This window comes from Methanoculleus chikugoensis (genome assembly GCF_019669965.1).
Classification (GTDB): Archaea; Halobacteriota; Methanomicrobia; order Methanomicrobiales; family Methanoculleaceae; genus Methanoculleus; species Methanoculleus chikugoensis.
The window spans coordinates 2,519,626-2,575,180 of the sequence record NZ_AP019781.1 but is presented as its reverse complement, the minus strand read 5'-3'; the positions used below and the strand labels follow the sequence as shown (position 1 = coordinate 2,575,180).

Below are 55,555 nucleotides of genomic sequence, written 5' to 3'. Positions count from 1 at the left end.
CCGGAGTTTGTCGGAGAGGAGGAGGGTGTCGACGGCGCCGAGCTCCAGGTTCTTCCTGACGCTCTCCTCGCCGTAGGAGGACGCTCCATCGTCCTTCACCAGTTCCTGGAGGAACCGGTTCATCACGTTCTTCTCCTTGATGATGTCGAGGCCTTTCAAGGCATCCGACGCGTTCTCGACGAGTTCGGCCAGCCCCGACTCATTCGTGTAGGAGACGTCGAAGAGCCCGATGATCCGTTTCTGCAACTCGTGGTGGAGGAACCCGCCCGCCTCGAACTCCTCCTTGGTCGGGGTCGGGCCGCCGATCAGCACGCCCTTGAACCGCTCGAAGAAGTCCTTCTCGGCAAGGAAGATATCGCTCGCCCGGTCGCCGATCTTCTTGTAGAACTCGTTGATGGCGATCAGCCGCAACCGCTGGAACCGGACGCTCGACTGACCTCCTTTCCGCTGCTTGCCGGGAACCGTCGAGGTGACACCGTGGACCGGCTCGATCCGGTTGCCCCGCAGGAAGCCGATGTAGGCCTCCCGCCGGTCGAGGACGATCAGGCCGTAGACCTCCTTCTCCCCGAGCATCTGCTGCAGCGGTTCGAGTTCGAACGAAGAACTGCACCGGTACATGTAGGTGTTGAGCGGCTCGGGCGGCTCGATGATCTCACAGTCGAGGTCGGTGCGGTCGCCGCCGATATTGATCGTGCCGCAGAAGACCGCCATGCCGTGCTCCGGCGGGCGCTTATAGTATTTCAGGCGGGAGAGGATGGAGGATATGGCACTCTGGACGTTGGTACGGGTCTGTTTGCTCTTGATGTTCGCACACTGCCCGAACTCGTCGCGGAGCTGGGCGGTCACGTCGTATATCTGCTTGTCCGGAGGTATATAGAGTGTTATCAGCTCGGTGCCGCTCCCCTCCTTCTCCGCAAGCTTCTCGAGCATCTTTTTAAATTCGTAGCGCTTCCGCGCGGTATCCATCTCTTGCGTCTCTTCCATGGAGGTTCACCAGGCTTGCCAAAGGTTGTTCATATATCGAAGCTACTATGTGTTTCTCCGGGGACGGCATAAATCTGCGCACATTCTCCGATCCCTCCCGCACCTTCACCCCAGGCACCGGCAGACCAGGCAGATCGTCTTTGCATCGACGATCCTCCCGTCCTCGATCATCGCCTTTACGTCCCCGACGGGGACGCGGACGACTTCGATCACCTCGTCGTCGTCCATCTGGTAGTCGGAGCACGGGGAGAGCCCCTCTGCGAGGTAGAGCCAGATCCGCTCGTCGGTGTAGCCGGGAGAGGGGTAGATCCAGCCTTTCGGGACGAAAGTCTCGGCTTTCATCCCGGTCTCCTCGATCAGTTCCCGGTATGCGGTCTCGTGCGGCTCCTCACCCTCGTCGAGGGTGCCTGCCGGCGCCTCATAGATGTAGTCGTCGACGGCGAACCGGTACTGGCGGAGGAGGTAGCAGTCGTCCCCCTCGACCGGGAGGATCGCGACCGCGCCGCCGGGACGGACGACGATCCGCTCCTTCTTCGTGCCGTTCGGGAGGGTGAACTCCCTCGTCTCGATACTGAGCCTCTTGCCCCGGTAGATCTCCACCATCACACCTCGTACTCGATCGGGTCTTCGAGCCCGAGTTCGCGGAACGCCTCCCGCCGGTAGTGGCAGGAGGAGCAGACCCCGCAGGCCCGATCGTTCTTCTGGTAGCACGACCAGGTCAGTTCGTAGGGGACGCCGAGCGCGAGCCCCGTCCTGACGATATCCACCTTCGACATCCGGACGAACGGCGTCATCAGGGTGATCCGCGGATCCGCCGCCGTGCCGAGGTCGACCGCCCGCTGAAACGCCTCGATGAACTCCGGCCGGCAGTCAGGATAACCCGGGTAGTCGGCGGTCTGGACGCCGATGAATATCGCCTCCGCCCGGCGGGCTTCCGCGAGGCTGGTCGCGATGGCGAGGAGGTTGGCGTTGCGGAAGGGCACATACGTGCTCGGGACGCTCTCTTCCTCGCCGGCATACTCCTCGACCGGTATCGAGGTATCCGTCAGGCTCGATGCCCCGATTGCTCTGAAGTATTCGAGGCCGATCTCGACGAAGTCGAGCGCATCGAGTCTTTTCGCGACGGCGCGGGCGCACTCCCGCTCTTTTTCCTCCGTCCGCTGGCCGTAGGTGAAGTGGAGCGCGATGATATCGTAGCCCATATCCTTCGCGACGTAGGCGAGCGTGGTGGAGTCCATGCCGCCCGAGAGAAGGCATACCGCTCTCTTCATTTTACCCCCAGGATCTTGTGGAGCTGCACCTGGAACCTCACCGGGAGGTTCTCCTCGACGATGTAGTCCGCGACGGCACGGTAGTCGGAACCCTCCACCGGCGAGATGAAGACTTCGCCCCGGATCTCGTAGCGTGCTGTCACCGCCCGGGCGTAGAGGAGGTCGTCTTCGTCCGCCACCACGAACTTGACGCAGTCGCGCGGGGTGATGTAGGGAAGGAGCGAGAGATCGCTCTTCTCTCCGGACGAGGGGCATTTCACGTCCATGCAGATGGAGGCATAAGCCTGCATCTCGCGGAAGTCGCAGGTGCCGTTCGTCTCGATCTCGACGGTATACCCGTGCAGGCGGAACTTTTCGAGGAGTTTGAGCACCTCCTCCCGCTGCAGGAGCGGCTCCCCGCCGGTGATGCAGATATGCGTCCCGCGGAGCAGCCAGACCCGGTCGAGGATCTGCGCAACACTCATCTCTTCCCTGCCTTCATAGGCGTAAGGGGTGTCGCACCAGGCGCACCTGAGGTTGCACCCGGCGAGCCGGACGAACGTGCAGGGCCGGCCCTGGTTCTTCCCCTCCCCCTGGAGGCTCCGGAAAATCTCACTGACGATCATAGGTGCGCTCTGCGTAGCAGGTCGTCGACTCCCAGACCCGGATCTTCGCGACGCGAGCGTCGTGTCCCTGCCGCGCGGCCTCGGCGTCGATCATCTCCGCTAGCAGCCCTGCGAGGTGCTCGCTTGTCGGGTCGCCATCGGTGGTGACGACCGGGTGGAACTCCTCGATGCACGCCGCCATGGGGTCGTCCCTGTTCAGGATCACCTGGTGGTCGAACCGCCCGACGACCTCTTTGATGCAGTTGTAGTCGAGCACAATCCCCGTGCGTCCATCGGTCGCCCCTTCGATCCAGACTTCCACGCGCCACTGGTGGCCGTGCAGCCGGAAACACTTCCCCCGGTAATGGATCAGGCGGTGGGTCGCCTCGAAAAAAACCTCTTTGTATATCCGGGTTGTCATCAATGAAGGTTGCCCGCCAGGATATAATATTATATCAGCTCCCGATCAAATAGTTAAGGCGGAAGATCGGCGTGCAAGCGGGTTCCACAATATATAAATCCGCAACGCGCGTTGCTTTATAGCACACCAGGAGTTGCTCCTATCCACAAATTCAACTAGTTCGAGGGTATTCGATGGGAAATGGAAAATTTGCAGCCCGAAAACTGAAGCGCGACGCAAATAATAACCGGTGGCATGACACCAACTACGCGCGTCGTCAGCTCGGGCTCGATGTAAAAGCTGACCCCCTTGAGGGAGCGCCGCAGGGTCGCGGGATCGTTCTCGAGAAGGTGGGTGTCGAGGCAAAGCAGCCGAACTCTGCGATCAGGAAGTGCGTCCGCGTACAGCTGATCAAGAACGGTCGTCAGGTAACCGCGTTCGCCGTCGGCGACGGTGCCATCAACTTCATCGACGAGCACGATGAAGTCGAGATCGAGGGCATCGGCGGCAGACTGGGCAGGTCGAAAGGTGATATCCCCGGCGTCCGGTTCGTCGTGACCAAGGTGAACAACGTCAGCCTGCACGAGATGGTCGTGGGCCGCAAGGAGAAGCCGCGGAGGTAAGTGGTATGGTAGAAGCAGCAGAAGCGGGGGCAGGGGCACAGCAACTCCTCTTCAACCGCTGGGACATGAGCGAGGTGGAGATCCAGGATCCGAGCCTTGCCCGCTACGTGAACCTGCACACGATGATCGTGCCGCACTCCTGTGGCAAGCTCGTCGGCCAGCAGTTCAACAAGAGCAACATGCTGATCGTCGAGCGGCTGATCAACAAGATAATGCAGACCGAGAACAACACCGGCAAGAAGGAACTCGCCATCCGCATCGTCCGGGACGCCTTCGAGATCATCAACAAGAAGACGAAGAAGAACCCGGTCCAGGTGCTGGTGGACGCAGTCGCGAACACCGGGCCCCGCGAGGAGACCGTCCGGCTGAAGTACGGCGGCATCAACGTCCCGAAGTCGGTCGATACCGCTCCCCAGCGCCGTGTCGACACCGCGCTCCGGTTCATCACCGCCGGTGTCCTGCAGGCGAGCCACAAGAAGAAGAAGAGCGTGAGCGAAGCGCTTGCCGAAGAACTGATTGCAGCCGCGAACGGCGACACCCGTTCCTACGCCGTCTCGAAGAAAGAAGAAAGAGAGCGTATCGCAAAGGCTGCTCGCTAATACCCTTTATTTTTTTGGTGAAACATGACCCGACGAAAGAAGATGGTAGAGCGGGTGACGGAGCTGATGGACAAGCCGGAGCACATCCGGAACATCGGTATCGTCGCCCACATCGATCACGGAAAGACAACACTCTCAGACAACCTGCTCGCCGGCGCGGGCATGATCAGTGAGGAGCTTGCCGGCCGGCAGCTCTTCATGGACTCCGACGAGGAGGAACAGGCACGCGGTATCACCATCGATGCGAGCAACGTCTCGATGGTTCACGAGTACGGCGGGGAAGAGTATCTCATCAACATGATCGATACCCCCGGCCACGTGGATTTCGGCGGTGACGTGACCCGCGCCATGCGTGCGGTGGACGGCGCCGTCGTTGTGGTGGACGCGGTCGAAGGCACCATGCCCCAGACGGAGACGGTGCTCCGGCAGGCCCTCAAAGAGGGTGTCCGCCCGGTTCTCTTCATCAACAAGGTCGACCGGCTGGTCAACGAACTCAAGGTGGACGAGCAGGAGATGCAGATCCGCCTTGCGAAGGTGATCGACAAGGTCAACAAGTTGATCAAGGGCATGAACGAGAAGATGTACAACGAGGGCTGGAAGCTCGATGCCGCGAAGGGCACCGTCTCCTTCGGCTCCGCGCTCTACAACTGGGCCGTCTCCGTCCCCTTCATGAAGAAGAGCGGGGTCTCGTTCAAGGACGTCTTTGAGAAGTGCAACTCCGGCGACATGAAGTGGCTGGCAAAGAACAGCCCGCTGCACGCCGTCCTCCTCGACATGGTGGTCAAACATCTGCCGAACCCCCTTCAGGCCCAGGACCGGCGTACCCATATCATCTGGCACGGGGACTACAACACCGCCGAGGGCAAGGCCATGGTCGCCTGCGACCCGAACGGACCTGTCTGCATGATGGTCACCGATATCTCGTTCGACCCGCACGCGGGCGAGGTCGCCACCGGCCGTCTCTTCTCGGGGACGCTCCGCCGGGGCACCGAGTGCTACATCATAGGTGCGGCGAAGCGCGCGAACCGTCTCGCTCAGGTCGGCATCTTCATGGGTGCCGAGCGGATCGAGGTGGACGAGCTGGCCGCCGGTAACATCGCCGCCGTGACGGGCTTAAAAGACGCCATCGTCGGTTCGACCGTCACGACGCTCATTGAGATGACTCCCTTCGAGTCGCTGAAGCACTACTCGGAGCCGGTCATGACCGTCGCCGTCGAGGCGAAGAGCATGAAGGATCTCCCGAAACTCGTCGAGGTTCTCCGCCAGGTGGCGAAGGAGGACCCGACGGTGCAGGTCTCGATCAACGAGGAGACCGGCGAGCACCTGATCAGCGGCATGGGCGAGCTCCATCTCGAGATCATCACCGGCCGTATCAAGCGCGACAAGGGCGTCGAGATCATCACCTCTCCGCCGATCGTCGTCTACCGCGAGACGGCCACGGGCACTGCAGGCCCGGTCGAAGGAAAGTCGCCGAACCGCCACAACCGGTTCTATATCGAGCTCGAACCGATGGACCCCGCGATCGTGAAACTGATCCAGGAGGGCGAGGTCTCGATGCACCAGCAGGCGGTCGAGCGGCGTGACATTCTCGCTGCTGCCGGCATGGACAAGGAGGAGGCCAAGAACATCAAGGCGATCGAGGGCAGCAACATGTTCATCGACATGACGAAGGGTATCCAGTACCTCAACGAGACGATGGAACTGGTCCTCGACGGATGGCGCGAAGCGCTCCGCGGCGGCCCGCTCGCCGACGAGCTGGTCCAGAACCTGAAGATCCGGCTGGTGGACGTGAAACTCCACGAGGACGCCATCCACCGTGGTCCCGCGCAGGTCATCCCGGCGGTCAGGAGCGCCGTCAAGGCAGGCATCCTGATGGCCGGCGACTCGCTCCTCGAACCGATCCAGAAGATCCAGATCACCGTCCCGAGCGACCAGATGGGTGCAGCAACCTCGCAGATCCAGGGTCGGCGCGGTCAGGTCTTCGACATGCTGAGTGAAGGCGACACGATGACGATCGTCGGCAGGGCCCCGGTCGCCGAACTCTTCGGGTTTGCCGGAGATATCCGGTCCGCCACCGAAGGCCGTGCGATGTGGAGCACCGAGTTCGCCGGGTTCGAACTGGTCCCCTCCGGTATCGTGAACGACGTGGTTAAGGCTATCCGCAAGCGCAAGGGCTTGAAGGAACAGCTCCCGCGTCCGGACGACTACCTGGCGTAATCACCTCCCCGATACCCTCCCATTTTTGTTTTTCGTCCCTGCGAGCGGATGCCTCCGGCCGATGCCTGCCGGGTCCGTCTTGCGATACAGAGAGCGTGGCGCCGGATGTCCTGAAGCGAGGGGTTGTAGTGAGGAACCCCTCGTATCCGGGACAGCCTCACGGCATGCCCCGCCCGGTCCCCGTCACAGGAGGAACGGTGTCTGGGTTGGTTCGAGGGTTACGAAGGTCACCGGCGGGAAGGTTCTCGGCGGCAGGGTTCTTGTGGGCGTCAGGGTCTCCGTCAGGTCATCGGGCGGCATGGTCACCGTTGCTTCAGGCGTCGGTGTGGCTGTCGCCGTCGGAGTAGCCGTCGGCGTTGCAGCTGTCGGACGGGTGGTTGCACCGGGCACTCCGGGCACTCCGGGCACTCCGGGCACTCCGGGCGAGGTGGGAGTCAGGCCCGGCCCCGGCGCGGAGGGGGGAGACGGCGCAGACGGTGCGGACGGCGCCCCCTCATCGGGGGTCCAGGCGTAGATGTCCCAGTTGCCGTTCCGGTAGTCGTTCCAGACGACCATGCTCTCCGTGACGGCGGGAGTCATCTGCGCGCTCTCGTTATCCGTGATCCGGTTCTCCTGTCCGGTAGCGAGGTCGTAGAGGTAGATATCCCAGTTGCCGTTCCGGTCGTCCTGCCAGACGATCCAGTCTCCGGCGATGGCGGGATTGACCTCATAACCGGATCCGTTCGTGATCTGCCTCTCCTCCCCTGCGGCCAGGTCGTAGAGGTAGATGTCCCGGTTCCCGCTCCGGTTGTCCTCCCAGACGATCCGGTCGCCGCTCATCCCCATCCCGGCGGGGAGCGCTGCGGCGAACTGGTCTGTCTCCGGCGGTGAGAGCGCGCGTTCGCTCTCCCCGGTCAGGTTGTAGAGGTAGACATCGTAGTCCCCGGTTCGGTTGTCGGACCAGAGGATGCGGTCGGCAAGGACCGTTGAATAGACCTGGTCGACTGTGGCGTTGGTGACCCGGTGCTCCGCGGCCGTTGCGACACCGGCGAGAAGGGCGAGGGCGATCAGGGCCACCGCCGGTGCATAGAGGTTACATCCGTTCATCGTTAGAGCCTCCCGGAACCCCCTCTCGCCGCTCCTCCTGAGCACCGGCCGGGCAGGTTCCCTTCATTCACGGAGAAAGTGCTCACCCATCTTGCAAACACCTGCAGTGTCCCTATATCGGCACCGATTCGATGAGAGGGACGTCTCGCGAGAAATGGTGACCGGGCGGTGCCGGGATCCTGCACGGGTGATCCTTCCTCGGGTGGGGAAGTAGGGATGGTTGTATATAATACCGACCTGCAGCCGGGAGAGGCGTCCCCTATGAACGGTTGCGAGGCTGACCGGCAGCCCGTTTTACCGGTCGGGGAGGTCCGCGGTGCCTCCCCAAACGATATCGTGGAGTCTGTCTACCGTTTCTGCGCTGCGCCAAGCAGTCCGGCGAGAGCGATCGCGGCGATCGCGATCAGTCCCGGGAGCGGCGCCCGGGTCGGTTCCTGCGTGGTCGTGGCCGTCGATGTCTCCGAGGGCGTCTCCGTGACCTCGGCAGCGGTCTCTGTGGCCGTGGGAGGCGGAGCGTGGACGAACACGATGCTGTTCTCGTGAATCAGGCCGTCTTCCTTACTATACGGAAAATATCGCCCGTAATACCCTTTGAACGTATAGACGTTGATCGTGAAGTAGCTGTCCTTCGGGACGCCGATAACCCGCCTGATCGATTTTGCAGGGTTGTCGTCCTGGTACTTCCGGAGTTCCGTGATCGGGTTGAACGAATCCGCTTTGCGGAGCCCTATGAGGTCGAGGACGATCGGTTCGGCCTCCACCTCGATCGTATCGCCGGGCTGCACCAATCGTGTACCGGTCTCCTGTGCGGCTGCCGGGACGACGAGCGCCAGGGAAAGGACTACGAGGATCACGAGGAGATGTCGGGATGTCGATTTCTCATACGCCATGGTTCCAGACTCGTTTTTACGATATATATGCATATTGAAAGTTGCCGGAGACAGCGGTTCCTGTCCGGCAACTCTGCCTGATCCCGGCCCATTCGCGATACACTTCATGTATTCTCCTCGTTCCGACCGAATCATTGATGTAGAGAGAAGGCATCCCGGGGTGAGGATGCTATGAAGGCCGACAGTCGGAGTACGGTGGGTTCTGCCGGGGGCGGGCGGGTTCTGGAGCAGAAGACGAAGAGCCTCGCCGCCCGCTCTCTTCCGGCGGTCGTCGCCGTGCCGCTCGGCGCGACCACCGCGTTCATCGTCAGGGACCGGAATGTGCTCCTGGTCGATACCGGCAATCCCGGGGATGAGGCGGCCATCCTGGCCGTGATGAAGCAGGCGGGCATCAGGCGCGACGAGGTCTCGTTGATCCTGGTCACGCACGGGCATCCGGAGAATTACGGGAGTGCCGACGCGCTCCGGGAACTGACCGGCGCACCGGTCGCCGTTCACGAGGGCGATGCCGCTGCCGTCCGCCTCGGGGTCGACGGCCTGCGCTTCCCCGCCCGGGTCGTCCCGGGCCTGATCCGGCTTGTGCGCGAAAGGAAGGTCGTCTCCGGTCCGGGGGGTGTTGAGCCCGATATCATCATCGAGGGCATTGCCGACCTTGGGGCGTTTGGTCTCCGGGGCAGGATCGTCCCCACGCCGGGACATACCCCCGGCTCGGTATCGGTTCTCCTCGCCGGCGGCACCGCCATCGTCGGCGATCTCCTCTCCACCCTCTTCCCGGGCGGAAGACCCCGGTTGCCCTTCAGGATAGACGATCCCGCGGCGGCAAGGAGGAGCCTTCTGGATCTTCTTGCCTTCGGGCCGGAACGGGTTTATGCGGCACGCGGGGGGCCGTGGCCGGGAACGGAGGTGTGGAGATGGTTCGACGGCGGGAGGACGGAGCGGAAGGCCCGGGAATGAACCGCGGTGGGACAGGAGGCGACCGAAGAGTTTTTCATGTCAACCGTAAACCAAAGAGGGGTTGACATGAGACGCCCGGTCCCCGCTATGAAGGAGCGCTAAACTCTATGGTACGGATACCGCAGTGCATGAGCACCCAGCACCCCGACAACGTCAACCTGCCGTTTTTTGCCGAGAGCCCGGAGCTCGGCGGCGACGACGAGGTCCAGGAGGCGTACTACGCCTACTCTCACCTGGGGTGCACCGAGCAGATGTGGGACTGCGAGGGAAAAGAGGTCGACAACTTCGTGGTCAGGAAACTCCTCTCCCGGTACGACACCTACTTCCGGGAGAAGAGGCTCGGCCGGGACGTCTTCCTGACGCTCCGGGTCCCGAACCCCGAGGTCGAGACGGCCGAGGCGAAGATACTCCTCGAGACGCTTGAGAGCATCCCGCGGTCGTTCGATACGGCGTGCCTCTTCTACGGGGACGAGTGTCCCCCGATATTCGAGGTGATCCTCCCGATGACGGCGTCTCACGCCGCTATCGATAATATCTATCGTTATTACACCGACATCGTCGTCGGGAAGCAGGAGAGAAGCCTTGGGGAAGGGGGCTTGACCATCGCGGACTGGATCGGGAGGTTCCGGCCGAACCGGATCAACGTGATCCCACTCTTTGAGGAGATGGACCATATGTTGGATGCGCATACCACGGTCAGGCGCTACCTCGAAGGCAAGGATATCGCCGACCAGCGCGTCTTCCTTGCCCGATCCGACCCGGCGATGAACTACGGGCTCGTCAGCGCGGTTCTTCTGAACAAGATCGCGCTCCTGCACATCCAGGAGGTCTCAGAGGAGACGGGGACACGGATCTATCCCATCATTGGGGTGGGTTCGGCGCCGTTTCGGGGCGGTCTCTCCCCGGGGACCGTCGGTCGGGTTACCACCGAGTACCCGAGCGTCCACACGTTCACCGTCCAGTCGGCATTCAAGTACGATCACCCGCTTGAGGATGTCCAGAATGCGGTCCGGAGGCTGGAGGAGCGAAGGCCCGGCCGCCCCCGGCCCGTCGACGAGGCAGCGGCTCTCGACCTGATCGGGAGGTATACCCAGGCATACGAGCGGCGGCTCGGGCCGCTTGCCCCCGTGATCAACCGGGTTGCCCGGTATGTGCCCGAGAGGCGGAAGCGGAAACTGCACATCGGCCTCTTCGGCTACGCCCGGAGCACCGGCGGGATCACCCTGCCGCGGGCGATCAAGTTCACCGCGGCCCTCTACTCGATCGGTCTCCCTCCCGAGGTTCTTGGCCTGGATGCGCTGGACGATGCGGACATCGGGTTTCTCAGGGACACCTACATCAACTTCGACGAGGACCTGAGGGCCGCCGCCCGGTTCCTCAATACGGAGACCGGTTTCGTCCCCCGGGAACTTGCGGAGAGGGTGGCCGACCTGGTGGATGTCGAACCGGACGCGGAGCATGCGGAGATCACGGGCGAGATCGCCCGGGCGCTCCGCGAGAACGAGACCGGGAGGTTGAGTTCGCTCATTCTCTCGGCCGCGCACCGGCGCAGGTTCCTGGGGTGACCCGGCTCCCAAAAGAGGGGTCTTTGTCCCCCGCACGGTTGCGGGGGAACGTGCGCAGGTTACTCGATGATGAATGCCATCGAGAACGTGGTCTCGTTGCCGGTCGTCTCTTCCCAGGGGCGCTTGTAGATCGCGGTGAACTCGGCGGCGCCGGGCTCGGCGGCGAGGTACTGCCATACGTGCACCCCTCCTGCGCCCACGAGTTCGGTCTCCGGCGCGATGTAGGTGTCGTTCACGTACTCGAGTCCGGCAGACGATGTGACGTTCCACGAAAAGCCGGTCGTCGGGTTCTCGTCAAGCCTGATCGCGATCTCGCTTCCGGCCGGGAGGGTGACGGTCTCGTTGTTGTTCGTCTCGTTGAAGACGTACTCCCCCGTCGCGGCGGGTGTGGGCGTCGCGGTCGGGGTTCCCTCTTCCGGCTGCGACGTGCAACCGGCACCGAGGAGGCACATTACCAGCAATCCTGCAACCAGGACGCTGCAGATGCTTTTTTTCTGAATCATGCGGTAAGGTATCTCGGAATGGTTAAATAGTTTTCTTAAACTCCTGGAAACGATATTCGCCGTCCGGGTGTATCCGGATTCTATCGTTTCGGAGCCTGCCCTTTAGCGGGAGATTCGTGCATGCTCCAAAACGGTTTTCGGCTGATTAGAACGGTCGGCGAAGCAAAATAACAATCTATAAATATTATTCTATCATTCTGGTCGTTCAGAGGGCATTATTATGAAAAAAATCTCACCAGCAATGGTTCTGGGACTCTTTGCGCTGCTCGCGCTCTGCCTCATGACGGCAGGCTGTACGGGTACAACGGATACGACCGGCGACGCCTCCTCTGGAACTGGCCCGGCGGCCACCACCAGCGTCACCGCCAGCGGTACCTCAGCTCCCGGGGGCGTCCCGGGCAGCGTGACCGCGGTCTCGTATACGGCGTTGATCGCGTACCTCCCGAATGCGCCTGCAGGCTGGACTGCAGAAGAGCCTGTCGGGGCGTCTTGGACGGTCGAGGATAGCCAGTGGACCTGGGCGTCCCGTGAATACGGCAAGGAGAATGCCTGGGCGACGATCTTGATCCAGGATTCGGCCTACTACGACGTGGGCTACTGGCAGTCCTGGGACTCGATGATCTCGTTCGAGTCGACCGAGGGCTACTACAAGCAGGGGAAGGCCGGCGGCTACCCGTCCTGGGAGTACTTCAATAAGCCTGACTCCTACGGCACCTGGGTCGGCGTGAACGACCGGTTCATGGTCTATATCAGCGTCGAAGGCGGCTCCAAATCGGATCTCGATGCGTTCGTGAACGCCGTCAACTACGGCGGCATCGCGAACCTGAAGTAACCCCTATCCCTTCTTTTTATCCCCCGCCACGGCCGTGACGATGTAATGATACGGCCCTGACTCCGCCACCGCCCTGACCTCCAGTCCTGCCTCCGTCATCAGCGCCGCCGCATGCTCCGGGCTGAACTTCTTTCCGGGCGGCGGACCGAGAGGGAGCGGCTCCTTCTTCCAGTCCATGTCGACGATCAGGCCGGATCCGGATACCATCCGGTTTGCATTCCGGAGCACCCGAACCGGGTCGACGAAGTCGTGGAGGTCGATGCCGAAGAAGACGACGTCCGCGCAACCGCTGCAGAGAACAATCTCTTCGGCCATCCCCCGGTGGAGGACGACGTTGTCGAGCCCCTCACGAAATGCCTTCTCCTGCAGGAGATCCAGCGCTTCGGCGTCGATATCGATTCCGCAGACGCGGCCGTGCGGCCCGACCATCCTCGCAGCCGGGAGCGCGAAGAACCCCTCTCCGCACCCGACGTCGATGAAGGTCGAGCCGAAGGCAAGCCCGATCCCTTCGAGGATGGACTCGGGGTGCTGCCAGCGCCGCCGGGCGGCTTCATCCTCGGGCAGATGTCTCCGGGAACGCGTGTGGTGTGCCATGCCGGTCCCGGTGATCTTCATCGGAAAAGAACCTGCTGTTCCCCTGAGGTGCTGGCCGGTGATGGTGAAAAAGCTTCGGGGACGCTGTGCCCCCTCACCGCATCGCCTTGCGGATCTTCTCCTGCACTTCAGGCTGCTCCGGGTTCATCTGGTGGGCGGTCTGAACGTGCCCCTCGACCCGCTTCATCAGCTCGTTCTCGTTCTCGGCCTTCTCCTCGAACTCGCACGCAAGGCCGAGATCTTTGCACCTGAATGTCTTCTGTTCCTGCATGCCTCTCGCCGGCCGGGTTTGTATACTGCGTCCAATATAAAAATATCGGCGCCGTTTTTTTCTGCTCAGCGTGCATGGGTGGGCGTACGTTCATGCTCCAGGACACATGCAGGGTGGCGAATGCTCTAATTACGTCGCACTTCGGGTGATGCTTCGTCATCCTCCTTTACTGAAAACTCACGCGAAGACGCGAAGTGAGACATTCGCTACGGACTCTGCATGAAACTCCAGCCCGTGGAGCATGTCACGCCTTCCTGCACTCCACCATATCCCCGATCAGGCCGTCCCGGAGGGTGACGATCCGGCAGAAGTACTCCTTGTGCCAGTCCTCGTGCGAGACCATCACGATCGTCTGGTCGAGGTCCTCGTTTAACCGTGCAAAGAGGTCGAGGATGCTCTTCGAGGTCTGGCTGTCGAGGTTCGCGCAGGGTTCGTCGGCGAGCAGGATACTCGGACTGTTCACGAGCGCCCGGGCTATCGCCACGCGCTGCTGCTCGCCGCCGGAGAGTTCGCTCTGCCGGTGATCCATCCGGTCGCCGAGGCCGACCCGCCGAAGGATCTCGGCGCTCCGCTCGATGTACTCGTCCTTCGATGCGCCCCGGACGAGCGACGTCAGGTAGACGTTCTCAAGCGCGGTGAGCTCCCCGATCAGCGCGTAGTCCTGGAAGACGTAGCCGAGCCGGTTCAGCCGGAAAAGGGTTCGCTGGTGGTCGGAGAGGGTGAGGACATCCGTCCCGTCGATCGTGACCGAACCGGAGGTGGGGCGATCGAGGAGCCCGAGGATATGGAGGAGCGTTGACTTCCCGCTGCCGCTCGCCCCCATGATCCCGACGAACTCGCCTTTTGCGACCTCGAGCGAGACGCCCGCGAGGGCACGGACTTCCACCTTCCCCATCGTGTAGACTCTCGTGAGGTTTTCTGCGACGATCATCGCCTCATCCCCTGATTGCGGAGAGGATATCCTCCCGCGCGATCCGCCACGCCGGGATGTAGCCTGCCACCAGCGAGACCCCGAAGAGGCTCCCGATGCTCCGGAGGATGGCAGACACCTCCACATCCGGGTAGACCGGGCCGCCGGGGAAGACGAGCGGGTAGGCGGTCAGGTAGGTCGTCACCCCGGCGTTCAGCCCGATCCCGACGAGCGCCCCGACGGCGGTGATGAAGAGCACCTGGAGGACGTAGGAGTTGATGATGATCTGCTGGTCGATGCCGATTGCTTTCAGGATCCCGATCTGGCGGCGCCGGTTCACGGTGTTGATGAAGATCACGATGAAGACCACCACGATGGCGATGATCAGGCTGACGAGTGTCGAGATGGCGTTGATGATGTTGAAACTCCGGATCGCCTGGTCGACGAACCCTCCCGACTTCTCCCGGAACGTCAGAACCTCCTCCTGGACGCCGTAGGAGAGGATCTCCGTCTTGTACTCCTCTTCCCTGCCGTTGACCGCGGTCTTGACCAGGATCATGGATGCCTGGTTATCGAGCCCGAGCACCCCGCTCATCTCGCGGGTGGTGACGAAGGCCGCCGTATCGACGCCGAAAGACTGGGTCTCGAAGATCCCCTTCACCCGGTAGGTCCTTGTTGCGCCGTTCGGATAGGCCACATCTACCGAATCGCCGACCTCGACCCCCTCAAGTGAAGGGAGGCCCCCCTCCTCCACCCCTTCCGTCCCCGCGAGGGTCGCGCCGATGATGATCGCGTCAGTATCGCCGCCCGAGAGGAACTCACCCGCGGTCATGTAGTCGGCGATCCTGGTCACCGATCGCTCGTCTTCCGGGGTTATGCCGTAGAGCGTGCTCGCGGCGTTGCGCCCCCGGTAAAAGAACGTCGCTCCGGCGGTTATCCGGGGAGACGTCCCCGTGATCCCCGGGATCTGCTCGATCTTCTTCTGGAGGCCGTCCACGCCGTCGATGTACCGGTTGCCTTCCCGGGGCTCGATGACCAGGTTTCCGAGGTCGAAGTCGATCGACTGGGTATCGAAGGTCACGACGACCCCGGAGATGATGGAGGGGAGAAAGACTAGGTTCACGAAGATGAGAGCGATGATCATGATGGTGAGGGCGAGCGTCCCCCTGCTCCCGCGCTGGATCGACTTCCACGCCAGGAACGCGGAGACCCTGATACCTGAAAACACCGGGGTCACTCCCCCTTTCGTCGTCGGTACCAGTAGAGCGCGGCCGCGGCGGCGACAATGAGAACGGCTGCCGCGACCGCGATCATCGGAACCGGGTTTTGCCCGGCAACAACGACCTGCAGGGCCTGCCTGACCGTATGCTCTCCGTAGTCGTCGGTATACCGGACGACGAGGGTGTAGCCGAACTCCCCCGCCTCGTCGGCAACGAGTGAGAAGATGGCGGGCCCGTCGTTTCCCGGCTCGATCGTCCCGAGGAACGCTTCTTTTGAGCCTGAGAGAGCGAGACCCTCGATGGTCGCCCTGACTGATTTCGCGTCCGCTGTCCCGGTGTTCTCCAGCCGGATCGTCAGGTCGACCGTCTCCCCGGCGGTGATCCGGGCGGGCTCGGTCCTGATGGAGGCGACGCCCATCTCGGCTTTGCCGACGATGGGAACTCCGATCGTCGCGACCTGCCTCGACGGCGCGAGGTCGGCGCCCCGGTAGTCGACGGTGACGAGGATCGGCGTAAGCCCGAGCGGTGCGCTGGTATCGGTCTCGAAGGTCAGGTTCAGGGCGGCGTCTCCCCCCGCCTCGAGTTCGGGAATGTAGTAGTTCTCCGCGTTCTGCGGGGCGATCCCGCCGGAGGTCGCGTTGACGCCGACGGAGATGTCGTTCGCGGTGGCCTGGCCGTCGTTATGGATGGTCAGCGCGACGTTGAAGGGGTCGCCCGGGTTAACGGACGCCGGAACGGTTCTCTCCACCCGGAGCGCCGGCCGCTTGGCTATGGCGTATGCGGTGCCGACGTTCACCGGTATGGGGTACCGTAGATTGGCCCCGTCCCGCACGCTGACCCAGACCTCCGGGAAGTAGATCCCCTCGTCTCCCGGGGCGCGAATCCGGAACGTGACCGGGAAGGACTGGCCGGGGCCGATCTCGCCGATGTCCTGGAAACTTCCTGTCATGACCTCGACGTCCGTACTGTGCAGGAGCACGCTCTCGATGTAGGCGTTCTCCTCCGTCTCCGCCGAGGTGTTCGCCTCCCCGGTGCCGGTGTCGAGCCGGATGTTGAGCGGCGATCCCGCGGTCGGCAAAGCGGTGCTCGTGAGCACCACGGTGATCGTCCCTTCGTCGCCGGGCATCAGGACAGCAGGAGTGACGGTGAAGTTGGAGACGATCACCGACGGGGCGGCCGTTGCTGCCGGGGCGAGGAGCAGGATGAGAATGAGTGCGCTCACGAGATAACTGATCTTCAGCCTTCTTATGCCCCTTCGGGGCGCAGCCGCGGATACCTGGTTCATCTCCCCATCCCTCCCGGGCAGATCGTCGGAGTCCTGGACTCCTGGTGGTTATATATAATCGTTGTGCATGACTGTTCTCACCCGTTCAGGGTGGCGCGATCTGCCGGGCACCGCGTAAACATTATATTACCTAAGAAATATATTATGGTCGGGATACGGTTGAGCCGGTACGGACCGGATACGTGACCGCAAAGATACCTCCATGCGTGATGAAACGCTTCAACACCTCTGTACGTTCTCATAATGCCGTGCTGCTCTCCGTTCTCACTCATCAGTCCCCCATTTTTTGCCATTCCTGTCGCGGGGTATCCGGTGCACAACCTCCCCGGTCATGAGCTGCTTTTATGACCCACAGGCGGTATACTCCGTTCCCATCGTGAGGGGGGAGAGATGGAGGCGACCCAATGGCTGGTGACGCTGACGTTCAGGGTGACGGTAAGCGGCGTTCGTTCGAAGGACGACTCGGTGGCTGCAGGCCTGGAACAGCTCAAACTCGGGCTCTGCAGTGGAGAGGAGATGCCGATGGAGGCGAGCGTCCGAAGGATCACGAACCTCGTCGAGGAGGAGCCGATCTTCGGTGTGAGGTGGTGATCGCGGCCGGGGCGTCACCCGGCGGGAAGTAAATTTCCGGAGGAAAACGCTTTTTTACCCCGCCGCTCTCTTCGGCACCATGCACGAACTTCCCGAAACGATCGCCGTCGATCTCGTCCTCCTTCCGCCCGGCCCGATCATGGATCTGGCGATCGGCGCGAACCGGACGCTGCTCGCCGGCAACCCGGACGGAGGGATACGTCTCGACCGGGAGGGCTGCCTCCCGCACATATCGGTCGCGATGCTCCCGGCACGAAGCAGGGATATCCCGGAGATCGCCGCGAAGGTTGAGCGGATTACGCAGCGCTGCTCCCCCATGGCCCTGACCATCGACGCCGTTGCAAAGCACCGCAAGAACGCGGGCGAGACCGTCTCCACCTTCCACATCCTCAGGGCGGAGATCCTCCAGCTCTTTCACAAGACCGTGATGAACGCAGTGATGCCGCATCAGGCGCCTTCGGCGGGGTCTTCAGCCTTCTCCGGGGAAGCGTCCGCACCGTCCGTCGACTGCCTCCTGCGGTTCCCGAAAACCTCCGCGTACGAGCGCTACTCGCCGCACATCACGCTCGGGTTCGGCGATCTCCCGGAGATCATCCCCGGTATCGACTTCCCCGTCCGGTTCGAGGTGACGAAGGCGGCTCTCTGTCACCTCGGGAGCCACTGCACCTGCCGCCGGGTCCTTGCAGCGTTCGATCTCGGTCTCCGGGCACACGGCGGCCGCGCCGGGGCAGCGGCGCGCCGGTAGAACGGGATTACAGCAGCAGTCCTTTCACGTACGGCCGCGTACAGGCGACACACCCCGAGTGGCGGTTGAGCATCCCGGTCTCGAGAACCTCGACCACCGGGGGCTCCCGGCACGTGCGCTCCGAGAACTCCGGATCCCGCTCCGCGATCACCCGGAGAAAGACCGCGAGCGGCATGAACGGCCGGGCCTGCACCGGGACGATCCGGAAGTCCGCGTAATCGGCCTCAAGCGTCGAGTTCCGGGCGAGGTCTTCGTCGAAGTAGAGGATGACCTCTATATCGCGGTGCTCCTGCAGGTCTCTCAGACGGTCGAGCCCGAGCCGCATCCCGGCTGCGAGGCCGAGCGGTTTGAGTTCCTCAGGTTCTCCGGGAGAGAAGGTCTCATAACCCGATTCCATCATGGTATTCCTCCTCCATAGCGTTTCGCGGGGAGCGACTTCTTTTCTCCGGCGGCCGCAGGATACTTTCTTAACCGCGACGTCCCCAGTACCTGCATGGACTCGTTTGCGGCCGAAGCAGCGCCCCGGGGCGCCACTTCCGTCGCTACATGCCGGAGGCGCTCGAGATGAAACTCGCGGTCCTCGTGGATAACGCCACCCTCACCGATCGCTACTTCCTCGCAGAACCGGGGCTCTCCATTCACATTGAGGACGGCGGAACCCGGTTTCTCTTCGATGCGGGCTACTCGGGCATCTTCGTCGCCAACGCCCAAAAGATGGGGATCGACCTCCTCCGCGTCGATGACGTCGTCATCTCCCACGGCCACCTCGATCACACCTGGGGCCTCGATGCCCTCCTCAGGCTCCATACCGAGGCGATCTTCGAGGGCCGCGAACGTGTCGAACCCGCGTTCATCGCCCATCCGGATGCGTTCCTCACCCGGAGTTGCAACGGCGTCGGGGAGATCGGGTGTCATCTCTCGGTCGAGGAACTCTTCCGGCACGGGAATGTCCTCCTCACACCGGCCTCCCTCTGGCTGACTGAGAACCTGGTCTTCCTCGGCGAGATCGAGCGGCGGTTCGAGTTCGAGAGGGCGCCCCCATGCGGCTACGTCTACACCCCCGACGGCATCCGGGACGACACCGTCCTCGACGACACCGCGCTCGCCTGCAAGACCGCGGAGGGGCTTGTCATCGTAACCGGCTGCTCTCACTCGGGGATCTGCTCGATTGTCGAGCAGGCGCGCGAGGTCTGCAACGAGGACCGGGTCGCCGACGTCATCGGCGGGTTCCATCTCCTCGATGCGCCACCGGAGCAGATAGAGGGTATCCTCGACTATTTCGCGGAGGTGCGGCCGGCAGCCCTCCACCCCTGCCACTGCACCGACCTTGCGGCAAAGATTGCTCTTGCACGGGTAGCAAACGTCCGGGAGACCGGCGTCGGGCTGCGCCTCGGGTACGGGTAGGTCAGGGGTCGGGTTCCCGGAGGGCCGGGTTCTGTATACTGCCTCTTCCTGAGGTCGAATCCCCTCCCGATGATCCATGCATTACCGGCTCACGCGATGGACGCGAAGCAGCGAAGTGCGACAGGCCGAAGGGCCGGAGTTCGAGCACCGTTAGGTGTGAAGTGTGACTGCCAGAATGGCAGGAGCATGAGCACCGTTAGGTGTGAAGTGCGAGTGTAGCGAGCATGAGAAGCCATCAGGCTTCGAAGTGCGACCTCCTGTGGGGAGCGAGCATGAGAAGCCATCAGGCTTCGAAGGGGAGTTGCTCTCGGACAACCGATCTTCGCGTTCTTCGCGGCTCGCACCTACGGTGCTCAAGCTCGCTGCGCTCGCACTTCGCGTGAGATGGCGGGGCTGAGCGACAATACGGCCTCACGCGAAGTGGGACGTTCCGCAAGGAACGGAGCATGAGCACCGCAGGTGCGAAGAGCGCGAAGCCGCGAAGGGATGTATCAACACGCTCCTATCTTCCGGGTTGCACCTACCGTTGCGAACGGCTCTCCCTCCCCGTCTTGAGGGTTTTGAGATGGTTTCAGGTATTGAGTTCCCGGAGGGCCGGGATCGCCCCGTGCTCCTCCTCGTAGGCGCGGACTGCCTCCGGGGCGCCGAGGAGGAAGCGGCGGGCGTTGTTGTAGACCGCGGGCTGCGCGCCCGGATCGAGGCTGGAGAGGAGGTCTGCAAGCACCGCGACTGCCGGAACCCGGTGGCGGGGCTCCATCCCGTCGATGAATGCAAACGCATCGAGAGCCCGGACGGTGCTGTACTCGTTGACCGGGGCGAGCCGCCGGAGCACCTCTGCAAGGTAGGCCCGCCCGTCTTCGGTTTCGAGCGACCGCTTCCTGTTCAGCGCGAACCGCCCATAGAGCGCCCGCTGCTGGTCGGCCTGCTCGAATGCGAAGGCCGGCGAGGACTCGATCCGCTCAAGAATGGGGACGAGGTCGTCGCAGTCGCTTCCGGCGACGGCGGCGAGGAAGGATTCCCACGCGACGGGGCTTTTTGCCGACTCTGCCGCAAACGATTCGAGGATCTCCTGCCGTTCCGGAGCGCTGCTCTCGAGGATCAGCGAAAACGCGGTGAGACGGTCGGTTGCGGCCGTCGCTTCCCGGAACTGGCGAAGAAGGAGTTGGTGAACCTCCGGGGTGTCCCGGGTCGCGAGGAGCGAGAGACAGGCGTTCTTCCTCTGCCGGTTCCGGATTGCCGCGGCCTCTTCCTCCAGGCCGCCCGGCGCGGCGGGAGTGTCTTTTGCCGCCTGCCGGTAAACACGGAGGAGGGTCTCGCCGCCCCGGGCGGCGACGGCGGTAAGGATCGCTCTTCGGGCGTCATGGAGCGCCCGGTAACGGTGAGCGAACCGCTCGTCCTCCACCGAGGGGAAGACGGTCAGGAACTGCCCGCCCGCCTCCTCCATGAGGGAGTCGTCGGCGAGGAGTGCGGCGCAGAGGTCGGCGAACCGGTCGGAGACGGCTGCGCCCGGATCTTCGAGGAGCCGGAGCATCTCCCGGTCGGCGAGCGCGAGGAACGCGGTGAACCGGCCGACGATATCAGGGTCCCTCTCGACCTGGAGGTAGAGTTCGTCCTCCGGCGGCCGGTATGCCGTCTTCCCATAGAAGGAGTAGCCGCGGTTGAGCGAGAGGAACGCGGGTCTATCGACGCCGTCGAGGACGATCTCTCCGGCCTCGTCGGCGATCCGGACGGTCGCCTCCCGGATCTCCCCGCCCCTGGCGTCGACGAGCGCGAACCGGAACGGGAACTCCCAGAGACGGCCGGCAGGCGTTCGGCTCTGGCGGTAGGCGAGGGTGAACCGGCGGGCGGCCGGGTCGTACGCGGGGGATACCGTGAGTATCGGGTACTCCTTCTCCTTCAGCCAGACCGCAGCCATTCCCGTGAACTCCTGCCCCGAGACCTCCTCCATGCAGCGTATCCAGTCGGCCCGCGAGGCATTCGCGTGCCGGAACCGGTCGTGGTAGCGGCCGAGCGCTTCGGCGAACGCAACTTTTCCCATCAGCGTCTCGATCATTCTGACGAACTCAGGGGCTTTCACGTAGGTGACGCCCGTGATGAGGTCGTTCGGGTCGTTGAAACCGTCCGGCTCGATCGGCATCGATCCTGCTCCCCGGTCGAGCGTGAGCGTCCCGGCCGCGGGGTCGAGGAGGTCGAGCACGGTCTTGATGCGGGAGTAGGCCTCGCCGAAGAAGAAGGCGTGGTGCTGGTTCTCGACGTGGACGGTCACGGCCTCGTTCAGCCAGATCTCGAACGGGCTCCACCCGGTCACCTCGGAGCCGTTTTCGTTGTGGTAGTACTCGTGGACCTTCACCCGGACCAGGTACTCGAAGGCCGGGTCGGTGGTGTCGGGCCCGGGCATGATCCGGTTCGCGGCGATCGTCGTGTTCCCGACGTTCTCCATCCCGCCGAAGTCGGAGTTCTGCATGGCGATCTCCCGGTAGACCGCCCCCGTGTAGGCGTAGCCCGGGGTGATGGTCGAGATGAGTTTTTTGAGCATCTTCCTGGTCTCTTCGAGCGCCCCAGGATCCCCGGAACGTTTCGCCTCGTCGCGCACCCGCACGAGCCGCCACACCTCTTCCCGGGTCTCGCGGTCGCGGTACTGCGCCGGGCCGGTGAAGAGGTGAACCCACATCACCCCGTCCGCGAGGATCTCAAGCGCACGCTCCGCTTCCTCCGGGTCGGAACCGGGTTTCGCGAGGAGTTCGAAGGCGAACGTCCGCCCGTCGGGATACTCGAACTCGCGCCGGTGGGTGTCGTAGCACCCCATCCCGAGGAAGAAGAGGTAAGGCGCCATCGGGGTTCTGGTGTTCTCGTACCTCTGCACGGAGCGCCCGGGTGCGCAGGGGATCCGGGCTCCTGCCGGGTCGCCGTTTGAGATGGTGGCCGTATACCCATTATCCGCGACGATCGTCGTCGTGTAGGTGCACTTCGCGGTCATGTCGTCGAGGCAGGGGACCAGCCGCTGGAACCCCCACTGCTGGCACTGGGTGATCTGGGTGGGCGGCCCGCCGGGGCATCGCCCGTCGTAGTAGAGGCCTTCGAGGACGTGGGTGCTCGGCCGGCAGATCGTCTCGGTATCGAGGGTGAACTGTGCCCGGGGCGGGACGGGGGGATCGAAGGCGACGGTGAGGGTCGCCGCGTCCCGGTCGTAGGTGTGGGTGACGGCGTATCCGGCGGACTCCACGCGGAGGATATCCAGGTCGCGGGCGTTCAGGGAGAGCGATGAGAGCGGCGCGTCAAGGGTCTCGGCGGTGAGAGCGGAGACGACCCGGGTGTGGCCGTCGTAGACGTCGAAGACGAGATCCATGTGGACGACCCGGACGGGGAGCGCCCCGAAGTCCTCCGGGTAGTAGCGAAAGAGCCTCCGCTCCCCGCCTTCTCCGGTCAAAATCCCGCCTCGCCGGTGATCTCGCGGAGGGCACGGCGGATCGCCGTCCGGACCTCGGGTTCCTCCTCGCCCTCGAGCGCGGCGGAGAGGGTGCCTGACGCCCGCCGGTCGCGGAGCTTCCCGAGCGCGTCGGCGGCGGCCGCCCTGACGTCCTTCTTTCTGTCCCCGAGAAGGCCGAGGAGGGGCTCGACCGCGCGTTGATCGCCGATCTCGCCGAGCGACCAGGCGGCACCGCGCCGCGCCCACCGGTCGGGGTCACCGAGGAGAACGAGGAGCGGTTCGACCGCCCGTGCGTCGCGCAGCCTCCCGAGCGCCTGTGCGGCGACCCACCTGACCTCGTTCTCGCGGTCAGCGAGGGCGGCGATCAGCGGCTCGACCGCGCGGGGATCGGCGCACTCCCCGAGCGCCTCGGCCGCCCGCAGCCGGTAGGGGGTGCTCTCGTCCGAGAGTTGCTCGATGTACTTGCCGATGTTCTCCTCGCGCCGTTTCTCCCTGTCCTCCATGAGGCGTTTTACCGAGCGCTCCATCTTAACTCCTCCAGATTCTCGTCGCACACAAGATGTCGTTTACGGTATATAGCACCTGCCACGCCACCTTTCCGCCCTGCCGCCGGGGGGGTTGCCGTCCCCCGCGCCGGTCACGCAGGCAGTTCTTCTTCCTCGCCGACGACGTCGAACGCGACGATCCGGTAGTTGTAGTACCGCCCGTCCGGTGCGGTGAAGTAGAGGAAAACCATCAGGCCGTGGTCGTCCGAGATCCAGAGTTCGGCGTCTTCGTCGATGGCGTGGTACTCAAAGCCGAACCCGGCAAGCGCTTCCTCGATAGCGGTCTCCGTATCCATGCCGCTGACCATCTCGAACGTCGCGGCCAGAGGATACTGCCGTTCCTCGAGTGCGGAGACCTGGAGCCGCGCCTGTTTCTCCGCAAGGAAGAGGTTGTCCAGGGTGGCCATGATCTCATGCGCGACCGAATCGACTTCGTCCGGCTCCATACCAATACCTTGGAGCCGCCGGTTATATGGATATTGGGCGCTTGCGCCGGGGAGCGCAGAAGCCCCGTCGGAGCGAGGTTACGATCGTTTCCTCTCTGCCGGGATGCAGGGAAAATATTTTTCTTGACGGTGGCCGGATACGCTCCCATCCTTCGCCACGGCGCCGCCATAACGAAACTCTAAAACATCCCGGTGCATATAGAAGGTTAATGGCAGAAGGCAGGCTCAAGATTGTCGTTTTCGGTTCCTTCAATGCGGGCAAGTCCAGTTTCATCCAGGCGCTCGACCCCCGCAGCCGTCACATCGAGGCATCCTCGGAAGAAGGCCCCACGACCGTTGCATTCGATTTCGGCAGATTGACGGTGAGAGACAAGGCCGTCTTCCTCTTCGGGACACCGGGGCAGGAGCGGTTCGAGTTTGTCCGGCAGATCATCTCGCGGGGGATGGACGGCGCGATCATCGTTGTGGACGCCACGACGGGCGTGGACGCGATGACGCGGCATCTCTACGACCAGTTGAAGGCTCTCGACGTGCCGCTCGCGTTCATGGCAAACAAGTGCGACAGTCCCGGTGCGGTGCCCGAGGCCGTCAGCCACGCCCTCCCGGGGGAGATGGTGCATCCGATCTCCGCGCGGAACGGGGAGAACGTCCATGCGGCACTTGACGCCTTCGTCGCAACCCTGACTGCGCGGTAGCGATCATTTTTACTGCCCCGAGGTCGTTCTTCTCTACGGACAATGACCCGTAAAGAGACCCATATCAAGGAGGTTTCCCGGCTGCTCACGGGTTTTCTCTCGAGCGGCGATGCCGGGGATCTTCTTGCCTACCTTGTCGCGGAGAGCCGCCTTCCCGGACCCCGGGCAAACCTGGAACTTGCGGCGGCGTTTGCCGGAACCGTGCAGGAATTTGCCGTTGCCGATCCCGACGACCGGCACCTGCTGTGGAACCTCTGCGTCGAGCTTGCCTGCGTTGCGCCGGAGGATGCCCCGACAGGCGACCCGCACGAGTTTCTCGGGTTCTGCGGTGTTCGGGGCGTCGGGGCGATCGGGTCGGTCTCGCCGGGATGCGTCGAGGCGGCGCTCAGGCACCTCGGGGAGGCCTCCGTCGATCCGCGGTGGCGGATCAGGGAGGCGGTGGCGATGGGGCTTCAGGTTCTCCTCTCCCGGCAACGCGACACGACGGTTTCGGAGCTGGAGGGCTGGGTGGAGGGGGGTTCCTGGCTTGCCATGCGGGCTGCGGTTGCGGGGATTGCCGAACCGGATCTCCTGGCGGAACCCGACCTCGCAGAGGCGGCGCTCCGGTTCCACCGGAAGATCCTGATCCGGATCTACACCGCAAAAGAGAGGCGGTCCGAGGCGTTCCGTGCGCTCCGAAAATCGCTCGGCTACACGCTCAGCGTGGTCATCGCCGCCCTCCCCACGCCCGGCTTTGAGTACCTGCGGCAGCTTGCGACCCTCGACGATCAGGATATCCGGTGGATTGTGCGGGAGAACCTCAAGAAGAACCGGCTCGAGAAGCAGTATCCCGAGACGGTGCAGCACATCCGGGCGCAGTTGGTGTAGCGGCCCCGCAGTCGATGAAAAACGGGGATATACTCTTTTTTTGCGGCACCTCACGCGAAGCCGCGAAGATCGCGAAGTTCCTGATGTCGGTAATTACTTCTCTTCGCGTCTTTCGCGGCTCGAAGCCTACGGCTTCTCACGCTCCCGTCCTGTGGACAGCCGCGGCTCGCACCTTCGGTGCTCCAACTCCGCTCCGGAGAACGATGTTCCAAAAAAACGGAGTTTGAGAAGACCGATGGTCTTCGAACGGGCGCCCCCTCCCGGCGAAAGTGTTTGGGACAACCTTGGGGCATATGCATCCCGGATCCTGCCCCGGTGGTGTGAGTTCGCCGATCTTACACCCCGTAGCGCATCCACGCCTCCTCGACGTGCAGCGCCTGCATCCCGAGCCTCCGGGGAGCATCGACGTCGTTCTCGGGATTGTCCCCGATGAAGAGGACTTCGGGGGCAGAAAGCCCTATCCGCCCGAGTGCCGCAGCGTAAATCCGGGGATCCGGTTTCTGGTAGCCGAGGTCTGAGGAGAAGATGACGAAGCCGAGACGGTCGTAGAGCCCGAGCATCCGCATCTCCTGCTCCGAGAAGACCCGCTGCCCGTTCGAGACGATCCCCGTCTTCTTCCCGCTGAAGAGGTCGAGCAGCCTTTCGCTCTTCTTTATGACGCCGAGGCGCCGGAGCGATGCGGCCCGGAACGCCCGGGCGGACTCGGCGCCGAGCAGGGCCGTATCGACCCTCCAGACGGCGTGTTCGGCACAGATATCGGCAAAGATCTCCTCGACCCGCACCTCCGGGTGGGGCTCCCCGATCCGTTCGAGCGCCTCCTCTACCCGGCAGGTGTAGAGGTCCCGCAGGACTTCCGGGGCGATCCTGACCCCCTGGTAGATCAGCCACCGCGAGAGGCACCGGTAGGTCTCGATATCGCGCTCGTCGGTCAGGACGTCGACGAGCGTCCCGTAGCAGTCGAAGAGCACCCCCGCTACCGGTGGATCGCGCAAAGACACGCCTCCGCCTCCGCTAAAAGCCAGTCGCGTTCCGCCGCCCGCCAGGGCAGCCGGGCTATCCTGAGGTAGCCGAGCGCCATGAAGAAGGGGAGGACGGCGGTGTGGTGCCGGAACTCATCCTCGCTACCGCTATAATGCCAGAGCAGGTGGCCGATGTAGTCTTCGGCAGTCGTAGTGCTCCCGCCCGATGCAAAGGCATTGTGTGATGAATTTACGCTCCGGCCGTAGTCTTCGGCAGTCGTAGTGCTCCCGCCCGATGCCCTGAGTTCCGCGGCGAGGATGCCGAGGTCGCGGACCGGGTGGGCGTGATGGGCCCCCTCGAAGTCGATTGCGCAGATCCCGCCGTCGAAGAGGTAGTTGCCGGGCGTTGCGTCGCCGTGAACCATGCACCCTGCCCGGTCGAGCCGCGTGCCGTGCCACCACGCCCCGAGCAGGCGGTCGAACCGCTTCCTCCGAGAACCCGGGAGGTTGTTCTGGTCGAGGATCGCGTGGACGTAGGCGAAGTCGCGCTCCCGCCTGCAGGAAGTCCGCGTGCTGTCGTGGAGCCGGCGGAGCAGGTGCGCGACGCCGGTCAGGGGGTCATACAGGGATGCACCCGCATCGAGGAGTTCCCGGAGGGTCGGGCCGGGGATGTGTTCGGTCACGAGGACGGACTGAAACCGGCTGCTCGTAGCGACGGCATGGGGGACGCGGATCCAGCCGGAGAGATGGCGGAGCCTCAAGAACTCGTTCCTCATCGCCGCGTCCGCGTTGTAGCGGGTTCTCGCGCCGGTCGGCGCGCCGAAGAATTTGCCGACCACAGAGAGCCCCGTCCCAAACTCGTAGCGGCAGACGACGTGGGATGCGGGCTCCATCCGGCAGACCCGGATCCTCCCGCGCCATCCGGCCAGCCGGTCGGTGAGGGCGCCCGCGAGCCAGTCCCCGAACGCGTCGCCGGCCTCCAGATATCCATTCCCGGCGATCACCTGCCGTGCCACCGAGCGACTCCGGGGGCTCTGCAGGACAATGAAGATACCGCCGGCACCGACCCACACCTTTTTACCGTCCGGACATTAACCGGGTGCGCCGGCATCGGTGTGGGTGACGAGCCATGATACCGTTTCGCGAGTTCCTTGTGGGGATACGTCCTGCAGTCAACCGCCGGATCGCAGAGACGGCGGGCAGCGATGCCGATATCGATCCGGGCGTCCTCCCTCTTCTCCTGAAGGGAAAGCGGATGCGGGCAGGGCTCCTCCTCTACATCCACGCCGGTCTCGCCCCTGCGGCGGCGCCCACCCGGCAGGCGCTCGACCTTGCCTGCGCCGTCGAGCTCGCCCACGCTGCAAGCCTCATCCTCGACGACATGCTGGACGGGGATACCGCCCGCCGGGGAGCCCCGTCCCACCACCTCACCCGGGGAGACGGGCGGGCGGTTCTCGACGCCGTCGGCATCCTTTCCCTCCCCTACGCACTCGCCGCCCCGTACGGTGCCGGGTACGTAACGATGCTCGCGTCGGTCCAGCGGAAGATGGCCCGGGGCGTGGTCTGGGAGATGTTCGGGGGGCCGGACCTCCCGCCGGCCGACCTCTATGACGCGGTCGTCGCCAGAAAGACGGGCTGTCTCTTCTCGCTCGCGGCCGCCTGGGGGGCCATGGCGACGGGGGAGGAGGATGCGATCGTCGCCGCGTTCGGCGAGTTCGGTCTCGCCGCCGGGAAAGCGATGCAGGTCGCCGACGACATCGCGGATCTCAGCGCACCCGGCACGGGGGCCCGGGACTCCCGGCCGGGGTCGGAGGCGCTCCTCCTCAGGTGCGTCCCGGGGAGCAACGGAACCCGGCAGACGCTGGGCCGGATACTCGAGCGCGAGGTGATCGGTGCGGCCGCCCGGATAGTGAACGCCGGACGGTGCCGGGTGCCCCCGGTTGTGTGGGAACCGTTCGGGCAGGCGGTCAGGGATATCGTGGGGCTCACGATGGGGGAGGAGGTGCCGGCCGGATGACGGCCTGCGCAACGATAAATACCGCCCCGCCCTACCCTCCTCTGAGAGATCATGCCGGTAATAACCATTCGTATGGCAGAAGGGCGGACGCTTGAGCAGAAACGGATACTCGCAGACGAGATCACCGCCGCGGTCACGAAGACGTTCGGCGTCGACCCACAGGTGGTCACCATCTTCTTTGAGGAACTCAAGACCGAGAGCATCGCCCGGGCGGGAAAACTCCTCTCGGAGACGTAGTTCCTGCTGTCGAACACTTTTTCCTGAAAGAACCTCCATAAACGGACGAAACCATGGCACGCGAACTTGACGAGAAGGACTTTGCTATCCTCCGAAAACTGGCTCCCGAGTACAGCGGCATTCTCTGCCCGGAGTCAGGCCACGAGTTCCACTCGATCCTCCCCCCGGTCTCCAACCACATCGCAGCGGACGAGGATGATTTTGCGGAACGGGTTGCCCGGCTCTCGGACGAGGACTGGGGATACCTCACCGACCAGATCCTTTCCGGCCGCGAAGACCTCGGGTGCATGCCCGAAGAGGATATCGAGACCATTCTCGTCCGTATCCAGGAAGCGGTATCGGAGGAGGCGGCCGAGCGGGTCAGGAGGCTTTACCATCTCTCCGGGTGTGGGATGCTCTAAGAACCGGCCCGATCCGGAACCGGTATATTCCCCGGCGACAACCAGACCTCTATGGAACTAAAAGAGCAACTTTCCGGCGTCCCGGGGATGCTCCGGCCGTTCAAGGCGTACCTCCGCGAGATGGGTCTCGCTGCAGGCGACCAGGTCGTCTACTACGGCTGCCCCGGCACCTGCACCCCCTTCATCGAACTCCTGGGGTTCGCCGTCCGGGATCTCGCCCTTGAGCAGGTCTACGTGCCATACGTGGACGAAGCGGCGGCGAAGGCGGTTCGTCCCGTCGAGGGTGTCGGGATGCAGGTCTCCGGCGACACGGTCAGCCTCGATCCGAAGGTGATCGTCCTGATGGGCGGGCTCTCGATGCCGGGCGTCCCGGTCGAGAAAGAAGCGGTGCAGGCGATCGTCGCGGCCCATCCCGGGGCGAAGGTTGTGGGTATCTGTTTCATGCGGATGTTCGAGAAGATGGGCTGGCTCGATGCGTTCGACTTCGACCTGATCATCGACGCTGCCATCGATCCGGTCAAGGTCTGGCGGTGACCAACGGGCAGGCCGTCGATGTTGCGGGAGGAGCCGGGGGTTTCTGTCTCCGGCCCGACCGGGGGAGGGTGAACCGGAACGCCGCGCCGCATTCGGGGCGCCCCGGCACCCGGTCGTCGACCCATACCCTGCCGCCGTAGCGTTCGATCAGGGTGCGGGTGATGTAGAGCCCGAGCCCTTTCCCGCTCCTGCTGTTTTTCCCCGGCGCAAAACGAGCAAAAAGGGTTGGTTTGACCGCGTCGGGCACCCCCGGCCCGGTATCCTCTATCGAGACCTCGACCTGATCGTCGCTCTCCTCGACCCTGATGGCGATCTCGACTCCCGGATCCCCAAACTTGACGCTGTTGCCGATAAGATTCGCAAAGACCTCGGAGAGAAGGTCGTCTGCCATGACCCCGACCGATCTTCCCTGATACGCGATCCGGGCGCCGGGATGGTGGGCGATCTCGGCCCTGGCGACCGCGTCGAGGTCGACGGGTTTCGTCGCCGTCTCACGGGAATGCAGTCTTCTTATCGTCGTGACGTTCTGGATGATCTCGATGCTCCGGTCGACGCCGGCCTTGAGTCTCCGGATCATCTCCCGTTCCTTCCCCGCGCCGAGCGTCGTCTCGAGCAGGTCGGCATACCCGAGAGCGACGGCGTTCGCGTTGTTGATATCGTGCGTCATGATGTCGAGGTAGAGGTTCGCCTCGTCGTGGGCTTTCCGCAACCCCTCTTCTGCCCGGATACGGTCGGTGATATCGGCGCCCGACCCGATGATCCCGGTCGGCCGGTCGTCGTCGCCGGTGAGCACGGTGTCCTGCCACGCGAGGATCAGTTCGTTGCCGCTCCGCGTGACGACGGGGTGCTCCCGCTGCCCAGGCAGTGCGGCTTTCCGGGCAATCGCCTCGTCGAAAGCCCGCCGCCGCGCCTCCCGGAGCGCTCCGGGAACGAGCGTATCGAACCAGTCTTTCCCGAGCAGTTCCTCCTCCCGGTAGCCGAGGAGTTCGCACCCGTGACGGTTGACAAGCCGGATGGTATGGTCGGTCCCGATGACGGCGAAGAGGACGCCCGCCACGTCCAGGTAACGCTGCATGAGATCCCTCTGTCTCTTCACCTCCTGCTCCCGCCCTTTGAGCTGTTCGGAGAGGGACGCGACGACGAAGGCGATGACGACGAACATCAGCGCACGTCCGTAGTCGTTCAGGGTCAGGAGTTCGGGCTGGTAGAGGAGGCTGCTGACGACGACGAGCCCGCCGAGAAAGATAGCGACCGGCACGCTCCGTTTCTCCCACCAGAGTGCGGTCAGGATGATCGGGATGTAGAAGAAGTGCGAAAAGACGGTCCCGAGCATCAGGATAGCGTGGAAGTAGTAGGTCAGGAAGATCGATATTGCGAGGAGCGTCATGATGATGGCCACTCGCTGGTGTTCGGTAAGGGTAGTCACGGGGTGCCCACCTCGGCGGTAAATATATGGTCGCAATAACATAAAATTATGTGCATAATTAATGTCCCGGGAATCCGGTGAGTTGTGGGATATCAGGGTCAATCAGGTGACTTCAGGCGAGATCGGGCACAGGAGATCCGGCGGGAATGTGGCGGCCGCCTCTCCCCCGGTGATGCAGCGGAGTGCCTCCCTGATACGTGAGCATTCTGCCGGATGCGGCCGATTTTCTGCAAACTGCCTATGTTTAATAGGTCGTAGAACGAAACTATTCCAACTGCCCGCTTCACTGATGCGGCCGCCTGCAGGGCTGCGTCGCGTGACGCGGTGTCGTGCAGCTCACCGTGCACCACGAGAAGAACCCACCCGCTGGTGAATCCGTGTCAACAGACCTTGCCAAAGCACTCAAAGCCACAGGCTATGCAGATGCCGAGATTCCGGCCCTGATGGAGTCGTTTCCTCCCGCCGTCACCGATTACCTGCGGGACTTCCGGCTGCAGGAGGTTCGCGACATCGTCGAGACGCTCCTCTACATCTACATCGCCCAGAACAGCGCGTCTTCCCGGGGAGAAGGGGCGGGCGTGGTCGAACAGAGCTGTTACGCCTACACGTCCGGGCCGCTCTTTGCACTCAGGCAGGTCGGCCTCATCGAGTCCGCCTCCTGGCACGGCATGACGGTCTTACGGGCGACTGCTACCGGCGAGGCGATAGCCCGGCCTCTGATGGAGGCACGGCTCCGGGCGCTCGATATCGCCGGGCTGGCCCGCGAGATCCACGAGGTCGTCCCGGCCCTTCTCGCAGGGACGGTGAAAGGATCGTTCGTCAACAAGACCTTCCCGTCCACGCTCCCCCGCACCGAAGAGACGTTCATCAGTTTCCTCCTCAACAACTGTCCGGGCCTCTTTCTCGAATGCGAACGGTTCGCCTCCCGGCTCAGGGGCGCCGGGTGCGCGGTTCTCGCCTACGCTTACGATCTCGACGGTGCAAAGGCCGACGGCGTCGTCTACACCTTCCCCCCGGAGTTCGCGTACATCCTCAAGGGGGTGCTCGAACGGATCGATCCGGCGGTCAGGGAACACTACGACATGCTCCTCGAGTCGTTCTACTCGACGTTCACCGTTCTGCGCTACCTTGCCTGCGGCGAGGACTACGACCGTATCCGCGCATCGCCTGCCCACCGCCGCGAACTTGCGAGGGTGCTCGCGGAACTCGACGACGCGATCTACGTCCTCGAAGGGGTGCGTGAGGAGGACGGGGTCGACCTCGCCCGGTTCATCGTCAAGGACCGGAACCTCTACGATATGCGCCTGCGCGATCTCGGGCGGGCGCTGATGGCCGAGATCGCCGAGAAGATCGTCATCGACCGCTCCGCCCCGGCGGAGGAGCCTTCTTCTCCCATTCCCGAGGAGTTGTCTCCCGTCACGGAGGAGGCCCCGGTCCCGACGCCCGCACCCGCGGCTGAGGAGGATGAGTGGGAGGAGCTCGTCTTCCCCGACGAAGAGGAAGAGGAGGCGGAAGAAGACGGGGAGGAGATTGAGGAGCCGCTCCCGATCGTGCCGCCGCCCGCACGCCGGCGTGCCGCCCCGTCCTCCTCCGGCACCGTCGTTGCGGAACGTCGTTCCGGCGAACCGTCACCCGTCCCGGCAGAAGTTCCCCGGTCCGGAGAGCTCGATATCTTCCTCGGGCATGCGCAGGACGGGCAGCGGGTCAACTGGTCGCCCGGCCGTCTCAACAACGGCCACATGATCATCCTCGGCGGTTCGGGTGCCGGCAAGACCGAGACGATCCGGTGCATCGCCTCAGAACTCGCGGCACAGGCGATGCCGGTCATCCTGATCGACTTCCACGGGGACATGGCTGCGAGCAGCGGGGATATCCGGTCGTATAAGATCCGCGAGGGCGGCCAGTACTACTTCAACCCGCTGGAACTCGACCCCGATATCGACGAGATCACCCCGCTCCGGGCGACTTCGGACTTCGTCGACGCCATCTCGATCAACTTCCCGACGCTCGGCATCCAGCAGCGCAGAAAGATCAAGAACATCATCAAGGACTGCTACTGGATGTCCGGGATCACGGGGAAGACCGAGACCTGGACGCGGGTGCTCGACTTCGACGACATCGAGGGGGAGATCATGAACTGCGAGGATGAGGCGATCCCGGCCTACCTCGAGGATATCTTCGACTACAAACTCTTCTCAGGCGAGGAGAAGATCTCGATCACCACGATCCTCTCCGGCGGGATCACCCATATCAACTTAAACGCCCTCCCGGAGAACCTGCGCTATCTCTTTGCGGATCTCTTTTTGCGGCGAATCTACTATACCCTCCAGGCGACGGGCGAGATCCCGCGCGGGACGGAGGACGAGCGGGCGAAGTTCCGGCTCTTCGTGATCGTCGACGAGGCGAAACTCCTGGTGAGCCAGAAGAGCGGTTCGAAGACGGCGATCAAGGCGGTCTTAAACAAGTATGCGACCGAGATGCGGAAGTTCGGGGTCTCGCTGATCCTCGCGTCGCAGCTGATCGCCCACTTCAACGAGGAGATTCTCGCGAACATCGCCGTGAAGTTCTGCATGCGCTCCGAGAACAAGAAGCAGGCCCAGGAAAACGCCAAGTTCTTCGAGGTGAGCGAGAAGGACCTCCTCAACTTCCAGCCCGGGGAGGGGATCCTGATCATCGGTTCGGAGAAGATGAACATCCGGATCGTCCCGGCGTCGGAGCGGAACCATTAGTGGAGCAGTGCACGTTGATCCGGTGATCCCACTGCGGGGAGGATTGCCATCTTTCGCGAAGCGCGAGCCGCGAAGGACGGTAGAGGGTTACCTGTAACTCTCTTCGCGGCTTCGCGTTCTTCGCGTGAGACCCTGTCATTATCCTTGTATGTTGCCTCACGCGAAGAACGACGCTCCTGCGGGGCGGAGTTGGAGCACCGAAGGTGCGAGCCGCGACTGTCCACAGGACGGGAGCGTGAGAAGCCGTAGGCTTCGAGCCGCGAAGAACGCGAAGATCTGTTTGATTACGAGTTGTTCCCCTTCGTGTGAGGGGGTCGCTGGTTTGACACCCGGCGGACTTCATAACGACTCCGGCAGATCCCCGTGATGTGAAACCCTTATCCGGGGCCGCGCCGGAGTTCTGGTATGGCCGGCCGTGACACGCTTGAAGAGTATCGCGGGAAGAGGGACTTTTCCCGGACGCCGGAGCCGCAAGGAGAGCAGGACGCGGCAGGTGCCCACCCGCGTTTCGTCATCCAGAAGCACAGAGCGACCACGCTCCACTACGACTTCCGCCTTGAGGTCGACGGGGTGCTGAAGTCCTGGGCGGTTCCGAAAGGGCCGTCGACAAACCCGAAGGAGAAGCGTCTCGCCGTGCCGACGGAGGATCATCCGCTCGACTACGCCGACTTCGAGGGCGTCATCCCGGAAGGGAGTTACGGGGCCGGGACGGTTCTCGTCTGGGACCGGGGAACCTACCGGAACCTCACCGAGAAGGAGGGGGAGAGGGTCGGGGTCGCCGAGGCCCTCCGACGGGGCCACGTATCGTTCCGGCTGGAGGGGGAGAAACTCCGGGGCGGCTACGCCCTCACGCGTTTCAGGACCGGAAAAGGCGAGGCCTGGCTGCTCGTAAAGATGGACGATGCCGAGGCCGACCCCGACAGAAACCCGGTCGGGACGGAGCCCCGGTCGGTTGTCTCCGGGCGGACGCTTGAGGAGATCGGCGGGGGGAGGGATGAGTGAAGGGCGAGCCGCCGCAAAGGAGGAGGGACGGCGATATCCCGGTGGAGATGGGCGAGTTCGTCTGCCCGTTCTGCGGCAGGCACTACCCCACGCTCGAAGCCCTTCATGCGCACGTCCGGCGCCGTGCACCGGCGCCCCCCGGAGGTCCGGTGAAGGCACCCGGCTGCGGCAGGTCGTGTCCGGAGGCCCCGGCGGGGTGCGTGACGGGAGGCCGGGGGTGCGCGTTGCCCGGCAGAGATACCCTGATTTCAGGGGCCGTGAGAGGGGTTCCGTAGTCATCGCCCGGCTGCTTTTCGGTCGGGATCGAGACCGGTGCAGGGTCGAAAATTTCCTATCTCCGACTTATTGGTTTTTCCCATCCGAAATGATATCCGGGAACCGTGTCGGAAAAAGACCTGTCTTTTTAGACCCCTTCTGCCTGAAAACCCCCGGAGCAAAGTCCGCGGAAAAAATTTTCCGCCGGCGATTATTCACACTTGGTGTTACTTATTAGGTCGTCTTTGACTACTAAAAGATGAATGGGCTAAGTAAAGTCACAGATTTGAAAAAAGGTCAAGAATTTGCCTTATAATTTTGGATACCTCGGGATTGCTCACGCCTAACCGGGAAATAACGGCTATTTTTCATTAGCAGCATGGATAAGTTTAAAATCAGAACTATCAAAAACTACAGTGATCAATCGATCAGAGTTTGTCTCGAAGGTGATATCATGGTTAGTAAGGCAATAGCAAACAACGTTGCAGCCAGCAACGTTATGGCAGAGACGGTAAGCGACGCAGAGATCGTTGCACAGTTCAAGCAGCGCGGGTGTTGGGGACTGTACACGAGCGTTGACCTGAAGGGGTGCGACCCGGCATCGATACGGGACGCTGAGAAGATCCACCGGTTCATCATCGAACTATGCGACCTCATCGACATGAAGAGGTTCGGCGAACCACAGATCATCCACTTCGGCCCCTGTGAGAGGGTCGCAGGGTTTTCCATGACCCAGCTCATCGAGACATCGCTCGTCTCCGGTCACTTCGCGAACGAGACCAACGCGGCCTACCTCGACATCTTCAGCTGCAAAGAGTACGAACCCTCGAAAGCAGCGGAGTTTTGCAGGGACTTTTTTGGAGCGGAATCGGCAACCTACCAGGTACTGTTCAGGGACTGAATAGAACACACCCGGAAAGATCATTTCAGCGGCAACATATGACGGCAGAGAGCACCTGCCATCTCTCGCCGGCTAAAGGGAACCCGCGGCGGGGGGAGATCCCCCATCGATTTTTTTAAAGATGATGCCCCTACCTCCGGGTCTATCCGGCTGGATAGTCCAGGGGTGTCCACTTTGTAAAGCCCTGTTTCTTGTCACACAGGGCGAGCACCAGTTCCCCGTGGCTACATCTAGCACGGATTCCGTGGGCATATCGCCACGCAGGGGGGTTGGACAAGGGGAGTGCGAGCGAGAGCGAGCATGAGAAACTCGAAGAGTTTCGAGGGGGGATGCTCCCCCCTCCCCACCTGACGGTGGTCGAGCTCGCACCTAACGATGCTCAAGCTCGCTTCGCTCGCACTCCCCGTAGCCCCTCCTCGCACCTTCGGCGCTTACACTCCGGACTGTTATCCGTCGCATCCTGTGACCAGTCACCCTGTGAACTCCCCTCAGGCTTTCAAAGATGCCTCTCTGAAAGAGTGTTCCGGGAAAAAGATGCCGAAACGACCGAAAAAAAGTGTTTCAGGGAGACTCGTAGGGGTTCCGGAGACCCTTGGGGGTTCCGTCCGCCTTGAGACCTATCGTCTTACGAGCATCCACGTTCTTCTGGTTCTTCGTGATCTTCTCGGTGGCGAGTTTCGTCACGAGGTCGAGACCGGGCTTGACCTGGTCGATCGGCTTCGTCTCGAAGCAGCCCGCAGCGATAGCGCCGTCCCAGACGGCGTTGCCCTTGGTGCTCCGGACGAAGACCGTGCTCCAGCCGTCGGGGCTGCCCACGGAACCGCTGGAGATGTCGGCGAGGTTCGCGACGTAGTCCAGGCAGACGCTGCAGCCGGGCTGCACGTACTTGTGGATCAGCTTCAGGGGCATCTGGCTGACTGCACCGCGTTCGGTGTAGACCGTGAACTTGCCCTTGCCGATGTCCATCTTCACGACGGACTCCATCTTCTGGTTGCAGTGGTCCTCGACCATCGCCTCGAGCGCCTGGTAGGAGAGGTTCTCCATGCAGAAGATACCGAGCGCGAGGGCGATCTTGTCGTCGACGTCGCGCATGCCGATCGGGTAGAGCTGAGCCTTCCGGGTCGCCTGGATCTGGCACGGGGTGCCGACGATACCGACGCGGTCAAGACCGTAGCTCCGGGTCGCCTCCTTGATCAGGGAGATGTTCGGGCTGATGGTGTAACGCGTTCCGGCAGCGGCCAGAAGTTCGGCCTTCGTCGTCACGACCATGGGCTCCGGCTTCCAGGGCTCGTTGCCCGGACCTGCGACGATGGCACCGTCGATGATACCCTCTTCGAGCGCATACGCGAAGAGCGTCGTGATGATGCCGCCGTCCTGGGCCTTCTTCAGGATGTCCTTGTCGGTCGAGCGTGCCGATATCGCGGACTTGTAGTTACCGAGTACGTCCATCTTTTCTCACCTCACTGCATGGCACCCTTGATGGCATCCATGATGCCCTCGTAGTTGTTCATGACGTCGAAGTTGAACCAGCTCCTGGGGCACTGCGCGTAGCAGGCGCCGCACTTGATGCACTGGTCGCGGTTCACGTTCGGCTTGCCGTACTCCATGGTGACGGCACGGACCGGGCAGGTGCCGGCGCAGGTCCCGCATCCCATGCAGAGGCCCTGGTTGATGACGTCATACATCAGGTCGCAGCCGCAGGCCTCGTTGCCGCGCTGTGCAAGCTGCATCAGCGGGGTCAGGTAGGCGGTTGCGAGGTTCTTCTGCTCCTCGTTGCCCTTCAGCAGCAGGTAGGCCATGACGGCGACGTTCCTGACTTCCTGGGGGCACGGGGGACAGGACGGGATGTAGAGATCGACATCGACGACCTCGCTGATCGGCACGAATGCCTCCTGGCCCGGCTGGTTCCACTGACCACCACGGCAGAACCGGGTGATGTTGCCGTAGGCCGCGCAGCCGCCGTAGGCGACGAGCACCTTCGACTTCTCCCTTGCCTCTTTCAGTTCCTCTACCGAGAGTTTGTCGTCAAGACAGCACGAACCCTCGACCAGGCACACGTCCATCTCGGGGACATGGCGCACGTCGACCAGGGTCAACGCGTAGACCAGGTCCGCGTAATCATCGAGCAGCTTGAAGAGACCCTCGTAGTTATCCGCAAGCGTAACGAGGCATCCCGTACATCCGCTCAGGTGTAATTCACCTATCGTAATCTTTTCTGCCACAGGCTTTTCCTCCTTTTGTACAACTTCCACCTTTTCTTTCGCAATCACATCAGAGGGCTTCACCGCCGGCTTCGCCTGCGGCTGGGTTGCCGCCGGCTTCGCCTCAGATCTTCTCCCCGGGGTTGTCCCGGGTATCTCCGGTGGTTTCTCCCGGCGACGCCCAAAGATGCGTTCCTTGATGGTTGATAGTAGCCCCATATTCTACCCCAATCTCTTCCAGTACGATACGCACTGTTTTGGGAATGGCACCCTCAACCTCCTCAGTGAGCCCCAGTTCAAACTCATGGCTCGCGACACGCTTGGGTTGGCACCCGATGACCGTGATATCGATGACGTCTTTCAATCGCTGTAGCGGTTCTGAGAGATCCCATGAATGGGCATCCCGGTAGGTGCCCGGCGGCAGGTCTTCGGGCCGGAGTTTCGTCACATCACCGGGGTTGGCGCCGAAGTCGGCGATATCGATGATGATCAGTTTCCTCACCGGCACCTCCGCATCTTCCATCAGCGTAAAGAGGAAGTGAGGGGCGCCAAGGCCGGCATCGATCACCTTGACGTTGTCGGGCAGTTGTAGTTTCTGGAGTTCCTCGACGACTGCAGGACCGAACCCGTCGTCTCCGAAGAGGGGGTTGCCGCATCCTGCGATCACGATCTCACGGAATAGCATGCGTGTACGCTCACTGAATGAGTTTCTGGGCCACCAGTCTCTTGTCTTCGTCAATCACCAGCATGTGCGTCGCACAGGAGACGCAGGGGTCGTATCCACGCATGATGACTTCCGCAAGCCTCCAGGGTGCACCCTCAAGCGCACGGCTGCAGGTGGGGAAGTTCCAGGTGGTCGGGACGAGCATCGAGAAGTACTGCACCCTGCCGTCCTTGACCCGGGCGAGGTGGACATCTGCGCCACGGGGCGCTTCGTTCGCGGCCCATCCGAGGGAGCCGTCGCCCTGCGGGATATTGTCCGCGAGCACCGCTCCGGAGGTGTCGAGCGCGTCGAGCGCATCGATGATGCCGTAGGCGGTCTCGGGGAACTCCATCTGGCGTGCGATCTGCAGGCCGATGGTGCCCTTCTCGTCGTAGTTCTTGAAGATGGCCTGACGTGCACGCGGTCCGACCTCGACGGGCTGGCCGTCGTAGAGCGGGACGCCGGTGCAGGCTTCCATCTGGGGCCAGGCTTTGGTGCCTACGGGGGAGGTGCCGCCTATCGGGTAGTTCGGGTCGGCTTCGTCGACCTCCACTTCACCCATGTACCAGTCCCAGGGGCGGACTTCGGTGAACCGCTCGGGGAACCACATCGGGGTCTCGTCGAGGCTCGAGCTGCCGTAGACCGGCGCCGTCGCCATGTAGCCCTGGTTGTGGTAGCCGAGGTCCTTCGGGATCGGGACTTCGACGCCGCCGACTTCGGACCAGTCGCGCTTCTGGTAGTTCCGGAAGATCGCGATCATGAACTCCATCTGCTGCTGCGTGAGAACACGGGCCTCTTTCGCGAGGTCGTAGATCTTCGCCTTCGCACGCGGGCTGATGTTCACGTACATACCGCCGACGCGGGGGTTGCTCGGGTGGATTGCCTCTCCGCCGACGATCTCGCCGATGGTCTGGCCGATCTCACGGATCCGCTGGATCCGGAGTGCAACGCTCCTGACCGGTTCTTCCTTGGTGAACGGGTTGACCTTCACGTCGGTCCCGGGGATGTACATGTCCGGGAGGGCCAGGATGTTGTGGATGGCATGGCTGTGCATCCTGTTGGCACACTGCAGGATGTAACGCAGCAGTTTTGCGTCCTCGGGGATCTCGCACCCGATGGATGCTTCCATCGCCTCAATACCCGCCAGGGTGTGCGCGATAGGACAGATACCGCAGACGCGCGATGCGATCTTTGGAACCTGATCCATCGTCTTGCCGATGGCGAGTTTCTCGACTCCCCTCACCGGGGTGATGCTAAGCCAGTCTCCGCGCTCGATGATGCCTTCATCATTGACCTTCAGAACGAGCTTAGAATGGCCTTCATGTCTCGTAGTTGGGGAAATCTCTACAACTTTCGACAAATATATCGCCTCATTCCGATATTTTGGTGTTCTGAACACTATACTGGTGTTACCACACAATTCTGTACTGAAAACGTACACGAGTACGTCAACAAGGATTATGAAGAAAACAGAGTTTATATCTTTCGCTTTAGGGCATATTGTTGTGCTACGATTTTAAACATTAGTCGCACTTAATGTCAAAATATTTCTGTGCAGTATAAAAATGTGAAATTATATTGGATTTAGAGTGTGCCCTTGTCCATCTCCGAGACGAGCTCTGCTATCGTTGCCTTTCGTTCTGCGTATGCGTTGTGCTGGTGGATGCTCTCCTCGTTCGTCTGCTTGATAGTGACTACGGAGTCTCCGGGCAGATCGTGGAACTGCGCGATTACCTTGCGGGCCATCTCGCGTACGCAGTCTTCTACGAACCGGGGATTCTTGTGAGCCTCCATCACCACGTAACTCTCGTCGCCCCGCTTGAGGAGTTCGTAGATACGTGCACTCATGGAATCCTTCAGGATCTTGATGATCTTCTCGAGACTGATGTGCTGGTCGTCGTCGATCTCGATGCAGAGGAAACCGCGCCCGCGCTGGTTGTGCGTGGCCATCGGCACTTCGTCCAGGAATGCCTCAATCTTCTCCTCCTCCACCCCGAGGTTCTCGAGGACATGCAGGGCATGATCCTTCATGATGTTCTGGGCGCAGGGGCAGGCGGTCATCCCGGTCACTTCGGCGCCGATGCTCTTTCTGATGATCGGGTTCCCTTCGTTCCTCTGGGCTATTGCGCGGGCGTGGACGTTCACGACCTCGTGGCAGCTCGTCTCGCTGACCGGCGTCTCCCGCCGGACCATGAACTGGCTCCGCATCCTGACCTCGGTCCGTTCCGCGTATTCGTGCCGGTCGAGGAGTTTCCTCGCCACTGCACTGCAGAGTTCCTCGATCTCGTTTACGTCGCCGTCGATGGCCTGCTGCAGCACGTCGTCGATCACCTCGAAGTTCCGGGAGAGGTTCGCCCCTTTGAGACTTCCGGGGAGATCGACGAAGACGTCGAATTTGGAGATGAAGACGACCGGTCTCTTGCCCGGCCGGGCGACTTCAACGAGTTTCTGGACGTTCTTCACACCCACCCTGGTCAGATTAATACGGACCTCCGGCAGGCTGGACTGGACATCTGGCAGTTCCATTACAAATCCTCAATAGCGTGTTGAGAGTAAGGTTTCTTTTCATCAACCTTAAAATGACCCTCAGTGCACCACTGAGGTTCTCCGATATAATATTTATCAGGTTTGCTGTCTAACGGGGTGTGAGTATCTATGGTGCAGAAATACTATGAGTCCGATGTGGACCCTCGCACCCTGGAGGGCAAAACCATCGCCGTCGTCGGCTATGGTTCCCAGGGTCGTGGCCAGGCGCTGAACCTGCGTGATTCCGGGTGCCGGGTCGTCATCGGCCTGCGGCCCGGGAAGAGCTGGCAGAAAGCATCCGAAGACGGTTTTGAGGTATATTCCGTGGCCGAGGCGGTCAAGCGCGCCGACGTCGTCCAGATCCTCCTCCCCGACGAGAACCAGGGGGCCATCTATCGCGCCGAGATCAGTCCCAATATCAGGGAGAACGCCTGCCTGATGTTCTCCCACGGTTTCAATATCCACTACGGCCAGATCGTCCCCCCGCCCACCATCGACGTGGTCATGGTCGCCCCGAAGGGCCCCGGCCATATGGTCCGCCGGACCTACGAGGAGGGGAAGGGCGTCCCGGCCCTCATCGCCGTCCACCAGGACGCCACGGGGGAGGCACGGGCCATCGCGCTCGCCTACGCCCGGGGGATCGGCGCGACCCGCGCGGTCGTGCTCGAGACGACGTTTGCCGAGGAGACCGAGACCGACCTCTTTGGCGAGCAGGCGGTCCTCTGCGGCGGCGTGACCTCGCTCATCAAGGCCGGGTTCGAGACCCTGGTGGACGCCGGGTACGCGCCCGAGATGGCCTATCTTGAGGTCCTGCACGAGATGAAGCTCATCGTCGACCTGATCTACGAGGGCGGGTTCACGAAGATGCGCGACTCGATCAGCAACACCGCCCAGTACGGCGACCTGACCCGCGGCCCCCGCGTCATCGGGCCCGAGACCTACGTGGCGATGCAGGAGATCCTCGAAGAGATCCAGAACGGCGAGTTCGCGAAGGAGTGGATGCTTGAGAACATGGTGAACCGCCCGGTCTTCACCGCGCTGACGAGAGCGGACGAGGAGCACCTGATCGAAGAGGTGGGTGCGGAGATCCGCGGATTCATGCCGCAGTTCAAAAAGTAACTCTTACCTCTTTTTTTCTGTTCTTCGCGCCTTCGTGTGAAACTATATCGCCGTCCTTGAACCGCCGACCTCACGCGAAGACGCGAAGGCGCGAAGGGAAGTTGCCGGTACCTGTGCTGGACTTCGCGTGAGGCGCCGTGAGCATTGCTCCACGCGGCCCCACCCGATATCCGTTTATATGCGTCTGCCATACCCTCCGATATGTCCGTCTGCATCGTATACCACTCCGAGACCGGCAACACCCGGGCCGTCGCCGAGCGGCTCGCCGCGGTGGTCGGCGGCGATCTCAGTGAGGTATAAGATCTTGCGCATTACTCGAAGGTCGGCAGGTATCTCAAGGGCTCTCCCCGTGCGATGAGGGGGGCGCGCGCCACCATCGAGCCCGCCGTCATCGACGTCTCCGCCTACGATACCGTCGTCGTCGGAACCCCTGTCTGGGCGGGGAGTCCGACACCCGCGATCAACGCCGCCGTCAACGCCCTCCGGGGCATCGAGGGGAAGTCCGCGGTCGTCTTCTGCACCTTCGGCGGGTCGCCGGGGAAGACGCTTGAGACTCTGAAGGCGATGCTTGCGGGCCGGGGCGTCGACGTCAGGGGCGCGGTCCCGTTCACGGCAAGGGATGTGAAGAAGGAGATGGGGATGGAGGCGCTCGCCGATCTCGTCCGCCGGGCGGAGAAAGGGATGGTCGTTCAGTAACGCATCGTCCGGGCCGTCGTGGCAAGCGCCGTCTCGATCTCTTCGGGCGCGATGACGACCGTCCCGTCCTTCAGCCGGAGGGTGAGCGCGTCGCCGCCGACCGTACCGATGATCCGGTGCTCCGTCCCGGCGAGGGCCGCTTCGTCCCCGACCGCGACCAGGAACCGGCCGCAGGTCTCGGAGAAGAGTTCCGCGAGGGGATCGCCGGCGAGCGTGACGTCGGCACGCGGCGCGATCTTCGCGAGCGCCGCGAGGAGACCGCCCCGGGAGAGATCCGTCGCGGCCGTGACCTTCCCCGCTTCGACCAGGTTCCGGACGACGGCGACGACGGCCGGGTCCGCCATCGCGGGCGCGGATCCACCGCACCCGGTGACCGCGTCGAGGACCGATCCGCCGAAGTCGGGCAACGTCGTCCCGATGAGGACGAGGTTCTCCCCGCTCCGCGGCGCCGTCCACTCCCGAACCTCGCCCCGCCCTACCATCCCGATCGACGGCGTGGGCTTGATCTGCGTCCCGAACTCGTCGCTCTCGTTGTAGAGCGAGACGTTGCCGCCGACGACCGGGATTCCCATCCTCCGCGCCGCGTCCCCGAGGCCGAGGACGCACTGCTCGATCTGCCACGCGATCTCCGGGTGCTCGGGGCTCGCGAAGTTCAGGCAGTCCACGATGCAGAGCGGTTCGGCGCCGAGGCAGGCGAGGTTGCTCGCGTTCTCGATGACGGCGTTTGCCGTCCCCTCGAAGGGTTTCAGGTAGATCTGGGCGGGGTTGCACCCGCAGGAGAGGACGAGAGCTTTATCTTCCAGGCGGAGGACGGCGGCGTCGTGGGCAAGCGAGACCGAACGGAGCTGGACCTCCCTGTCGTACCGCTCGTAGACCCAGTTCTTGCGTGCCACGTCCGGGTGCGCGAGGATGCCGAGTGCGAGGTCTTTTACCGGTGCCTTCGGGCGGACGAACGGCGTCTCCGCCGAGTAGGGGCTCGTCTCCCAGGCACAGAGCGGCGCCCCGCCGACCAGGAGATCGATCGGGAGATCGGCGACGGTTTCGCCGCGTAACTTCACGATGTAGCGGGGCTCGTCGATCACCTCGCCGATATCACTCCAGGCGAGGTCGTGCCGCTCCGCGATCTCCCCCATCAGGGCGACGTCCCCGGGAGCCACCTCGACGAGCATCCGCTCCTGGGACTCGGCGAGCATGATCTCCCGCGGCGTCATCCCGGTCTCCCGGAGGTGAACCCGGTCGGCGTGGATGACCGCGCCGAAGGTGCCTGCCATCTCGCTCGACGCCCCGGCAAGCCCCGCTGCCCCGAGGTCGCGGCAGGAGAGAACCTTCCCGGTCTTCGCCATCGCGAGGATTGCGTCGATGAGGAGTTTCTCCATGCAGGGGTCGCCGACCTGAGCATCCGGCCGGTCGGCGGCATCTCTGTCTCCGGCGAGGTCGCGGGACGCAAACGACGCCCCTCCAAGCCCTTCCCGCCCGGTGGCGGCGCCGACGAGAACGAGACGGCTCCCCGGCCGTTTGGCCCGGGCGGTGATGTAGCGGCCGGGGTCCACCGTCCCGATGCAGACGACGTTTACGAGCGGGTTTCCGGAGTAGGAGGGATCGAAGACGAGTTCGCCCCGGACGACCGGCACCCCGATGCCGTTGCCGTAATCGGCGATCCCGGCGACGATCTGCTCGACGAGGTAGCGGTTCTTCTCGCTGTCGAGCGGCCCGAAGTAGAGCGGGTCCATCAGGGCGATGGGGCGGGCGCCCATCGAGAGGATGTCGCGGACAATCCCCCCGACCCCGGTGGCGGCGCCGTCGTAGGGTTCGACGTAACTCGGGTGGTTGTGGCTCTCCATCCCGACGGCGAGGGCGCAGGTCTCGCTGAACCGCACGATCGCGGCGTCGTCCCCCGGCCCGAGCAGCACCCCGCTCCCGGTCGTAGGGAGCGTCCTGAGGAGGCGTTTCGTGGACCGGTAACTGCAGTGTTCGCTCCAGAGGTTCTCAAAACAGGCGAGTTCAACGTCGGTTAGGTCGCGCCCGAGGGTCGTTTTCAGCAGCGCGAGGTCATGTGCCGGGAGCATACTAGAGAACCGGTGGGCCGCCTACCTACATAAGCATGTGCAAGCCCTGGTTGAGGTACTCACTTTTTGACGTGGTGCGACCAATACCTGAGTATGAGCCCGTCATACGAAGACCTTCTGAAGAAGGCGTATACCAATATCACGGAGCCGACGGAGTTCGAGGACCGGTTCACGGTCCCGGCCGCCCGCGTCTTTATCGAGGGGAAGACCACGGTTCTCGAGAACTTCGCCGAGATCGCGAATACCCTCCGGCGCGACCAGGATCACCTGATGAAGCACCTCCTCGGCGAGCTCGGCACCGCCGGCAAGGTGGAGGGGACACGGGCGGTCTTCTCCGGGAAGTTCGAGCAGGAGCAGATCAACACGATCATCAAGGGCTACGTCGACGACTACGTCATCTGCTCGGAGTGCGGGAAGCCCGACACGCGCCTGGTCAAGACCGAGCGGGTCCTGACGCTCCGGTGCGACGCCTGCGGGGGTCACCGGCCGGTGCGGAAGCGAAAAGCGACGGCCGATCCCTCTGCAGCGTCGAAACCGACCGAGGGCGCGATCATGGACGTCACCCCGCAGTTCCTCTCGAAGCGCGGCGACGGCGTGGTAAAGATCGATCGCTACACGATGTACGTTGCGAATGCAAAACCGGGCCAGACGGTGAAGGTAAAGATCACCCGGATCGCCGGGACGATCATCTTCACCGAGCGCGTGGACTGATCGCGTCTTTTCTGATCTCCACCCACATCCCCTCCTCTTCTTCCCGGAGACGGGCGTGGGCGACACCGCTCTCTGCAAGTTCCTTCCGGAGCGTCTCGGGCGTCGCCTGCCCGCTCCGCCGGGCGACGTCGCTGTCCCAGTTCGGGTTTCGCCGCCGCATCTCATTAAAGATCGTTTCCCGGAGTTCGGGCGTTCCAAAACTGCCGCCGACGTACGCGACGCCGCCGGGCCGGAGTACGCGCTCGATCTCTAAAAACGCCCGAGGCCGGTCTTCCCAGAAGTAGATCGAGCCGCGGCTGACGATGAGCGAGACGGTATTGTCGCGGATCGGCATGCAGTGGACGTCTCCGGTGACCGGGATCACCCGACCCGCGCTCCCGGCGGCGGTCGTCCGGGCAATTCGGGACATCGCCGGGTCGGCGTCGAGCGCGACGACGGAGAGGTTACTCTTCTCCGCCAGGGCTACGGAGAGGAGGCCGGGACCGCTCCCGAGATCGAGCGCGATCCCGTCCCGTATACCCGACCACGCAAGCGCCTGCTCTGCGACGACGGGGTAGATGGGAGCAAAGACTTCCCGGGCAACCCGGGCAAAGCCTTCGGCGCTCTTCTTCATAGGACGCTTACGCGGTTTCGAGCGCTTCCATCTGGCTGAGGAGTTCGCCGGCGTAGCCGGAGAGCCGCTTTGCCGCGTCGGTGATTGCAAGAAGAGGTGGCCGACCGCCGACCGTGGTGACGACCAGTTCGGGGTCCGTGAACCGGAATGCCTGTTTGCGCTGCGCCACGTCCACCTGCGGATCGTGGATGAGTTCTGCGGCGAGCGCGTCGATGTAGGTGTTGCCTTCGCCTTCAAAGAGGATCCGGGCCCTGTCGTCGGTCAGCTCCAGGAGTTTGAGTTTCATGGCCATACGCACCTATGTTTTGGTTCCGGGAGGGGTATATAAGTATTGTATGGCGGATCCCATTCCACCTTCGCGTCTTGCATTACCGCCCCCAACCATACCAGAGACCAACGCCCGGGCAACACGGTTTATCACCCGCCGCTCCCATACCTACAGGAGAGGCTACATCATGGAGATCGCGTTCACCAAACTGCAGGGAAACGGCAACGACTTTATCCTGATCGATGAGCATAACGGCGAGGTCATTCCCGAGGAGATGAAGGGAGCGTTTGCGGCGCTCTTCTGCGACCGCAGGTTCGGCATCGGCGCCGACGGCATTCTCTTCCTCCAGGCATCGGAGGCGGCCGAGATCCGGATGCGGCTCTTCCAGCCCGATGAGAGCGAGGCCGCGATGTGCGGGAACGGTATCAGGTGCCTCGCGAAGTACGCCTACGACGCCGGCTACGTGAAAGAGTCCTGCTCGGTCGAGACCGGGGCGGGGATCGTTCAGGTCTCGGCAGGCTACGCCGACGACGAGTTCACCGCGACGATCACGATGCCTGAGCCCGCATTCGAGCGGAACGGCATCCCGGCCGTCGGGAACGGCGAATACAGAGAGGAGATCCGGGGTTTCACCGTCTATGCCGCGAACACCGGCGTTCCCCACGCGGTTGTCTTCGTGAAAGAAATAGGCGCAGTCGAGATCGGCATTGTCGGCCCGGCCATCAGGAACCACCCCACCTTCCCCGAGGGCGCGAACGTCAACTTCGTTGAAGAGGCCGGCAACGACACGATCCGGATCCGGACGTTCGAGCGCGGCGTCGAGGACGAGACCGAGAGTTGCGGGACCGGCGCGACGGCGTCCGCCGCGGTCGCCCATCACCTCGGCAAAGTTGGGGATACGGTGCTTGTCGAGACAAAAGGCGGCCCGCTCGTGATCCGGTTCGGGGAGGCCGTCACGATGGAAGGCCCCGCCGAGACGGTCTTTACCGGTGTTATACCGTTCTGATCCCGTCTTCGGTGATCACGAAGTCGAACGAGAGCCCTTCCGGCCGGGACCGGTGCTTCCGGAGCATCGCCCGCCGGACGCTATCCTTCTTTTCAAGCCGTATGATGGCCTTCGAGAGGTGTTCGAGCGCCGTTCCCCCGAGCCCCGCCACCCGCTCGCGCTCCACATCCATATAGATCTGGTTCGTGATCAGGACGGGGATGTCGTACTTCTTTGCGAGCCCGAGGAGTTTGATCATGTGGTGCGAGAGTTTCCGTATCGCCTCCCGCCCGAGATCGAGTTCCGTCCGGTAGAGGGCGGTGGCCGAGTCCATCACCAGCAGCCCCACGGGGGCGTGGCCGTTCTTGAGCAAGCCTTCGGAGTCGGCGATCATCGTCCCCTGCTGGGCGAAATCGAGCGGCTCGAAGAGGTAGAGCCGGTCGGCGAGCGTCCCGGCGTTCTCCCCGGCGATCTGAGCGAAGCGCTCCACCGAGAACCCTTCGGTGTCGATGTAGACGACCGAGTTCCCGGCCCGGAGGCAGGCCACTGCCGCCATCAGGCAGAGGGTGCTCTTGCCGCTCGCAGGCTCGCCGTAGATCTGGGTGATCGCCCGCCGCTCGAGCCCGCCGCCGAGCAGGTCGTCGAGGCACTGGCTTCCCGTGCCGACCCGGTCGGTCTTCATGGTTCGAGCACACCCCGCTCGACGAAGAGACGGCGTGCTGCCGCCTCGACCGTTCCGGCGACCTCACGGAACGGGAGTCCGGTCTCCCGTGCGCACGCCGCCGCCTGTTCGTACTCCGCCTTGAACGATACGATCTTCCCTCCCGACCAGCCGCACTTCACGTCGATCGTCGTCTCCTTGCCCCGGATGGTCACCGTGACCGGCTCGATAGTTCGTTCCGCGACGGCCCGGTGCACCATCGGGATGCACCGTATCCCGAGCGTCCCGAGTTCCCGCGCCATCACCCCTACGAGGCGGTCGGTCGCGTCGGGGCGGCAGACCACCCGGACAAGGTGGCCGCTCCGCCCCTTCTTCATCATCACGGGAATGGCGCTTGCGTCCCGGGCCCCTTCTTCCATCAGGCAGCCGATCGTGTAGGCGAGAGCCTCCCCGGTGACGTCGTCGACGTTCGTCTCGAGGATGTCGATCCGGTCGCCTCCGGAAGCCTCTTTTGTAGAGAGGAGCATCGACCGGAGGACGTTCGGCCTTGCCGGGGGGTTCCTGCTCCCTGCCCCGTAGCCGACCGCCCGGATGGCCGCAGCGCCGAGGTCTTCGGGCCGGACGGTCGAGAACTCGGCGAGGAGGGCGGCCCCCGTCGGGGTGCAGAGTTCCCGCTCCTCGTCCCCGGGAACCGTCACAAGATCCGACCCGGCGAGGATTGCGATCGTCGCGGGAGCCGGGACGGGGAAGGTGCCGTGGGCGCCGACCGCAAATCCCCGGCCGAGTGCGACCGGGCGGACGGCGACACCGCCGGGGGCGAGGGAGTGCAGGGCGGTGCAGGCTCCCACCACGTCGGCGATCGCGTCGTCCGCACCCACCTCGTGGAAGTGCGCCCCCTCTCCGTGGATACTCTCCTCGGCCCGGTGTATCCGGAGGAAGACCCGCCGCGCCATCTCCCGGGCAGGGGCGGGAGCGTCGCTTCCGGCCACCCGGTCGAGCACCTCGTCGAGGGTGCGGTGATCGACCGGGGCGTGCGTTCTCACCCGGACGGCCCGGATGCCGGAGCGGTCTACCCGTTCTATTGTCGGTTCGCCGACGACGGAGCGCATGGCTGCCCGGACAAGCCCTTCGTCGGCCCCCAGATCGAGAAGGGTTCCGATAATCATGTCGCCTGCGGCTCCGTTGAACGGATCGAAGAGAAGTACGTTCATGCGCCTCCAGTACTTATAAATCCCCGAAATATAAGAACTAGAGGTAATGCCCGAGATATACTTGAAGGTAGATAGCGCTTATCCGGAGGATCAGGGGGCAGGCAAGGCACGGCTTGACCCTGATACCATGTTGCAGCTCAGGCTCAACCCGGGAGACCTCGTTGCTATTGAAGGGAAGCGTCGCACCGTAGCCAAGGTCTGGCGCGCCATGGTGAACGACTGGCACCAGGGCAAAGTCAGGATCGATAATTTTACCCGGCTCAATACCGGTGCGAGCATCGGCGACCGGGTCAAGATACGAACGCTCGACGAGGAGGCCGAGGCGAAACGGGTCGTGCTCGCGCCGCCCGAAGACCTCCCCAAACAGCTCCCCATCAACTATGGCAGCGTCGTCAACAAACTGATCGACTTTCCGGTCGTCAAAAACGACTCCGTCCCCATCCAGGCCGGGCTTCCGTTCATGCAGCCCCAGCTCGTCGCGTTCAAGGCCGTGGTGGTCGAGCCGGAGAACGCCGTGATCATCACCAAAAACACGAAGATCGAGTTCTCCGAGAAGCCTGCGGCCGGGTTCGAGGGCGTCAAAAGGATCAGCTACGAGGATATCGGCGGTCTGAAGGGCGAGTTACAGCGGGTCCGCGAGACGATCGAACTGCCCATGCGCCACCCGGAGATCTTTAGAAAGCTCGGTATCGAGCCGCCGAAGGGCGTTCTCCTCTACGGGCCGCCGGGGACCGGGAAGACCCTGATTGCAAAGGCGGTCGCGAGCGAGAGCGGAGCACACTTCATCTCGATCGCGGGGCCGGAGGTGATCTCGAAGTACTACGGCGAGAGCGAACAGCGGCTCCGGGAGGTCTTTGAGGATGCACGGCAGCACGCTCCTGCGATCATCTTCATCGACGAGCTCGACTCGATCGCCCCCCGGCGCGAGGAGGTGACCGGGGAGGTCGAGCGGCGGGTGGTCGCCCAGCTCCTGACGATGATGGACGGGCTCGAGGAGCGGGGTCAGGTCGTGGTGATCGGGGCCACGAACCGGCTCGACGCCATCGATCCCGCCCTCCGCCGTCCCGGGCGGTTCGACCGGGAGATCGAGATCGGGGTGCCCTCGGAGGACGACCGGATCCAGGTTCTCCAGATCCACACCCGCGGCATGCCGCTCGCGGACGACGTGGCGATCGCCGACGTCGCCCAGCAGACCCACGGGTTCGTCGGGGCGGATCTCGCCGCACTCGCCCGTGAGGCGGCTATCAAGGCGCTGCGGCGCTACCTCCCCGAGATCGATCTCGAAGCCGACGAGATCCCGCCGGAGATCCTCGAGAAGATGGAGGTGCAGGCCAGGGACTTCCGCGACGCTCTCCGCGACGTGGGCCCGAGCGCGATGCGGGAGATCCTCCTCGAGGTGCCCCACACCGCCTGGGAGGATGTCGGGGGGCTTGAGGAGGCGAAGCAGGATATCCGCGAGGCGGTGGAGTATCCGCTCACCCGGCGGGAGCAGTTCGAGAACCTCGGTATCGAACCTCCGAAGGGCGTCCTCCTCTACGGGCCGCCGGGGACCGGGAAGACCCTGATTGCAAAGGCCGTCGCGAGCGAGAGCGGGGCGAACTTCGTCCCGGTCAAGGGCCCCCAGCTCCTCTCGAAGTGGGTCGGCGAGAGCGAGCGGGCTGTCCGGGAGGTCTTCAAGAAGGCCCGGCAGGTGGCGCCGTCCATCATCTTCTTCGACGAACTCGACGCTCTTGCCCCGGCCCGGGGTGGCGGCACCGAGTCGCACGTCATCGAGAGCGTGCTAAACCAGATCCTCACCGAGATCGACGGTCTCGAGGAACTCCGGGGCGTCGTGGTGATGGGCGCGACCAACCGGCCGGATATGGTCGACCCGGCGCTGCTCCGGCCCGGGCGGTTCGACCGGCTCGTCTACATCGGCGAGCCCGGACGGGACGACCGGGCGAAGATCCTCGCGATCCACACCAGTTACATGCCGCTCGAGGGCTCGACGATGGAAGACCTCGTGGCGATGACGGAGGGGCTCACGGAGAACGATCTTGAAGACCTGGTTCTCGCCGTGGGAGCGAACCGTCAGGTGAGCGTCGAAGACGTGAAGGAGCACCGTGCTGCGATTGCGTCGAGCGAAGACGAGGGGCTCGTGAGCCACGTCCGGCGGAAGAAACTCGTCGACCTCTTCGCGCAGCAGAAGATAGCCCTGGACGACCCGGCGAGAGATCAGCTCATCAAGAAGGTTGCAGCCGAGACCGAGGGGTTCGTCGGCTCGGACCTCGAGGCGCTCGCCCGTGAGGCGGCCATGCTCGCCATGCGGGAGGGTGCCGCCGTCGTGAAGCCGTCGCACTTTGAGAATGCACGGGAGAAGGTGCACGCGACGATGAACGAGCGGCTGCGGCAGTACTACGGGAAGGTGCAGCAGCACTTCAAGGGCGGGCTGCCGAAAGAGATCCAGCCCCCGGAATACCAGTGAGCGGTTATCCGGGGGGAGGGCCCCGCCCCTCATTTTGCGGCGATTTATTGCGCCGGAGTGCTTCTGCCGGCTCCCAAGATACTATGGAACTGGTAGCTCCGGTAGGACTACTATCCGAATCTGCCCAATCTACGTGCCTACGTGAGGCACGACCCGATCCTGGCAGTCGACCCGGGCCCGGAGGGATTTCAATCCACGTGCCTACGTGAGGCACGACCTGTGAGCAGCGCGACGACGATCACGATCTCAACCATTTCAATCCACGTGCCTACGTGAGGCACGACAACGCCCCTCCTGCCGTAGCGATCGCCCCACAGATTTCAATCCACGTGCCTACGTGAGGCACGACACAACCACACGCCGATCGAGATCGATCGCCTGATTTCAATCCACGTGCCTACGTGAGGCACGACGCTCCTCGGGGCCGACAGCTGGATACTCCGGACGATTTCAATCCACGTGCCTACGTGAGGCACGACGAACGCGGTCTTCGGATGGGACGAGATCTTGCAATTTCAATCCACGTGCCTACGTGAGGCACGACGGCGCCGTCCCGCGCCTCTACGACGCATTCACATTTCAATCCACGTGCCTACGTGAGGCACGACCGGAAACCGCGTGAGTCTGCAGTGCTGATTCAATTTCAATCCACGTGCCTACGTGAGGCACGACGGCGTGAATGTGGGGGAAGCCGCGTCTGCCCATTTCAATCCACGTGCCTACGTGAGGCACGACGATGATGCCAGGCAGCCGCCCGGCGGAGACGTATTTCAATCCACGTGCCTACGTGAGGCACGACGCATGTAGGGACTGCGGGATACGCCGGCCTTGATGAATTTCAATCCACGTGCCTACGTGAGGCACGACGGCGCCGTCCCACGCCTCTATGAGGCATTCACATTTCAATCCACGTGCCTACGTGAGGCACGACAGAGTATTTCAATTCCAACAATTATTACCAATATTTCAATCCACGTGCCTACGTGAGGCACGACGGGACGTATTGTATTCCACCTAATCCCTTATTTATTTCAATCCACGTGCCTACGTGAGGCACGACGCCGACCACCTGCCGCTAGACGAGTACGAGCCGCAATTTCAATCCACGTGCCTACGTGAGGCACGACCAGACTTGCCCGACCTCCCGAAAGATCACGCTATTTCAATCCACGTGCCTACGTGAGGCACGACGCAGGTATGCCCGGGTGAGATCGCAGGCGAGGCGATTTCAATCCACGTGCCTACGTGAGGCACGACTGCTCCCGGGGATATTCCCCGTGTCGAGCGTAGATTTCAATCCACGTGCCTACGTGAGGCACGACCAGCCGCCGCCGGCAGGCCCGTAATTGTTCCAAAATTTCAATCCACGTGCCTACGTGAGGCACGACGACTTTGCCAGGGCGCTGCAGGACCGGCCGCCCGATTTCAATCCACGTGCCTACGTGAGGCACGACCAAAGAGATGCGGGCGGCTATCATCGAGGGCCGATTTCAATCCACGTGCCTACGTGAGGCACGACATCACCGCCCTCAGCGGGATCGTCACCATCGAGGAATTTCAATCCACGTGCCTACGTGAGGCACGACCCGGAAAAGTCACCAAAGGAGCCTCAACAATGGATTTCAATCCACGTGCCTACGTGAGGCACGACTCCGGCAGGTATCGAGCCTCACGGAATGGAAAATTTCAATCCACGTGCCTACGTGAGGCACGACAGGGACAAAGACGGTCAGATCATTGAGCAGCAGAAATTTCAATCCACGTGCCTACGTGAGGCACGACCAGGGTCGCCATCTCGGCCGCGACGTCCTGGAGATTTCAATCCACGTGCCTACGTGAGGCACGACAGTGTATGCAGCAGAATTGAGGAGATCGAAGAAATTTCAATCCACGTGCCTACGTGAGGCACGACCAGCCAGGGGGTCGAGGACCTGTTCGCGCAGATATTTCAATCCACGTGCCTACGTGAGGCACGACTATTTATGCGGGTGATGCGAAATACATTATGGTATTTCAATCCACGTGCCTACGTGAGGCACGACATGCCGATATCGGGATTGCACGGGAGGTGCTGATTTCAATCCACGTGCCTACGTGAGGCACGACGGCACGACGCTCTCGGAGTTCGGGCTCGGCACATTTCAATCCACGTGCCTACGTGAGGCACGACATCAGGGCCGAACCCGTCGCCGCGCTCTACGAATTTCAATCCACGTGCCTACGTGAGGCACGACCCACGTCTCGTAGGGGATGCCGGCTGCGTGCTCATTTCAATCCACGTGCCTACGTGAGGCACGACGATCGCGCAAGCGAAGCGCACCATGCAGGCGGAATTTCAATCCACGTGCCTACGTGAGGCACGACGCGAACGAGTCCCTGAACCGGTATGCAGCGATCACATTTCAATCCACGTGCCTACGTGAGGCACGACCCCGCGATTGAGGTAGGCCGGTTGGCCGTTGAGATTTCAATCCACGTGCCTACGTGAGGCACGACCGGGCGGCTACGGGTTTGATGGCGGGCTAGCCGTATTTCAATCCACGTGCCTACGTGAGGCACGACCAGCCAGGGGGTCGAGGACCTCTTCGCGCAGATATTTCAATCCACGTGCCTACGTGAGGCACGACGCGGAACTCGACGCCCGGGAAGCGGCCTGGGAATTTCAATCCACGTGCCTACGTGAGGCACGACGTCCAGGTAGGCGCGGATCCCGATCGCGGTCTCATTTCAATCCACGTGCCTACGTGAGGCACGACCTTTGTCCACGCCACATCTGGGTAATACGCCTTATTTCAATCCACGTGCCTACGTGAGGCACGACCCTCTCCCCCTGGGGCACCTACCCCTACGGCGGATTTCAATCCACGTGCCTACGTGAGGCACGACCTTCAAGGACGGGATCCCGTTTGAAAACAAGGGATTTCAATCCACGTGCCTACGTGAGGCACGACGGCGAAGGGGAAGGCCCGGCTCATCAGCGCCATATTTCAATCCACGTGCCTACGTGAGGCACGACAGTATGCCGGGGTCTCGCTGCCCGGGTCCGGAAATTTCAATCCACGTGCCTACGTGAGGCACGACACGGTCACGCTGTGGATTGCGCCGGCGAGGGTATTTCAATCCACGTGCCTACGTGAGGCACGACAAGAGACCTGCGAGAAGTGCGGCTGTGCGGTCTCATTTCAATCCACGTGCCTACGTGAGGCACGACATGCACGGAGCACGACCGACGACTGCCGCTGGGAATTTCAATCCACGTGCCTACGTGAGGCACGACAGTTATGTCCGGTCATTCCTCAGCTACTTGCGCATTTCAATCCACGTGCCTACGTGAGGCACGACATGAACCCGCCGTACTCCCG

The 55,555-nt window shown here is 63.0% G+C and carries 55 protein-coding genes and 1 CRISPR repeat array (2 of these 56 running past the window's edge); of the genes, 25 read left to right on the top strand and 30 right to left on the bottom strand.

Annotated features, from left to right (window positions below; genetic code table 11):
* The 5 genes from prf1 to MchiMG62_RS12870 form a co-directional block, all read right to left on the bottom strand.
* Nucleotides 1-984, bottom strand: partial view of a peptide chain release factor aRF-1 gene (gene prf1 / locus MchiMG62_RS12890; RefSeq protein ID WP_221057309.1) — the 5' portion only. Its footprint begins 288 nt before the window's first position; the window shows 984 of its 1,272 coding nt (coding positions 1-984); the start codon lies at nt 982-984; the stop codon falls past the left edge of the window.
* 105 nt (nt 985-1,089) lie between these two features.
* On the bottom strand, nt 1,090-1,587 hold the full coding sequence (locus MchiMG62_RS12885; RefSeq protein ID WP_221057308.1) for an NUDIX hydrolase: 498 nt from the start codon (nt 1,585-1,587) through the stop codon (nt 1,090-1,092).
* Complete coding sequence (gene queC / locus MchiMG62_RS12880) at nt 1,587-2,255, bottom strand: 7-cyano-7-deazaguanine synthase QueC (RefSeq protein WP_221057307.1); 669 nt, start codon at nt 2,253-2,255, stop codon at nt 1,587-1,589. The genes MchiMG62_RS12885 and queC overlap by 1 nt, the downstream gene beginning before the upstream one ends.
* The gene (locus tag MchiMG62_RS12875) at nt 2,252-2,860 is read right to left on the bottom strand and encodes a 7-carboxy-7-deazaguanine synthase QueE (protein WP_221057306.1); all 609 of its coding nucleotides are present in this window, start codon (nt 2,858-2,860) and stop codon (nt 2,252-2,254) included. Before MchiMG62_RS12875 ends, queC begins: the two co-directional genes overlap by 4 nt.
* A complete protein-coding gene (locus MchiMG62_RS12870) occupies nt 2,847-3,260 on the bottom strand; it encodes a 6-pyruvoyl trahydropterin synthase family protein (RefSeq protein ID WP_221057305.1) in 414 nt (137 codons plus the stop codon). The genes MchiMG62_RS12875 and MchiMG62_RS12870 overlap by 14 nt, the downstream gene beginning before the upstream one ends.
* 173 nt (nt 3,261-3,433) lie before the next feature.
* Here MchiMG62_RS12870 and MchiMG62_RS12865 point away from each other — a divergent pair, with 173 nt between their 5' ends.
* Genes MchiMG62_RS12865 through MchiMG62_RS12855 form a run of 3 tightly spaced genes read left to right on the top strand, consistent with a single transcriptional unit; the run spans nt 3,434 to nt 6,678 of the window.
* Nucleotides 3,434-3,862, top strand: a complete 429-nt coding sequence (locus tag MchiMG62_RS12865) for a 30S ribosomal protein S12 (protein WP_074370140.1) — start codon at nt 3,434-3,436, stop codon at nt 3,860-3,862.
* A gap of 5 nt (nt 3,863-3,867) precedes the next feature.
* Nucleotides 3,868-4,461 carry a 30S ribosomal protein S7 gene (locus tag MchiMG62_RS12860; RefSeq protein WP_221057304.1) on the top strand — a complete coding sequence of 198 codons (594 nt, stop codon included), beginning with the start codon at nt 3,868-3,870 and terminating at the stop codon, nt 4,459-4,461.
* Between the two features lie 24 nt (nt 4,462-4,485).
* Nucleotides 4,486-6,678, top strand: coding sequence for an elongation factor EF-2 (locus MchiMG62_RS12855; protein ID WP_221057303.1), 2,193 nt, complete (start codon nt 4,486-4,488; stop codon nt 6,676-6,678).
* Between the two features lie 183 nt (nt 6,679-6,861).
* Here MchiMG62_RS12855 and MchiMG62_RS12850 read toward each other — a convergent pair whose 3' ends face one another.
* On the bottom strand, nt 6,862-7,764 hold the full coding sequence (locus MchiMG62_RS12850; protein WP_221057302.1) for a hypothetical protein: 903 nt from the start codon (nt 7,762-7,764) through the stop codon (nt 6,862-6,864).
* A gap of 347 nt (nt 7,765-8,111) precedes the next feature.
* Nucleotides 8,112-8,654 carry a hypothetical protein gene (locus MchiMG62_RS12845; RefSeq protein WP_054847736.1) on the bottom strand — a complete coding sequence of 181 codons (543 nt, stop codon included), beginning with the start codon at nt 8,652-8,654 and terminating at the stop codon, nt 8,112-8,114.
* Nucleotides 8,655-8,825: 171 nt separating this feature from the next.
* Here MchiMG62_RS12845 and MchiMG62_RS12840 point away from each other — a divergent pair, with 171 nt between their 5' ends.
* Both MchiMG62_RS12840 and ppcA read left to right on the top strand, forming a co-directional pair.
* Nucleotides 8,826-9,608 carry an MBL fold metallo-hydrolase gene (locus MchiMG62_RS12840; RefSeq protein ID WP_221057301.1) on the top strand — a complete coding sequence of 261 codons (783 nt, stop codon included), beginning with the start codon at nt 8,826-8,828 and terminating at the stop codon, nt 9,606-9,608.
* Nucleotides 9,609-9,715: 107 nt separating this feature from the next.
* Nucleotides 9,716-11,173, top strand: coding sequence for a phosphoenolpyruvate carboxylase (ppcA, locus tag MchiMG62_RS12835; protein ID WP_221057300.1), 1,458 nt, complete (start codon nt 9,716-9,718; stop codon nt 11,171-11,173).
* Nucleotides 11,174-11,232: 59 nt separating this feature from the next.
* Here ppcA and MchiMG62_RS12830 read toward each other — a convergent pair whose 3' ends face one another.
* Complete coding sequence (locus tag MchiMG62_RS12830; protein WP_244987726.1) at nt 11,233-11,676, bottom strand: protease inhibitor I42 family protein; 444 nt, start codon at nt 11,674-11,676, stop codon at nt 11,233-11,235.
* 241 nt (nt 11,677-11,917) lie between these two features.
* Here MchiMG62_RS12830 and MchiMG62_RS12825 point away from each other — a divergent pair, with 241 nt between their 5' ends.
* Complete coding sequence (locus tag MchiMG62_RS12825) at nt 11,918-12,508, top strand: hypothetical protein (RefSeq protein WP_221057299.1); 591 nt, start codon at nt 11,918-11,920, stop codon at nt 12,506-12,508.
* A 3-nt stretch (nt 12,509-12,511) separates the two neighbouring features.
* On the opposite strand, the gene MchiMG62_RS12820 is transcribed toward MchiMG62_RS12825, so the two are convergent.
* The 5 genes from MchiMG62_RS12820 to MchiMG62_RS12800 all read right to left on the bottom strand — a co-directional run bounded on the left by MchiMG62_RS12820 (nt 12,512) and on the right by MchiMG62_RS12800 (nt 16,725).
* The gene (locus MchiMG62_RS12820) at nt 12,512-13,102 is read right to left on the bottom strand and encodes a methyltransferase domain-containing protein (protein WP_221057298.1); all 591 of its coding nucleotides are present in this window, start codon (nt 13,100-13,102) and stop codon (nt 12,512-12,514) included.
* 94 nt (nt 13,103-13,196) lie between these two features.
* Complete coding sequence (locus tag MchiMG62_RS12815; protein ID WP_221057297.1) at nt 13,197-13,373, bottom strand: DUF1059 domain-containing protein; 177 nt, start codon at nt 13,371-13,373, stop codon at nt 13,197-13,199.
* Nucleotides 13,374-13,617: 244 nt separating this feature from the next.
* Nucleotides 13,618-14,304: an ABC transporter ATP-binding protein gene (locus MchiMG62_RS12810; RefSeq protein ID WP_221057296.1), complete on the bottom strand. Its 687-nt coding sequence runs from the start codon at nt 14,302-14,304 to the stop codon at nt 13,618-13,620.
* A 4-nt stretch (nt 14,305-14,308) separates the two neighbouring features.
* A complete protein-coding gene (locus tag MchiMG62_RS12805; protein ID WP_221057295.1) occupies nt 14,309-15,511 on the bottom strand; it encodes an ABC transporter permease in 1,203 nt (400 codons plus the stop codon).
* 5 nt (nt 15,512-15,516) lie between these two features.
* Nucleotides 15,517-16,725 (bottom strand): COG1361 S-layer family protein, encoded by a 1,209-nt coding sequence (locus MchiMG62_RS12800; RefSeq protein WP_244987725.1) that lies wholly within the window; start codon nt 16,723-16,725, stop codon nt 15,517-15,519.
* 453 nt (nt 16,726-17,178) lie between these two features.
* Here MchiMG62_RS12800 and MchiMG62_RS12795 point away from each other — a divergent pair, with 453 nt between their 5' ends.
* Nucleotides 17,179-17,379, top strand: a complete 201-nt coding sequence (locus MchiMG62_RS12795) for a hypothetical protein (RefSeq protein WP_054848019.1) — start codon at nt 17,179-17,181, stop codon at nt 17,377-17,379.
* 79 nt (nt 17,380-17,458) lie between these two features.
* On the top strand, nt 17,459-18,124 hold the full coding sequence (locus MchiMG62_RS12790; RefSeq protein WP_221057293.1) for a 2'-5' RNA ligase family protein: 666 nt from the start codon (nt 17,459-17,461) through the stop codon (nt 18,122-18,124).
* Nucleotides 18,125-18,131: 7 nt separating this feature from the next.
* Here the strand turns inward: MchiMG62_RS12790 and MchiMG62_RS12785 are convergent, their stop codons facing one another.
* A complete protein-coding gene (locus MchiMG62_RS12785; RefSeq protein WP_221057292.1) occupies nt 18,132-18,524 on the bottom strand; it encodes a hypothetical protein in 393 nt (130 codons plus the stop codon).
* Between the two features lie 164 nt (nt 18,525-18,688).
* On the opposite strand from MchiMG62_RS12785, the gene MchiMG62_RS12780 reads away from it, so the two are divergent.
* Entirely contained in the window at nt 18,689-19,528 is an 840-nt protein-coding gene (locus tag MchiMG62_RS12780) for an MBL fold metallo-hydrolase (RefSeq protein ID WP_221057291.1), read from the top strand.
* A 571-nt stretch (nt 19,529-20,099) separates the two neighbouring features.
* Here MchiMG62_RS12780 and MchiMG62_RS12775 read toward each other — a convergent pair.
* The 3 genes from MchiMG62_RS12775 to MchiMG62_RS12765 form a co-directional block, all read right to left on the bottom strand.
* Entirely contained in the window at nt 20,100-22,955 is a 2,856-nt protein-coding gene (locus MchiMG62_RS12775) for a M1 family metallopeptidase (protein ID WP_221057290.1), read from the bottom strand.
* On the bottom strand, nt 22,952-23,482 hold the full coding sequence (locus MchiMG62_RS12770; RefSeq protein WP_221057289.1) for a HEAT repeat domain-containing protein: 531 nt from the start codon (nt 23,480-23,482) through the stop codon (nt 22,952-22,954). The genes MchiMG62_RS12775 and MchiMG62_RS12770 overlap by 4 nt, the downstream gene beginning before the upstream one ends.
* A 110-nt stretch (nt 23,483-23,592) precedes the next feature.
* Entirely contained in the window at nt 23,593-23,946 is a 354-nt protein-coding gene (locus MchiMG62_RS12765; protein ID WP_054848480.1) for a hypothetical protein, read from the bottom strand.
* A gap of 209 nt (nt 23,947-24,155) precedes the next feature.
* Between MchiMG62_RS12765 and MchiMG62_RS12760 the strand changes: the two genes are divergently transcribed.
* Together MchiMG62_RS12760 and MchiMG62_RS12755 are read left to right on the top strand one after the other, a co-directional pair.
* Nucleotides 24,156-24,641, top strand: a complete 486-nt coding sequence (locus MchiMG62_RS12760; protein WP_074370118.1) for a GTP-binding protein — start codon at nt 24,156-24,158, stop codon at nt 24,639-24,641.
* Between the two features lie 42 nt (nt 24,642-24,683).
* Nucleotides 24,684-25,508, top strand: a complete 825-nt coding sequence (locus MchiMG62_RS12755) for a hypothetical protein (protein WP_221057288.1) — start codon at nt 24,684-24,686, stop codon at nt 25,506-25,508.
* 335 nt (nt 25,509-25,843) lie between these two features.
* Here the strand turns inward: MchiMG62_RS12755 and MchiMG62_RS12750 are convergent, their stop codons facing one another.
* Together MchiMG62_RS12750 and MchiMG62_RS12745 are read right to left on the bottom strand one after the other, a co-directional pair.
* The gene (locus MchiMG62_RS12750) at nt 25,844-26,506 is read right to left on the bottom strand and encodes an HAD family hydrolase (RefSeq protein WP_221057287.1); all 663 of its coding nucleotides are present in this window, start codon (nt 26,504-26,506) and stop codon (nt 25,844-25,846) included.
* Nucleotides 26,482-27,483: a phosphotransferase gene (locus MchiMG62_RS12745; protein ID WP_221057286.1), complete on the bottom strand. Its 1,002-nt coding sequence runs from the start codon at nt 27,481-27,483 to the stop codon at nt 26,482-26,484. The genes MchiMG62_RS12750 and MchiMG62_RS12745 overlap by 25 nt, the downstream gene beginning before the upstream one ends.
* 113 nt (nt 27,484-27,596) lie before the next feature.
* On the opposite strand from MchiMG62_RS12745, the gene MchiMG62_RS12740 reads away from it, so the two are divergent.
* From MchiMG62_RS12740 to MchiMG62_RS12725, 4 genes are all read left to right on the top strand, one after another.
* Nucleotides 27,597-28,484: a polyprenyl synthetase family protein gene (locus MchiMG62_RS12740; protein ID WP_221057285.1), complete on the top strand. Its 888-nt coding sequence runs from the start codon at nt 27,597-27,599 to the stop codon at nt 28,482-28,484.
* A 72-nt stretch (nt 28,485-28,556) separates the two neighbouring features.
* Nucleotides 28,557-28,721 (top strand): tautomerase family protein, encoded by a 165-nt coding sequence (locus MchiMG62_RS12735; RefSeq protein WP_243669882.1) that lies wholly within the window; start codon nt 28,557-28,559, stop codon nt 28,719-28,721.
* Between the two features lie 53 nt (nt 28,722-28,774).
* Nucleotides 28,775-29,122 (top strand): hypothetical protein, encoded by a 348-nt coding sequence (locus MchiMG62_RS12730; protein ID WP_221057284.1) that lies wholly within the window; start codon nt 28,775-28,777, stop codon nt 29,120-29,122.
* A 51-nt stretch (nt 29,123-29,173) separates the two neighbouring features.
* Nucleotides 29,174-29,656, top strand: a complete 483-nt coding sequence (locus tag MchiMG62_RS12725) for a DUF2124 domain-containing protein (RefSeq protein ID WP_221057283.1) — start codon at nt 29,174-29,176, stop codon at nt 29,654-29,656.
* Here the strand turns inward: MchiMG62_RS12725 and MchiMG62_RS12720 are convergent.
* Complete coding sequence (locus MchiMG62_RS12720) at nt 29,640-31,082, bottom strand: sensor histidine kinase (RefSeq protein ID WP_244987724.1); 1,443 nt, start codon at nt 31,080-31,082, stop codon at nt 29,640-29,642. The genes MchiMG62_RS12725 and MchiMG62_RS12720 overlap by 17 nt on opposite strands.
* 377 nt (nt 31,083-31,459) lie before the next feature.
* Between MchiMG62_RS12720 and MchiMG62_RS12715 the strand changes: the two genes are divergently transcribed.
* From MchiMG62_RS12715 to speD, 4 genes are all read left to right on the top strand, one after another.
* A complete protein-coding gene (locus tag MchiMG62_RS12715) occupies nt 31,460-33,811 on the top strand; it encodes an ATP-binding protein (RefSeq protein WP_221057282.1) in 2,352 nt (783 codons plus the stop codon).
* Nucleotides 33,812-34,216: 405 nt separating this feature from the next.
* Nucleotides 34,217-34,813 carry a DNA polymerase ligase N-terminal domain-containing protein gene (locus tag MchiMG62_RS12710; RefSeq protein ID WP_221057281.1) on the top strand — a complete coding sequence of 199 codons (597 nt, stop codon included), beginning with the start codon at nt 34,217-34,219 and terminating at the stop codon, nt 34,811-34,813.
* Nucleotides 34,810-35,088: a C2H2-type zinc finger protein gene (locus MchiMG62_RS12705; protein WP_221057280.1), complete on the top strand. Its 279-nt coding sequence runs from the start codon at nt 34,810-34,812 to the stop codon at nt 35,086-35,088. Before MchiMG62_RS12710 ends, MchiMG62_RS12705 begins: the two co-directional genes overlap by 4 nt.
* A gap of 434 nt (nt 35,089-35,522) precedes the next feature.
* On the top strand, nt 35,523-35,969 hold the full coding sequence (speD, locus tag MchiMG62_RS12700; RefSeq protein WP_221057279.1) for an S-adenosylmethionine decarboxylase: 447 nt from the start codon (nt 35,523-35,525) through the stop codon (nt 35,967-35,969).
* A gap of 561 nt (nt 35,970-36,530) precedes the next feature.
* Here the strand turns inward: speD and frhB are convergent.
* From frhB to mptA, 5 genes are all read right to left on the bottom strand, one after another.
* Complete coding sequence (frhB, locus tag MchiMG62_RS12695) at nt 36,531-37,418, bottom strand: coenzyme F420 hydrogenase subunit beta (protein ID WP_221057278.1); 888 nt, start codon at nt 37,416-37,418, stop codon at nt 36,531-36,533.
* An 11-nt stretch (nt 37,419-37,429) separates the two neighbouring features.
* On the bottom strand, nt 37,430-38,191 hold the full coding sequence (gene frhG, locus MchiMG62_RS12690) for a coenzyme F420 hydrogenase subunit gamma (protein ID WP_221057277.1): 762 nt from the start codon (nt 38,189-38,191) through the stop codon (nt 37,430-37,432).
* Between the two features lie 103 nt (nt 38,192-38,294).
* Nucleotides 38,295-38,855, bottom strand: coding sequence for a coenzyme F420-reducing hydrogenase, FrhD protein (gene frhD, locus MchiMG62_RS12685; protein WP_221057276.1), 561 nt, complete (start codon nt 38,853-38,855; stop codon nt 38,295-38,297).
* Nucleotides 38,856-38,865: 10 nt separating this feature from the next.
* Nucleotides 38,866-40,233, bottom strand: coding sequence for a coenzyme F420 hydrogenase subunit alpha (gene frhA / locus MchiMG62_RS12680; RefSeq protein ID WP_221057275.1), 1,368 nt, complete (start codon nt 40,231-40,233; stop codon nt 38,866-38,868).
* Nucleotides 40,234-40,457: 224 nt separating this feature from the next.
* Complete coding sequence (gene mptA, locus MchiMG62_RS12675; protein WP_221057274.1) at nt 40,458-41,399, bottom strand: GTP cyclohydrolase MptA; 942 nt, start codon at nt 41,397-41,399, stop codon at nt 40,458-40,460.
* 129 nt (nt 41,400-41,528) lie between these two features.
* Here mptA and ilvC point away from each other — a divergent pair, with 129 nt between their 5' ends.
* The 3 genes from ilvC to MchiMG62_RS12665 all read left to right on the top strand — a co-directional run bounded on the left by ilvC (nt 41,529) and on the right by MchiMG62_RS12665 (nt 43,214).
* Nucleotides 41,529-42,518 (top strand): ketol-acid reductoisomerase, encoded by a 990-nt coding sequence (gene ilvC / locus MchiMG62_RS12670; protein ID WP_280636161.1) that lies wholly within the window; start codon nt 41,529-41,531, stop codon nt 42,516-42,518.
* A gap of 201 nt (nt 42,519-42,719) precedes the next feature.
* A complete protein-coding gene (locus tag MchiMG62_RS13340; protein ID WP_280636160.1) occupies nt 42,720-42,818 on the top strand; it encodes a flavodoxin in 99 nt (32 codons plus the stop codon).
* 54 nt (nt 42,819-42,872) lie between these two features.
* On the top strand, nt 42,873-43,214 hold the full coding sequence (locus MchiMG62_RS12665; protein ID WP_244987723.1) for a flavodoxin family protein: 342 nt from the start codon (nt 42,873-42,875) through the stop codon (nt 43,212-43,214).
* Here MchiMG62_RS12665 and purL read toward each other — a convergent pair.
* The gene (gene purL / locus MchiMG62_RS12660; protein ID WP_221057273.1) at nt 43,208-45,280 is read right to left on the bottom strand and encodes a phosphoribosylformylglycinamidine synthase subunit PurL; all 2,073 of its coding nucleotides are present in this window, start codon (nt 45,278-45,280) and stop codon (nt 43,208-43,210) included. The two genes, MchiMG62_RS12665 and purL, sit on opposite strands and share 7 nt — an antisense overlap.
* Nucleotides 45,281-45,373: 93 nt before the next feature.
* On the opposite strand from purL, the gene MchiMG62_RS12655 reads away from it, so the two are divergent.
* Nucleotides 45,374-45,991 (top strand): translation initiation factor IF-2 subunit beta, encoded by a 618-nt coding sequence (locus MchiMG62_RS12655; RefSeq protein WP_221057272.1) that lies wholly within the window; start codon nt 45,374-45,376, stop codon nt 45,989-45,991.
* Here the strand turns inward: MchiMG62_RS12655 and MchiMG62_RS12650 are convergent.
* The gene (locus tag MchiMG62_RS12650) at nt 45,972-46,604 is read right to left on the bottom strand and encodes a class I SAM-dependent methyltransferase (RefSeq protein WP_221057271.1); all 633 of its coding nucleotides are present in this window, start codon (nt 46,602-46,604) and stop codon (nt 45,972-45,974) included. The genes MchiMG62_RS12655 and MchiMG62_RS12650 overlap by 20 nt on opposite strands.
* 7 nt (nt 46,605-46,611) lie before the next feature.
* Nucleotides 46,612-46,896: a DNA-directed RNA polymerase subunit L gene (locus MchiMG62_RS12645; RefSeq protein ID WP_244987847.1), complete on the bottom strand. Its 285-nt coding sequence runs from the start codon at nt 46,894-46,896 to the stop codon at nt 46,612-46,614.
* A 163-nt stretch (nt 46,897-47,059) separates the two neighbouring features.
* Here MchiMG62_RS12645 and dapF point away from each other — a divergent pair, with 163 nt between their 5' ends.
* A complete protein-coding gene (dapF, locus tag MchiMG62_RS12640) occupies nt 47,060-47,878 on the top strand; it encodes a diaminopimelate epimerase (RefSeq protein ID WP_221057270.1) in 819 nt (272 codons plus the stop codon).
* On the opposite strand, the gene radB is transcribed toward dapF, so the two are convergent.
* Complete coding sequence (gene radB / locus MchiMG62_RS12635) at nt 47,865-48,539, bottom strand: DNA repair and recombination protein RadB (protein ID WP_221057269.1); 675 nt, start codon at nt 48,537-48,539, stop codon at nt 47,865-47,867. The genes dapF and radB overlap by 14 nt on opposite strands.
* The gene (gene larC / locus MchiMG62_RS12630; RefSeq protein ID WP_221057268.1) at nt 48,536-49,729 is read right to left on the bottom strand and encodes a nickel pincer cofactor biosynthesis protein LarC; all 1,194 of its coding nucleotides are present in this window, start codon (nt 49,727-49,729) and stop codon (nt 48,536-48,538) included. The genes radB and larC overlap by 4 nt, the downstream gene beginning before the upstream one ends.
* A gap of 46 nt (nt 49,730-49,775) precedes the next feature.
* On the opposite strand from larC, the gene MchiMG62_RS12625 reads away from it, so the two are divergent.
* The gene (locus MchiMG62_RS12625) at nt 49,776-52,193 is read left to right on the top strand and encodes a CDC48 family AAA ATPase (RefSeq protein WP_221057267.1); all 2,418 of its coding nucleotides are present in this window, start codon (nt 49,776-49,778) and stop codon (nt 52,191-52,193) included.
* 121 nt (nt 52,194-52,314) lie between these two features.
* A CRISPR array of direct repeats spans nt 52,315-55,555; the repeat unit is 32 nt; unit sequence ATTTCAATCCACGTGCCTACGTGAGGCACGAC (it continues 9,186 nt past the right edge of the window).

Coding starts and splice junctions, on each gene's coding strand:
- MchiMG62_RS12885 (WP_221057308.1), bottom strand. CDS start 1,587: ATGGTGGAGATCTACCGGGGCAAGAGGCTCAGTATCGAGACGAGGGAG.
- queC (WP_221057307.1), bottom strand. CDS start 2,255: ATGAAGAGAGCGGTATGCCTTCTCTCGGGCGGCATGGACTCCACCACG.
- MchiMG62_RS12875 (WP_221057306.1), bottom strand. CDS start 2,860: ATGATCGTCAGTGAGATTTTCCGGAGCCTCCAGGGGGAGGGGAAGAAC.
- MchiMG62_RS12870 (WP_221057305.1), bottom strand. CDS start 3,260: ATGACAACCCGGATATACAAAGAGGTTTTTTTCGAGGCGACCCACCGC.
- MchiMG62_RS12865 (WP_074370140.1), top strand. CDS start 3,434: ATGGGAAATGGAAAATTTGCAGCCCGAAAACTGAAGCGCGACGCAAAT.
- MchiMG62_RS12860 (WP_221057304.1), top strand. CDS start 3,868: ATGGTAGAAGCAGCAGAAGCGGGGGCAGGGGCACAGCAACTCCTCTTC.
- MchiMG62_RS12855 (WP_221057303.1), top strand. CDS start 4,486: ATGACCCGACGAAAGAAGATGGTAGAGCGGGTGACGGAGCTGATGGAC.
- MchiMG62_RS12850 (WP_221057302.1), bottom strand. CDS start 7,764: ATGAACGGATGTAACCTCTATGCACCGGCGGTGGCCCTGATCGCCCTC.
- MchiMG62_RS12845 (WP_054847736.1), bottom strand. CDS start 8,654: ATGGCGTATGAGAAATCGACATCCCGACATCTCCTCGTGATCCTCGTA.
- MchiMG62_RS12840 (WP_221057301.1), top strand. CDS start 8,826: ATGAAGGCCGACAGTCGGAGTACGGTGGGTTCTGCCGGGGGCGGGCGG.
- ppcA (WP_221057300.1), top strand. CDS start 9,716: ATGGTACGGATACCGCAGTGCATGAGCACCCAGCACCCCGACAACGTC.
- MchiMG62_RS12830 (WP_244987726.1), bottom strand. CDS start 11,676: ATGATTCAGAAAAAAAGCATCTGCAGCGTCCTGGTTGCAGGATTGCTG.
- MchiMG62_RS12825 (WP_221057299.1), top strand. CDS start 11,918: ATGGTTCTGGGACTCTTTGCGCTGCTCGCGCTCTGCCTCATGACGGCA.
- MchiMG62_RS12820 (WP_221057298.1), bottom strand. CDS start 13,102: ATGGCACACCACACGCGTTCCCGGAGACATCTGCCCGAGGATGAAGCC.
- MchiMG62_RS12815 (WP_221057297.1), bottom strand. CDS start 13,373: ATGCAGGAACAGAAGACATTCAGGTGCAAAGATCTCGGCCTTGCGTGC.
- MchiMG62_RS12810 (WP_221057296.1), bottom strand. CDS start 14,304: ATGATCGTCGCAGAAAACCTCACGAGAGTCTACACGATGGGGAAGGTG.
- MchiMG62_RS12795 (WP_054848019.1), top strand. CDS start 17,179: ATGGAGGCGACCCAATGGCTGGTGACGCTGACGTTCAGGGTGACGGTA.
- MchiMG62_RS12790 (WP_221057293.1), top strand. CDS start 17,459: ATGCACGAACTTCCCGAAACGATCGCCGTCGATCTCGTCCTCCTTCCG.
- MchiMG62_RS12785 (WP_221057292.1), bottom strand. CDS start 18,524: ATGATGGAATCGGGTTATGAGACCTTCTCTCCCGGAGAACCTGAGGAA.
- MchiMG62_RS12780 (WP_221057291.1), top strand. CDS start 18,689: ATGAAACTCGCGGTCCTCGTGGATAACGCCACCCTCACCGATCGCTAC.
- MchiMG62_RS12770 (WP_221057289.1), bottom strand. CDS start 23,482: ATGGAGCGCTCGGTAAAACGCCTCATGGAGGACAGGGAGAAACGGCGC.
- MchiMG62_RS12765 (WP_054848480.1), bottom strand. CDS start 23,946: ATGGAGCCGGACGAAGTCGATTCGGTCGCGCATGAGATCATGGCCACC.
- MchiMG62_RS12760 (WP_074370118.1), top strand. CDS start 24,156: ATGGCAGAAGGCAGGCTCAAGATTGTCGTTTTCGGTTCCTTCAATGCG.
- MchiMG62_RS12755 (WP_221057288.1), top strand. CDS start 24,684: ATGACCCGTAAAGAGACCCATATCAAGGAGGTTTCCCGGCTGCTCACG.
- MchiMG62_RS12740 (WP_221057285.1), top strand. CDS start 27,597: ATGATACCGTTTCGCGAGTTCCTTGTGGGGATACGTCCTGCAGTCAAC.
- MchiMG62_RS12735 (WP_243669882.1), top strand. CDS start 28,557: ATGGCAGAAGGGCGGACGCTTGAGCAGAAACGGATACTCGCAGACGAG.
- MchiMG62_RS12730 (WP_221057284.1), top strand. CDS start 28,775: ATGGCACGCGAACTTGACGAGAAGGACTTTGCTATCCTCCGAAAACTG.
- MchiMG62_RS12725 (WP_221057283.1), top strand. CDS start 29,174: ATGGAACTAAAAGAGCAACTTTCCGGCGTCCCGGGGATGCTCCGGCCG.
- MchiMG62_RS12710 (WP_221057281.1), top strand. CDS start 34,217: ATGGCCGGCCGTGACACGCTTGAAGAGTATCGCGGGAAGAGGGACTTT.
- speD (WP_221057279.1), top strand. CDS start 35,523: ATGGTTAGTAAGGCAATAGCAAACAACGTTGCAGCCAGCAACGTTATG.
- frhB (WP_221057278.1), bottom strand. CDS start 37,418: ATGGACGTACTCGGTAACTACAAGTCCGCGATATCGGCACGCTCGACC.
- frhD (WP_221057276.1), bottom strand. CDS start 38,855: ATGCTATTCCGTGAGATCGTGATCGCAGGATGCGGCAACCCCCTCTTC.
- mptA (WP_221057274.1), bottom strand. CDS start 41,399: ATGGAACTGCCAGATGTCCAGTCCAGCCTGCCGGAGGTCCGTATTAAT.
- ilvC (WP_280636161.1), top strand. CDS start 41,529: ATGGTGCAGAAATACTATGAGTCCGATGTGGACCCTCGCACCCTGGAG.
- MchiMG62_RS13340 (WP_280636160.1), top strand. CDS start 42,720: ATGTCCGTCTGCATCGTATACCACTCCGAGACCGGCAACACCCGGGCC.
- MchiMG62_RS12665 (WP_244987723.1), top strand. CDS start 42,873: ATGAGGGGGGCGCGCGCCACCATCGAGCCCGCCGTCATCGACGTCTCC.
- purL (WP_221057273.1), bottom strand. CDS start 45,280: ATGCTCCCGGCACATGACCTCGCGCTGCTGAAAACGACCCTCGGGCGC.
- MchiMG62_RS12655 (WP_221057272.1), top strand. CDS start 45,374: ATGAGCCCGTCATACGAAGACCTTCTGAAGAAGGCGTATACCAATATC.
- MchiMG62_RS12650 (WP_221057271.1), bottom strand. CDS start 46,604: ATGAAGAAGAGCGCCGAAGGCTTTGCCCGGGTTGCCCGGGAAGTCTTT.
- MchiMG62_RS12645 (WP_244987847.1), bottom strand. CDS start 46,896: ATGGCCATGAAACTCAAACTCCTGGAGCTGACCGACGACAGGGCCCGG.
- dapF (WP_221057270.1), top strand. CDS start 47,060: ATGGAGATCGCGTTCACCAAACTGCAGGGAAACGGCAACGACTTTATC.
- radB (WP_221057269.1), bottom strand. CDS start 48,539: ATGAAGACCGACCGGGTCGGCACGGGAAGCCAGTGCCTCGACGACCTG.
- larC (WP_221057268.1), bottom strand. CDS start 49,729: ATGAACGTACTTCTCTTCGATCCGTTCAACGGAGCCGCAGGCGACATG.
- MchiMG62_RS12625 (WP_221057267.1), top strand. CDS start 49,776: ATGCCCGAGATATACTTGAAGGTAGATAGCGCTTATCCGGAGGATCAG.